This is a genomic window from Eubacterium barkeri, from assembly GCF_900107125.1.
Taxonomy (GTDB): domain Bacteria; phylum Bacillota; class Clostridia; order Eubacteriales; family Eubacteriaceae; genus Eubacterium_O; species Eubacterium_O barkeri.
Map to the genome: position 1 here is coordinate 4,849 of NZ_FNOU01000019.1, position 57,530 is coordinate 62,378.

Genomic DNA, 57,530 nt, shown 5'->3' on the forward strand with positions numbered 1-57,530 from the left:
TGAACCACTCATGCTCATTTTTTTTAAAAATAATAAATGCTGAGGTGGTTCTCACCCCAACATTTATTATAGAACCTAAAAAAAAGAGCACCCCGAAGGATGCTCTCAAAGCGTAGACAAAGTGCCTTAGCGCGGTCAGGGAGAGGATAAAAAAGATTCACCCCGGCCCCCAAGCGCTGATGAACAAAGGGAAAGTCCTCAGTCGTCAGTGCGCAAAACCTTCGGTTTTGATAAGGTTTAGGGCGGGTTTGCTTTCTTAATTTGATGAAAGTCCAAAACGCCAGCCCGCAGGGGCGCCGGGGTTCTCGTATTTTTATCATCACCCTGACCTGGCTTTGTCGACAGTCTGAGAGCACCCCGAAGGATGCTCTTCTACACTTGCCACTAAAGGGGCGTTATTATTCTTCGTTACGCTTTACATAACCAGCATAGCGTTCTTCTGCTTCTTCCTGTGCCTTGGCGTACAGTTCGTCTGCGATATCCGGGAAAGCCCGACGCAGGGAATTGTAGCGAACTTCGGAACCAATGAAATCCTGGAACTTGGAGAAGTCCGGTGCCTTGGAATCCAGGCTGAAGGGATGTTCAGCTTCTGGATTGAAGTGGTACAGATGCCAGTAGCCACAATCCACAGCAGCCTTTTCGTGGGACTGGGTCTTACCCATACCGCCCTTGATGCCGTGGTTGATACACGGTGCATAGCCGATGATCAGGGATGGTCCCTTGTAAGCTTCTGCTTCCTTAAGAACCTTCATGAACTGGTTCTTGTCCGCGCCCATGGCCACCTGTGCCACATAGACATAGCCGTAGGTTGCTGCGATCATACCCAGATCCTTTTTCTTAATCCGTTCGCCGGAAGCAGCAAACTGGGCAATAGCAGCGGTCGGGGTTGACTTGGAAGCCTGACCACCGGTGTTGGAATACACTTCTGTATCCAGTACGAAGACATTAATATCCTGCTTGGAAGCCAACACATGGTCTAAGCCGCCGAAACCAATATCGTATGCCCAGCCGTCGCCACCGAACACCCAGACGGATTTCTTCACGAAGTGATCCGCATTGTCCTTAACGAATTTCACCTTATCAGAGAGCTCGCAATTACATTCAAAGCCAGCTAAAGCAGCCTTCAATTCTCTGGAAGCAACTTTAGAGCCTTCGGCATCATCCATATTTTCGATCCAGTTTTTAGCAGCAGTTGCTACATTTTCTGGAGCCTTTTCTGCGATTTCGCCTAAATAGCTGGCAATGGTCGCACGGATAGCCTTAACACCCTGAAGCATCCCAAAACCAAATTCTGCATTATCTTCAAATAAAGAGTTACAGAAGGTTGGGCCCTGGCCCTGGGCATTCTTACAATACGGAGACGCCGGAGCGGAGGCACCCCAGATGGAGGAGCAACCGGTAGCATTGGCAATCATCATCCGATCCCCATAAAGCTGGGTAACGGCCTTGATGTATGGTGTTTCGCCACAACCTGCGCAAGCGCCGGAGAATTCAAGGAGCGGCTGGCAGAACTGGCTACCCTTGACGCTATATTTATCCATCTTATCATCCTTCACCGGAACGCTCATGGCGTAATCCCAGTTAGCCTGTTCAGGCATTTGGGTGGCGATGGGTTCTAAGGTTAAAGCTTTAGTCTTCGCGATGCAGGCATCCACACAGTTGCCACAACCGGTACAATCCAAAGGATCTACCTGGATGCGGTAGCTCAAGCCTGCCAGAGCCTTACCGTTTGCCTTAATGGTGGTAAAGGATTCTGGTGCAGCAGCCTTTTCTTCTTCAGTCAGAAGAACCGGACGAATGGCAGCATGGGGACAAACGAAGGAGCACTGGTTACACTGGATACAATTATCAGCGTTCCACTTCGGTACGTTAACAGCAATCCCGCGTTTTTCAAAAGCAGCGGTCCCAGCCATCCAGGTCCCATCTTCATTTCCGACAAAAGCAGAAACCGGAATGGTATCCCCTTCAAAACGGCCAATGGGACGGACAACTTCTTCCACGAATTTGGGGTCCTTTGCCTTGGCTTTCGGAGCGTCTTCTGCAGTTGCCCAGGAAGCTGGCACATCGTATTTCTTTAAGATAGAAGGGTCAATCCCAGCATCCACAGCCTTGTAGTTCATTTCGACAATCTTATCGCCCTTATGACCATAGGATTTCTTAATTCCTTCTTTGGAGAACTTCACCGCATCTTCGATGGGGATAATGTCCGCCAGCTTAAAGAAGGCAGCTTGCATGATCATATTGGTCCGACGACCCAGGCCGATTGCTTCAGCTGCCGCAGTAGCATTAATCGTATAGAACTGGATATCGTTCTGTGCGATGTAACGCTTCATGTGAGCGGGTAGCTGACGATCAATTTCTGCGTCATCCCATACGGTATTAAGCAGGAATGAGCCGCCCTTGCGCAGGCCCTTTAACAGGTCATAGGTATGCACATAAGATTCAGTGGAACAGGAAATGAAGTCTGAATTAGACACCAGGTAAGGTGACTTAATAGGCTTCTTCCCAAAACGCAGATGGGAGCAGGTAATCCCGCCGGATTTCTTGGAGTCATAATCAAAGTAACCCTGGGCATATAAATCGGTATGGTCCCCAATGATTTTGATGGCATTTTTATTGGCACCGACGGTTCCGTCAGAGCCCAATCCCCAGAACTTGCAGGCAGTAGTGCCTTCAGGGACAGTATTGATGTTTTCGCCAATTTCAAGGTTGGTGAAGGTCACATCATCCACAATCCCAATGGTAAACTTATCCTTAGGTTCAGCAGCACGCATATTGTCATACACCGCTACAATCTGAGCCGGTGTAGTGTCTTTAGAGGATAAACCATAACGGCCAGCAATAATGGAGGGGGCATCCTTCTTGCCAAAGTAAACGGTACAGATATCCTGATACAGAGGATCACCCAATGCGCCAGGTTCCTTGGTCCGGTCTAAGACACAGAGGCGTTTAACGGAAGCAGGCATTACCTTGAGCAGGTATTCCGGAGCGAAAGGACGGAAAAGGTGCACTTTGATGACACCCAGTTTTTCACCCTTAGCAGCCAGATAATCAATGGTTTCTTCAATGGTATCTGTCACAGAACCCATGGCCACGATGACGTCTTCGGCGTCTTCCGGTCCATAGTAGTTAAACAGATGGTATTCCCGACCGGTTTCTTCGGAAATCTTAGCCATATAGTCTTCCACGATGGCTGGTACAGCATCGTAGAATTTGTTACAGGCTTCACGAGCCTGGAAGTAAATATCCCCATTCTGAGCGGTCCCACGGGTTACCGGATGTTCCGGATTTAAAGCGTGGTCACGGAAAGCCTGAACGGCATCCCAGTCAAGGAGTTTCTTATAAACATCGTAATCCATGACTTCCACCTTGGACACTTCATGGGAGGTTCTAAACCCGTCAAAGAAATGCATAAAGGGAACCTTGGATTTAATGGCAGCCAGATGGGCAACCCCACCTAAGTCCATGACTTCCTGAACGGAGCCAGTGGCCAACATGGCAAACCCGGTCTGACGGCAAGCCATAACATCGCCATGATCCCCAAAAATAGAGAGGGCATGGGCAGCCAGGGTACGGGCAGACACATGGAAAACACCGGGGAGTAATTCACCGGCAATTTTATACATATTCGGAATCATCAGGAGCAAGCCCTGGGAAGCGGTGAAAGTCGTCGTTAACGCACCTGCGGCTAAAGATCCGTGGACCGCACCAGCAGCACCACCTTCAGACTGCAGCTCTGAAACCTTGACGGTTTCACCAAAGATATTTTTCATTCCCTTCGCGGCCCAAGCATCCACGTGCTCAGCCATTGGTGAAGAAGGGGTAATCGGGAAAATCCCGGCGACTTCGGTAAACGCGTAAGCTACGTGAGCCGCGGCCTGATTACCATCCATCGTCATCATCTTTTTAGACATAGTTCCTCCTTAAAATCGCAATTACTGCATTTGTAATAGATTTTAGTACAAATTTTTACCATAAATAATTATATCACACTTCATTTTACCTGTATACAAACAAATAGAGATAAAATATTGTCAGTTTTTTCGTTTTGCAAGTCGATATCAGAGGCGTGAATCGGCAAATTTCTGCTCTATCGCTTCAATAACCGCCTTCAGCACCCGAATTCTGGCATAATACTTATCATTGCCCTCTACGATGATCCAAGGTGCTGCGGTTGTGGAGGTACGCAGCAGCATCCGGTCCACTGCCACGGTGTAAGCATCCCACTTCTCCCGATTCCGCCAATCCTCCTCTGTGATCTTCCACTGCTTATCCGGGTCGGCCTCCCGCTCTTTAAAGCGACGTTCCTGCTCCTCCGGGGTAATGTTCATCCAAAACTTGAGGACGATGGCCCCAAAATCCGTCAGCTGCTTTTCAAAATCGTTAATTTCTGAAAAGGCCCGATCATATTCCGATAGTGTACAAAATCCCTCAATGGGCTCCACCATAACCCTGCCATACCAGGTACGGTCATAAATGCTGAAATGCCCGCGCTTCGGCACCGTCCGCCAAAACCGCCACAGCCAGTTATGACTCAGTTCCTCTTGGGTTGGTGCCGCCGTGGGATGGACCTGATATCCCCGGGGATCCAGATTCTCGCACAGACGCTTGATGGCTCCCCCTTTACCACCAGCATCCCAGCCTTCAAAGCCCAGAACCACAGGAATCCGACGACGATAAATATCATACTCCAGGGTACGCAGGCGTTTTTGACAAGCGGCTAGCTCCTTTTTGTAAACCTTCCGATCAAGATGGCGGTCCATATCGACACCACTGAGTATAGCCGTCCCCAAAGGATCATCCCCAGCGGTAATCAATGGCCGATAAACCTTCTTTTCTGTGGCTTCCACCTTGGCAATGGCTGCCGCCAGGCGTTGGGCCAACAGGCTATATACCTTTAGACCAGCATAAGCCTTATCCTCCCCCTCGATAATTTCCCAGGGGGCACAGTCACTGTCAGTCGCCTCCAGGGCCGTGTCATATCGGGCTGCCAGTGCTTTATATCGTGCATTTTCAGCCCAATCCGAATCCGTAACCCGCCAGCGGGTCGCCTTGCGGGCTTCCAGTTTTTTAAATCGCCTGCGCTGTTCCTTGCGGCTGATATGGACAAAAAATTTTACAATAAGGGTGCCACTAGCGGAAAGGGTCGCCTCAAATTCATTGGCTTCGGCAAGCATCAGCTGATAATCAGCCCCTTTGAGATCTGTCTGGTGTACCAAATCAGAATAATAGCTGCTATCCAGGATGACCATCTGTCCCTTTGGTGGCGTCTTCATCCAATACCGCCATAAAAAGGGCCGATTGGCTTCATCATCATTGACGGTCCGCTTGCAATTGTACACCGTAAAGCTCCGGGGATCCAGGGGAATCATCAGATCGTTAATGATGGTCCCCTTCCCCGCTGCATCCCATCCGTCAAAGAGGATCATCACCGGGATACCCAGCGCCTTTACCCGCCGCTGGCATTCCCCCAGCTTAAGGGCCAGAGCCTTCTTCTCCATCTTACGCTGTGCCCATTCTTCCTTTGTCAATCTAACCTTTACATTCACCTGATCAAGCATACAGACCTCCTTTTTCCTTTTATTTCTCTAGGTATAAACTTACATCTTTAGTTTACTTCTTTTAGCTGAAATTCAGCTTGGACCATGATATAATATAAAAAAAGAAAAGAGGTAGATTCCATGAAAATCGCAGGATTCATCATTAGCATCGTCTCATTCATCATCGCCACCACCGCCCTGGTCATCGGTAGTGCCGCTCTGGCTAAACGGTAGGTCTTTATGAAAAACATCCCATTGGCATTTGATTTCCAGTGGGATGTTTGAATTTTATACCTAGGAATTCAGTGAATAAATAGTGATTCCGTTAAATAACAGTACATTTTTGGTGAGCATGGCATATTCCATGAGATCCGACTCAAAGGGACGATTGGCAAAGACGCCGTACACCCGGTCGTAATCCTTATAGGCCCGCAGCTCCTTAATTTCTTCACACTTATCCACAAAGGCGTCGTAATCCGCCTTGGTGTAAGCCTCACCTCGATAGGCACAATCCCCAAGGAAAAGACACTTTCTTGTATTATCAATCCCCACAATATCCACTACTGTCGCTTTATTAAAGAAAGAACCCACAGTATCACAATTGATGGGGATGGTCTTTTGTTTACAGGCCACCAGCAATATTTCCACTGCCACCTTTTTAAACCAAGCCTGAATATACTCCTCAAACCCAGCCATCAGCTGCTCCATGGCCACACGGTCCTGTCCTGTGGTGATCTGCTGATAGCTTGGAAAAACAAAGGTATACCAAAAGCACAGCAAGGGGTCAGCAATCTGATATTCCAAAGCTTTGCTAAAGGAAAATTTCTTCTCGATGATGGAGGTGTTCCGGGCCACAAATCCCAGTGACAACAGATTGCCCATCAGCTCCTCTACGCCCCCATTTTTATACCCACAGAGAGCCGCAACATCGGCAATCGTGGTGGCTCCAGAGGCCATAGCGGACAGTACCGAATGATACTCTGTAGGATCCATCACCTCATTTTCGATAAGTTTTACCGGTTCGTCCAGTAAATCTCCATAGGGATTGAGGAAAAAATCCCCAATGGCTGAGATGAACTCTTCCATCTCAATACACTCTCTGAAATACTCCCAATACCTTGGAACTCCACCGACGATGGCATACAGCATCATCAGCTGATTAAAGTCATGATGGGGAAAATCCTTCATCAGCTCAACAAAGGTGACCTGCTTTAAGGAAATCCGATGGGTAAGCCGTCCCATAAAGGACTTACTCTTTTCTGACATATTGAGGAGCAGCCGTCCTGTGGGAACAATCAGAACCACCATCACGAAATTTGGCTTTAAGATATTCTCCCAGGCATGGCGAAACACGCTGAGGATTCCCGGGTCTGCCTGGACCAGAAAATTGAAATTATCAATAATCAGAACTTTTCGCTCCGTCCCCGGACGATCTGCAAAGAGCCGCAGCATATCCTTCCAGGCATTGGTTGTCTGAGCACCCACCTTGGATCCCCCGCCACAATAATCGGTGAAGGCCTTCTCAAAAGCCCGACGGTTCATGGCATCCGATACATTCCCTGCCGAAAAATACAACGCCTGCTTCCCTTCCGCAAAGGCCTGTGCCAACGTGGTCTTCCCAATATATTTACGCCCATCCAACAAAATGAAAGCATCCTGGGATGCCCAGGCATTCTGAAGCTTCTGGAGCTCTTTTCTCCGACCGATGAATTGCATTGCTTGCCCTCCTTGTAAACTAGAATTATCTTTTATTTTATCATGTATCCGGACATGCGTCCAATGGAATTGCCAAGGACTTAACGAGATCTGAAACCACACCATTCTTTTAAAAAATATCACTGCATTCCGCCGGGTACAGATAAAGAGAAAAGGACTGTCGATTCACGACAGTCCCTCCCTTTATTAAAATATCGGACCGTTAAACTTAGCGCCACAGTCTTCGCCTTCACAAACCCAATCCTTCCCGACACCGACGACCTTCGCACCACAGACGGGGCATTTTCCGACACCGCCTTCAGGCCAATGGAATTCAGACAACTCCATTTCAATGAACGTATCCGGGCCATCCTGAATTTTCTTAAATTTAAGTATGGGTTGAGACTCTCTCACTGCTACCAGCTCCTTCACTTTTTTAAATTATCTTATCATATCTCCCGGTTCATGGAAAGATAAAAACTAAACGGATTACACGAAAATACGAAAATCCACAGCTTATTTTACCTCTGTTTTTGCCGCTGCCACAATGGCCACCATCTCATCAAATTCCTTCATACATTCCGGGTTTGGCTTCGTCAAGCGGTTGACGATGAGGATAACGATCACATTGAGGAGAAAGCCCGGCACGATTTCGTACATCAGGCTGCTCATCCCCGTCATCTTCCAAATCACCACGGTGAAGGTTCCCACAATCATGCCTGAAAGGGCAGCCTGCCAGGTGGTCTTTCGGGAATACAGTCCAAAGAGCACCAGGGGACCAAAGGCTGCACCAAAGCCACTCCAGGCGTAGGAGACTAACCCCATAACCGAGGCATTATCCTGAAGGGCCAGCAACATGGCCAGCACTGCAATGACAACCACAGCACCACGACCAATATTCACCGACATCTTATCTGATAATCTCTTTTTAGCAAAGACATCCCACAAATCTTCGGTGAGTGCAGAAGAGGACACCAAAAGCTGGGAATCAATGGTGGACATAATGGCCGCCATAATGGCTGCCAGGAAAATCCCGCCAATCCAAACCGGAAAATACTGTCGAATCATCAGAATAAACACCGTTTCCTGGGAGCCATCACTTAATCCTGGGAATAGTGGAATGGACAATAAGCCCACGAAAATTGCCCCAGCCAAGGAAACAATCACCCAAACAATGGCGATGGTCATCGACTTCGGCAAATCTTTAATACTTCGAATCCCCATGAAACGCACAAGGATATGGGGCTGTCCAAAATATCCCAGACCCCAGGCCACTGCCGAAAGGATAGCCAGTATTGAAATACCATTGCCAAAAAGATTGATGGGAATATCCTGGACCGCCATAGCCGTCACAGTTGTTCCCAATCCCCCCATTTCAATCATCGCTAAAATAGGGACCACCGTAATGGCAATAACCATGAGCACCCCCTGGATCAGGTCCGTCCAGCACACAGCCAAAAATCCCCCTAAAAAGGTATAGGCAACAATGACGATGCCCCCGATAATAACAGCTGACCGATAATCCACACCAAACATAATTTGGAACAACTTTCCGGATGCCACCATCCCTGAAGCCGAGTAAATGGTAAAGAACACCAGAATGACCAGTGCCGAAACAATCCGAATGGCCCGGGTGGGATCCTTATAGCGTTTTTCCAGGAAAGTCGACAGCGTTAGAGACCCCGTCTCCTCGGTGTAGGTCCGCAGACGGGCCGCCACAAACTTCCAATTCAGCGCCGTCCCGATGAAGAGACCAATACCGATCCACACCTCAGGCATTCCACCAAGGTAAATGGCACCAGGAAGTCCCATGAGCAGCCAGCCACTCATATCACTGGCCTGGGCCGAAAAAGCGGTTACCCAGCTTCCCAGTCCCCGACCACCTAAAAAGAAGCCCTCCGCACTATCGGACTTTTTATAAAAATGCAAACCGATGGCGATCAGTACGATGAGATACACAAAAAAGATGACAAGCTCACCACTAATTTTCATACATAAACCCCACTTTCTTATTCTTAAGCGATACTTTAATATTGTATACAAAAACCCTATTAAAGTAAAGCACTTTCTAACACAAAAAACCACCCCGTAGGATGGTCTTTTTGGTGGTACCAGGCCTATAAGCCGAGTTCTGTTTTAACGATCATCTGTCTAGACCCATCGTCGCCGATGGGTTCAAGCGACCTACCATAGGATAGCGACGGGCCGCCGCCTTTTGAAATCCGTTCTTGGTCTTGCTCCGAATGGGGTTTACCCAGCTGACCGGTTACCCATGCCACTGGTGAGCTCTTACCTCACCCTTTCACCCTTACCAGCAGAGCTGGCGGTTTACTCTCTGTTGCACTTGCCTTGGAGTTACCTCCACCGGACGTTATCCGGCATCCTGCCCTCTGGAGCTCGGACTTTCCTCAGGTACTTAAGTGCCCGCGATCATCCAGCCTGCTACCAACTTATATAGTATACCCGTTCTCAGATTCTTTTGCAATGCCCATTTCAAACCAAAAGGTACTTCCCTCATTCAAAGTACTTGAGACGCCAAAGGGCATCCCATGGAGCGTTAAGATATTTTTTACAATGGACAAGCCCAGCCCTGTACCCACCGAAGCCAACTGGTGGTTTTTATCGATTTTATAGTACCGATCCCAAACATAGGGCAGCTGATCCTCGGCAATGCCCTCTCCCGTATCCGTCACAGCAATCCGCACCCGGGCCTCGCTGATGGTTTGGCGAATAACCACACGTTTATCCGCACCGGTATAATGGATAGCATTGTTCACCAGATTATAAATGACCTGGGTGATTTTAAGTTCATCTCCCTGGGCATAAACCTCTGAATCCGCCTCAAAAATGATACTGTAGCCGTCCTGCTCTGTGAGCTTTGTGTAACGCTTCATAATCTGCCGGATGGTATCAGTCAGACAGAAAACCTCCACATCCAAATCCTGGACACCAGCCCGCAGCTTGGAAATATCAAGGACATCATTGACGAGGGCTGCCAAACGGTTGGCCTCATCGATAATGATTTGCACATTCTCTGGAGTGTTTTCTCCGGGGAGATCCCGGATGACCTCTGCATAACCGGTAATCATCGTCAGAGGAGTTCGCAGGTCATGAGATACATTAGCGATGAGCTCCCGCTGGAGCTTTTCAACCTTAGCCAGCTCCCCCGCCGCATAATTAAGCGTACTATTTAGTTCTGTAATTTCACGATAGCCCTCCCCGTCAAAATGCACGTTGACATTTCCCTCGGCCAGCTCCTTGGCGGATTCATTCGTCACCATAATGGGCTTTGAAATCCGTTTTGAGATGAGTGCTGCAAAAAGCAGTCCCAGCACACCAAAGATCAGGCTCAGATACACCAACTGGCTGCGCAGGGTACTCACTGTGGCATTCACCGGTGTAATCATAGTATTGAGCATCACCACATAATTACCGGATATTTGGGTGTAGACGATGCTCTCCTCACCACCGTCCACAAATTTGCCTGTCCGTGAAAAGGAAGCCAGATAGGTCCCATTATTTTCCTTGGCATTTTGGTACAGCTGACTCAAGTCCTGGCTGCTGAGATAATGCAAGACGCAATTGGGCGTCCGATCCACATCGATGACAGTCCCATTCTCCAGATTAACCACCTTAACACAAGTATTACTGCGCTCCACCACTGCATTGATGGCCTCCCCCGCATCACTTGTTCCCAGATTCGTCACAATACTCTGGGCCGAGGTATGCAGCTCATCAATCTTGCTTTTTCGGTAAAAAGTACTTAAAAAGACAATTTGAAAAAGCCAGATTATAAAAATCATCACCGCCAAAAAAGCGGTGATGAAGAGGAAAAGTTTCCATTTCAGGCTGAGTTCTTTAAGCTTCAAAGCGATACCCCACACCTCGGAGGGTGACGATGCATTTGCTATAGGGTCCGAGGCTCTTTCTGAGTAATTTAATATGGGTGTCCAGGGTCCGGTCATCGCCATAAAAATCATAGCCCCAGACATTGGTAATCAGCTTATCCCGGGTGAGAGCGATGCCACGGTTTTTAAGCATATAGAAAAACAGATCGTACTCCTTGGGTGTCATACTGGCAAGTTCCCCGTCAACCGTTACCTTCCGTGCGGCCATATCCACCTCAATTCCCTCAATCTGGATAATCTCCCGATCATCTCCACCACCGGCTTGATGGACCCGGGCTAAAATGGCTTTAATCCGCAGCATCAGCTCCTTGGGTGAAAAGGGTTTGACCACATAATCGTCAATTCCCAGCTCAAAGCCATGGATACGGTCATACTCCTCACCCCGGGCCGACAGCATGATAATCGGGGTCTTGCTGGTCTTTCGAATCTCGCGACAAGTTGAAAATCCATCGAGCTCCGGCATCATCACATCCATGATGATAATATCAAAATCCTGGTGGCGGACTTTATCGATGGCATCCATACCATCCCCCGCCTCAACGACCTCATAGCCCTCGAATTCTGCATATTTGCGCACCAAGCGTCTGATTTTCTCTTCATCATCGACCATTAATATCCGAATCATGCTCTTATCCTTTCACACTACAATGGGTGGTAAGCTGGACATCCCAGCCTTATTGCTGACTTGTAGACGAAGTATTTTCTCCCTGATATTCACCAAGGGTAACCTTCATGGTTTGCTCGCTGCTATTTCGGGACACCTTTACCTCAATTGTATCCCCCACGGAGTGGCTACGGATGGCCTGTTTGACATCTGCCGCGCTGGAAACTGCTGTTCCGCCGACCGAAACAATCCGGTCCCCAGATTGGAGTCCCGCATTGGCAGCCGGACCGCCGCTTGTAACCTGGCTGATATAGACACCGGTACTATTAACCCGATACTGCATCGCGGTTTCAGCAGAATCCACATCCACCAGGGTGACCCCAAGGCTGGCCCGACCCTTTACATAGCCGTCAGACATTAAGGCTTCCACCACTGATTTCACTTCATTCACTGGAATGGCAAAGCCTAAGCCCTCTACCCCAGTTCCTGATGATTTAGCCACCACCAGACCGATCATCTCACCGCTGGCGTTAAAAAGACCACCGCCGGAATTTCCGGGATTGATCGCTGTATCCGTTTGGAGCAGGTTCATCGTTTCACCATCGATGGTGATTTCACGGTTCAAGGCCGAAATAATCCCATCCGTTACGGTTCCTCCCAGCTCACCTAAGGGGTTGCCAATGGCAATGGCCTGTTGGCCGACAACAATCCCATCCGAATTTCCCATGACCACTGGCTGCAAATTGGAAGCACTTATTTTAAGTAACGCTACATCACTTTCTGAATCTGTTCCCACCAGGGTCGCTTCATAGAATTTTTCATCCTTGGTGGTTACCGTAATCTTCGAGGCGCCGTTAATGACGTGGTTATTGGTCACAATATAGCCGTCAGCGCTAACGATGACACCACTACCCGCACCTTCTGTCACCATATCCTGCATATACTGGCTTTTAGTCACCGCCTCAGTTTTAATTTCCACCACCGAGTTGGCCGCTGATGAGGCCACCTTTTCCGTAGTGGAGGCCGTACTGTCCGAGGTTCCGGCCGCCGTAGCCTGGGCTACAGACTGATACATTACCGTCTTGCCACCGGCCACTTGGTTAGCCAGCATCCCCCCTCCAAAGCCCATCGCTCCAGAAAGAAGGACACAGCCCACCATCATGCCAGCCATGGATTTTTTCATTCCGCCAAAGGCCGCCCCCTTCCGGGTGCGTCTTTTTTTATTGGTTGGTGGGACAACTCCACCCATAGGCAGTTCCTTGGCCCCATGGCTGGACTGGCCATCCTCCGTCTTCGGTGCATCGATTAATATAAAATCCGTCGTTTCCTGACGATCATTATGATTATATTCCATCACTCTTTCCTCCTAGTATTCAATGTGATGTCTCTATTGTAAGGAGAAAATGTGATGGGTTTTTGAAAGGTACCTGAAGGAATGATGAAAACTACAGGATTAAAGGGTTTGCTAAGCCTATAATTTCAGTCTTACTTCTCCCCTACTCATCCTCAAAATGTCCCATGTCAAAGGTATCCTGAATGATCTCGTCATCTGTCGGCAGAAGGGCTTCTTCAGATTCCACGGCAACCTCAGGCTCCTTGGCTTTTTTGTAAAAATCCCGGATTTGCTGCTCAATGGTATCACAAATGTCCGGGTTTTCCTTCAAGAAATCCTTGACTTTATCCCGTCCCTGTCCAATGCGCTCCTCATTGTAGGAGAACCAGGACCCGGCCTTGTGGATGAGATCCAGCTCAACCGCAATGTCTAAAACATCTCCAATATGGGAAATACCCTCACCGTACATAATATCGAATTCTGCGATTTTAAATGGCGGTGCCATTTTATTTTTAACCACCTTGACCTTGGTTCGATTCCCAATAAGCTCCGAGCCTTTTTTAATGGGCTCACCCTTTCGGACATCCATTCGGACCGAGGAATAGAACTTGAGAGCCCGTCCGCCAGTGGTAACCTCTGGATTCCCATAGACAACACCGACTTTTTCCCGAAGCTGATTGATGAAAATCGCTGCGGTATTGGCCTTCTTAATGGTTCCGGCTAACTTTCTCAGAGCCTGGGACATGAGGCGGGCATGGAGACCCACATGGGAATCCCCCATTTCCCCATCAATTTCTGCCCGGGGAACCAGGGCGGCTACGGAGTCCACCACCACCACGTCAATGGCGCCGCTTCGGACCAGAGCTTCTAAAATTTCCAGGGCCTGTTCCCCTGTATCGGGTTGGGAAACCAGCAAATTGTCAATATCCACGCCTAAAGCCCGGGCGTATTCCGGGTCCAGGGCATGCTCAGCATCGATAAAGGCCGCATTGCCGCCATTTTTTTGGGCTTCCGCCACAATATGAAGGGCCAGTGTCGTTTTCCCTGAGGATTCTGGACCATAGATTTCAATAATCCGTCCCCGGGGAACCCCACCAATCCCAAGGGCTAAGTCCAGCCCAATGGATGAAGTGGATATGACATCCACATCCATTTTAGAGGCATCGTCCCCCAGACGCATAATAGCACCTTTTCCAAAGTCCTTTTCGATTTTCTTTAAGGCCGCATTCAATGCTTCCTGCTTCGCCTGATTCTCAGTTTGTTGTACCACTTTTACAAGGGGTTGTTTATCCTTTTTTGCCATTATTGCTCACTTTCTCTTTATTAATTAAACACATTACCATTTTTGATTTTCAAAATATGGGTCCGAACCAAGTTCAAGGCTGCATTGACCACCCGGGTTTGAATGATGGTTCGGGCTCCTCCGAAGTGGCATTCCTCAATAGTCGTTTCTCCCAGATAATGAATGCCCACATAAACCAATCCCACTGGTTTTTCCGCCGTTCCTCCACCAGGCCCGGCAATGCCAGTGACCGACACAGTCAGATCACAGCCGGATATCCGGGCTAAGTTTTCGCACATCTCCCGGGCCGTCTGGGCACTCACTGCGCCATACTGGGCCAGAGTGTCCGAAGAGACGTCAAGGAGCTGTATTTTTGCCTCGTTGGAATAAGTTACCAGCCCCATTTTAAGGCTTTTGGAAATACCGGGAACCTCTGCCAGCTTTCCAGAAATCAATCCTCCTGTACAGGATTCTGCAGTAGCAATGGTCACTCCCTTTTCAATAAGGAGCTTGCCCACGGCGATATACAAGGGGTCCTGGGAATGTGTAAAGATATGTTGACCTAACCGTTCCACCAGTACCTTTTCATACTTATCCAGAATGGCATTCATCTCGATCTCATCTTTGCCGCTGGCTGTAATGCGCACCAGTACCTCCCCTACCTTGGCATAGGTGGCAATGGTTGGGTTATCCTGACGATCGATGATATCCATCAGGGTGTCCTCCACCATGGACTCGCCAATTCCACCCAGATTATAATATCGGGAAATGACCTGATGATCCATCATCTTTTCCATGATTGGCAGTACTTCGTCCTCAAACATCCCCTTCATTTCATGGGGGGGGCCAGGGAGAAGAAATACCCGGACACCATTTTTATCAACCATAATCCCCGGAGCTGACCCCCTGGGATTAGGTAGCTTCTTAGCCCCCACCGGTATATCAGCCTGACGCAGATTATTCTCTGTCATAACCATCTGACGTTTTTCAAAGAAAGCGGTCAGCTTAGCCACTTCCTCTTCATCCCGGGTCATGGGGAGCCCAAAGAAATCAGCTACCGTTTCCTTTGTCAGATCGTCTTGGGTGGGTCCAAGGCCCCCAGTCACAACAATCATTTCACTACGGCCCACGGCCTCACCCAGCACCTCTTTCAGGCGGGCTGGGTTATCTCCGATGGTCGTCTGATAATGGACCGAGAAGCTGCGCAATGACAGCTCCTTTGACAAATAAGTCGCATGGGTGTTCAGTGTGTCCCCGGTCAGCAGCTCCGTACCGACACAGATGATTTCACAATTCATAATGGTCACTTCCTTTTAATCCGTAATTTCTTATCCTTGAATAAAAACCATTTTTTGATTGGTCGAATGGCTGGCGTCGTAACGAAAGCCCAGGGCATCAAAAACTTTTAAATTCTCTGGTTCAATCCCTGGATTCTCCACAATAAAACGTGCCATTCTCCCCCTAGCCATTTTAGCATATGTCGTGATAGTTTGCATCTTTCCAGCCTTAATTATTTTAAATTCTATATCAATAAAATGCTCTTCTGGGACAAGGTACCGTCGGATCGTTTTAGCATACTCCTCCGAGGCCAGGTTGATAATTGTGTCGGTCTGGGCATACAATGCGTCATGGAGGGACTGTCCCCAAAAGGCGTACAAATCCTGATGTTCTCCCACCGAAAGCTTTGTTCCCATTTCCAGCCGGTAGGGCATGATACCGTCCTGAGGTCTGAGAACACCGTAAAAACCAGAAAGAATCCGAAGGGATGCCTCCGCCACTTCCCACCCCTTGGGTGTAAGGCTATCCGCATCAAAATGCTTAAAAACCAACCCGTCATAGGTGGTTATAGCCGGCGTCCCCGGTTCGGACAAATCCATATGAGCGAAGGCATAATGGGCCTTCTCTCCCAGGCTGCTGCTTACCTTCATCAGCTTTTCCAACTCCCAGGGCATCAGCTGCCGGAGGGCCTCAAGGAGAACCGCCGACTCCCTGGCAAAAGTTGGCCTCCTGGTCTTCCCCGGCCAATCAATCTCCCGCATATTTTTAGCTGGTGATAAAATCGCAATCATCAATTCTCCTTCTTCTTAAAAAGAGGACCCTGAAACAGGGCCCTCTTCATCGATCCAAAATCCGAAGGTCGTGTTTTCCGACTTTCGAATTTTGGTCCTTTAATAAGACTTGATCACACCCTTATTGAGTCTGAAATAATCAATCCCTGAAATCAAAGTCAGCACCAGGGCCACATAAATCATCACCGTCCCAAAAATATTCAGAGCGGGAATCTGGCATACTGGCCAATTATACAGTAGCAGTGCTACGATGGCAATCATCTGGGACATGGTTTTGGCCTTTCCCCATTTGCTGGCGGCAATCACCACCCCATCCGAGGCAGCCAGGGTTCTAAGACCCGTAATGGCAAATTCCCGGGCGATGATGACGATGACCACCCAAGCTGGCATGAGGTGCAGCTCCACCAGACAAATAAAAGCTGAACACACCAACAGCTTATCCGCCAAGGGGTCCATAAACTTGCCAAAATCCGTTACCAGATTTCGGCTTCTTGCCAAATGGCCATCCAAGGCATCCGAAGCCGCCGCCACGACGAACAGGACTAAGGCGATGGGTTCATGGAATGGAAAATCCACCGCCATCGCAATGACAAAAAAAGGAATCATAATAATCCGGGCCATGGTAATCTTATTGGGTAAATTCATTTTCTCTCTCCTTTAAAATACTCACCGACGAATGCTTCCAATCACGTCGTAGCCAATGGAATTGGTAACAGACACCGGATAAAAGGTACCGCACACCAAATCGGCATCCTCAATGATGACACCACAATCAATTTCTGGCGCATCACCATAGGTCCGGCCATAGAATACCCCGTCCCCATCGGTTTCTTCCACTAGCACCTCGATATTTTTTCCCACCAATTCCTGGTTTTTAAGGGCCGTGATATCTTCCTGCTGCTCATAAACCCGGCGTTTTCGGGCTTCCTTCACATCCCCAGGTAATTGGTCCGCCATTTCAGCGGCTGGCGTCCCCTCTTCCATGGAATAGGCAAAAGCGCCCAGGCGTTCAAAGCGCAATTCTGATAAAGCCGATAACATCGCCTCAAAATCTTCCTCGGTTTCCCCGGGAAAGCCCGTGATGATGGTCGTCCGTAAAACCACATCTGGGAGGGCCTGACGAATCATGGCCACCTTCTCAAAAATAGTCTGTCGATTGATTTGGCGGCCCATTCGCTTCAGCACACTGTCCTCTGTATGCTGGATTGGCATATCAAAATAGTGACAAATATTATGATGGGTGCGTACCACCTCCAAAAGCTCCCCATTGATGCCCTCTGGATAAAGATAGAGCAGGCGAATCCATTTGAAGTCCACTGCCTCTGCTAATTCCTTGAGCAATGTGGCCAGTGTGACCCCATCTTCTAAATCATTGCCATATTGGGTAAGGTCCTGGGCAATGAGGATGAGCTCTTCTATCCCCTGGTCCCGCAGGTTTTTAGCCTCAGACAAGATCGCCTCGGGGCGGCGGCTGCGGTAATGACCCCGAATCCTTGGAATGGCGCAATAGGTACAATGCTTATCGCAGCCCTCGCTTATTTTTAGATAAGCCGTCACATCGCCATCTTCAACCCGGCGTTCGACCACCGCTTCTTTATAGGTTTTCGTCTCTTCTTCAATCAAGGTATCCGTCTGGCGGCCCCCATCAATAAGAGAAAGGAGATCCTCCAGATTATTAACCCCTAAATAGAAGTCCACTTCCGGCAGCTCTGCCTTCAGTTCCTGAGCATAGCGCTGGGCCATACACCCTGCCACTACAAAGATACCACATTTCCCCTCCGTTTTATAGGGTAAATACTCGAAAATCCGATCGATGGACTCTGCCTTGGCGGCTTCGATGAAGCAGCAGGTATTGATAATGATAATATCCGCATCCTCTGGACCCTTCGCTACGGTATATCGGGCACCCCTTAGGGTGGCCAGCATGGTTTGACTGTCCACAGTATTTTTGTCACAGCCCAGGGTCTCTATATAGACCGATTGGGTGGGTTTAGGCATGATAATACTCCTCTCGGGTGGTGAGCAGGGTCCGGGGCTTACTGCCATTTGGTCCTGAAATCACACCCTTTTGTTCTAGCTCATCCACAATACGTCCAGCCCTGGCATAGCCCACCTTCAGCTTTCTCTGAACCATGGAAGTCGAAATCTGATTGTAGGTAAAGGCCAGCTCCACGGCCTGGGGGAATAGGGCATCCTCCGTTTCTTCCGTATCATCCGGCTTCTCACTATACCCCGCAATGACGTCTTCAATATGGGCGTTAAAGGTGGGGGCTGACGCCCCCTCAATGGCTCCGATGACCCGATTGATTTCTGCATCAGAGACATAGGTACATTGGACTCGCAGGGGCTTGGATTTACCCACCGGGAAATAGAGCATATCCCCCTTACCCAAAAGCTTCTCGGCCCCGGCCATATCTAAAATAGTCCGACTATCGGTATTAGAAGCCACAGAGAATGCAATTCGAGAGGGAATATTCGCTTTAATGAGCCCGGTGATAACATCCACCGATGGTCTCTGGGTTGCGATGATGAGATGAATTCCACAGGCCCGGGCAAGCTGGGCAATGCGGCAGATGGCATTTTCAACCTCCTTGGGAGAAGTCATCATTAAATCCGCCAATTCATCCACCACAATGATGATTCGGGGCAGCTTCTTTTCTCCAGCTGCCAGCATCTTTTCATTGTATCCATCAATATCCCGAACCCCAGCATCTTTAAAGAGCTGATAGCGGTCCGTCATCTCCTTGATCCCCCAATTGAGGGCATAGGCCGCTTTCTTAGGGTCTGTAACCACCGGGATGAGCAGGTGGGGAATATTATTGTATTGATTCAGCTCCACCATCTTGGGGTCAATCATGATAAACCGCAATTCATCAGGGGTCAGCTTGTAAAGCAGGCTGATGATAATGGTATTGATGCACACGCTCTTCCCTGAACCCGTGGCCCCGGCAATGAGCATATGGGGCATCTTACTGATATCCCCAATGATTTTTTGCCCCGACAAAGTTTTCCCCAGGGCAAAGGGCAGGGTTGCCTTGGTCCGCGCAAAGCCCGGGGCTTCGATTATTTCCCGAAGCCCGACGATTTCGCTTTCAGCATTGGGCACCTCAATCCCCACCGCAGCCTTCCCTGGAATGGGGGCTTCGATGCGAATGTCTGAAGTGGCCAGGTTTAAGGCCAAGTCATCGCTTAGGTTAACGATTTTATTCACCTTGACCCCTGGGTCCGGCTGAACCTCGAAACGGGTAATGGAAGGACCTACATCCGCACCGACGATTTTTGCCGCAACCCCAAAGCTTTTCAGGGTTTCCTCAATCTGACGGGCTTTTTTTTTCACATCTGTTTTTTTATCGCCTCCCCGTCGTAAAGGGGGATTAAGCAGTGCCACATCAGGGATCTGATATTCTTCCACCGGTGCGTCGGGATCGATGGTTTCAAAGCCACTGCCAATGGTAACATTCTCTGGAGCCTGGTCCACCGGGGCGTTACTGGCTACACGCTGCTTTCTGGCCTGACGTTCCGCCTGGACAGCCGCCGCCTCCTCTGGATCAAGGGCTTCCATTACATCTCCAATATCCAAATACTGGGTATCCACGGAGATCTCCCCGGTTTCCCCACGATGGAACAGGTCGTCATAGTCTTCGTCAATGAGCTCCTGTTCCTCCAGGAGTCGGCGTTCTTCAGCCTCTTTACGCTTATCCCGCAGCTCTTTCGCTTCTTTGACCTCTGCTGCCTTCTCTTTGATTTTATCCATACCAAACCCCTTCTCCTTAAGCGCCCCATAGGCCTGGGGATAATTGATCTTAAAAATAAGAAATGCTTCGATAAAGAAAAGAATGATAATCAGGATAAAAGTCAGCACCCGTCCCATAATGGTAGTAAACAGGAAAGCAAAAACGTTTCCGATAATCCCTCCGTAACCTCCCAATGTTGCCAGGGAAAAGAGGTCCACCATGCTATTATCAAGAAGCTTTGGCATATTCAGGCTGAATCCAATCATGAAATTCATGAGCATCAAAAAGACAATCAGGACAGTCTTGCGGTAGTAACGCATTTTATCTGTAAACAGCAAAATACCACAGACCACGCCATAAATAGCTACCATCATCGAGACATTGCCAAACATAAAGGTAACAAAACCCTTCCCAATGATTTTATCCACAATATTCGGGGTAGCGGTGCTAAAGGCATAGGCACTGTAGATGGAAAACAGAACAACCACTGCCCCCCAAATCTGTCGCTTCCGATCGGGGTGCAAAGTTTTTTTCGATTGTGCCTTAGCCGATGGCCGTGTTTTCTTTTTCGTACTGGTTCTTGCAGTCGTTTTTTTGCGAGCTGCCATTTTTATCACCTCAAATCCTATTAAAAAAGGGTACACAGGGTACCCTTCAGACTGTTGACAAACCCAGGTCTGGGAGCGGATAAAAATACGAGAACCCCGGCGCCCCTGCGGGCTGGTGTTTTGGGCTTTCATCAAATTAAGAAAGCAAACCCGCCTTAAACCCGATCAAAACCGAAGGTTTTGCGCACTGATGACTGAGGGTTTTCCCTTTGTTCATCAGCGCCTGGGGTCCGGGGTGAATCTTTTTTATCCTCTCCCTGACCACTCTACACCACTTTGTCTGCGCTTTGAAGGGTACACAGGGTACCCTTGCTCCTTTACACGCCACTGTGTCCGAATCCGCCGTCACCGCGCTGTGTAGCCTCTAGAGCCTCAGGTGATTCCACCACAACAAACTCCGGCAGGCTGACCCGGGTCACCACCATCTGAGCGATGCGGTCTCCGGGGGTAATGGTGAAGGGCGTATCCAACAGGTTCATCACAATTACCGCAATCTCTCCCCGGTAATCGGAATCAATGGTGCCAATGCCGTTAACCAGGGTAATCCCGTGCTTTAAAGCCAGGCCGCTTCGAGCCCGGACCTGGGCCTCATAGCCTAAGGGGAGCTCAATACGGATACCGGTGGGCACAGCGTATACCTTATGGGGCTCAAGCACCAGGGGCTCAGCTAAATCTGCGTGTAAATCCACGCCAGCCGCCCCCTGGGACTGTACCCTCGGCAGTGGGTTTTTTGACCCATTATAAATTTTTACAACACAGGTTTCCATTATTATAACCGGTGTTCCTTAGTTTTCCTTAGGCAGGCAAGCCTTTCGGGACAGATTGATTCGGCCCTGGTCATCAATTTCGATCACCTTTACCGTCACCTTATCCCCCAGCTTTACCGAATCCTCAACTTTTTCCACCCGGTGATGTTCCAGCTTGGAAATATGGATAAGGCCATCCTTTCCTCCTGGAATGGACACAAAGGCACCAAAGTTCATGATCCGGACGACGGTTCCGTCCACCACTTCCCCGACTTCAACCTCCCGGACGATATCGTTAATCATATCGATGGCACGCTTTGCAGCTTCGCCATCCTCGGATGCGATATAGATGGTTCCATCATCCTCAATATCAATCTTCACACCGGTTTCATCGATGATGCCGTTGATCACCTTACCGCCACTCCCAATGACCTCACGAATCTTGTCGGGCTTGATGTGCATGGTGATAATTCTCGGTGCGTAGGGAGACAGCTCTTCCCGGGGTTCTGCAATGGTATCGTTCATAATGCCTAAAATGTGCATCCGACCGTCCTTAGCCTGAGCCAGGGCTTGGGTCAGGATTTCACGGTCGATGCCGTGAATTTTGATATCCATCTGAATGGCGGTAATCCCATCGGCAGTTCCGGCCACTTTAAAGTCCATATCCCCTAAGAAGTCTTCCATTCCCTGGATATCCGTTAGGATAGCCAGCTTCTCATCTTCTTTAATGAGGCCCATGGCGCAGCCTGCCACCGGCTTTTTCAGGGGGACACCAGCAGCCATAAGGGCCAGGGAGCTCCCACAGACACTGGCCTGGGAGGTAGAGCCATTGGAACTTAATACCTCGGACACCACACGGATGGCATAGGGGAATTCTTCCTCGGAAGGAACCATGGGCAGCAGAGCACGCTCTGCCAGGGCACCATGGCCAATTTCACGACGGCCCGGACCTCGCATGGGGCGGGTTTCCCCCACACTGTAGCTTGGGAAATTATATTGATGCATATAGCGTTTTTCGGTTTCGGTTCCCAGCCCATCAATCATCTGAGCATCCCGGAGTACCCCAAGGGTCGCGATGGAGAGCACCTGGGTTTCACCACGGGTAAAGAGGCCAGAGCCATGGACCCGGGGGACAAAATCAATGAGGGCACTGATGGGACGTACTTCTTCCATCTTTCGATTATCCGGACGGATCCGATCATTTAAGATCAGTCCACGGACTTCTTTCTTCTTCATCCCGTTAAGCACGGTATCAATGTCTGCACCAGCATCAGGGTATAATTCCGTAAAGTGCGCCATGGCTTCGTCAATGAGTCCATTCATGGCAGAAAGACGTTCATCCTTATCGGCAGTCTGAACGGCATCATGCATCCGGCTTCCCACATAGGCTTCGATTTCTGCAGTGAGTTCTTCTGTTGGAAGATACAGCTTGTACTCTGCTTTAGGGACACCCACTTCTGCCACAATTCCTTCAATAAAGGCCACGATTTTTTTGATCTCATCGTGGGCAAAGAGGATGGCTTCTAACATGGTTTCTTCAGAAACCTCGTTTGCACCCGCTTCCACCATCATGACGGCGTCCTTGGTTCCAGCGACAATAAGACTGAGGTCGCTGACTTCACGCTGGGCTTGTGTTGGGTTTAACACCAGTTCACCATCGACTAAGCCGACAGCGACTGAACCCGTTGGTCCGGCAAAGGGCATGTCCGAAATGGACAGTGCCACGGAGGAACCGATCATTGCAACGATTTCCGGAGCATTATCCTGTTCCACTGCCATGACGGTGGTAACCACCTGGACATCATTTCGGAATCCCTTGGGGAATAAAGGACGGATGGGGCGATCGATCAAACGGGAATTTAAGATTGCCTTTTCTGAAGGTCGGCCTTCCCGCTTTAAAAATCCTCCAGGGATTTTACCGACAGCATATTGTTTTTCTTCATAGTCTACACTCAGGGGGAAGAAATCCATCCCCTCCCGTGGTTTTTTAGAAGCACCGGCCACCGCCAGGATGGTGGTTTCGCCATACCGAAGGATGGCCGATCCCTTTGCCAGCTGGGCCACCTGGCCAACTTCAACGACCAGCGGTCTGCCGGCCAACTCCATTTCAAATCTTCTCATATCATAACTCCTTTATGATGAAAGGTCCGATGCTTTCGCAGAGGACCGATGCCCGGTAGACATTGCGTTCTGTCCGTCGTTTATACCCACCAGCAGGTAGACATAAACCGCGAACAGTTAAAACATCCGTCTGTTGGGCATCGCCATAGGTCTTTGCAAAAATGACAGAAAGGCGGAATAGCTCCGCCTTATCAGTGTGTTATTATTTTCTCAAGCCTAAACGTGCAATGAGTTCACGATAACGGGTGATGTCTTTCTTCTTAAGGTAGCCCAGCAGGTTACGACGCTGTCCAACCATCTTCAGAAGACCTCTTCTGGAGTGATGGTCCTTTTTGTGCACTGCGAAATGTTCGTTCAAATCGTTAATGCGAGCGGTCAGAAGAGCGATTTGCACTTCCGGGGAACCGGTGTCCCCTTCGTGGGTGCCATAATCGGCGACAATCTGTTCTTTTTGTTCTTTTGTGATCATAATGATTCTCCTTAATTCTTAATTTTCTGCCAAGTCATAGTAAACCGTCGGAGTGTCGGAAAACCAGGAATTGGCAACGTCAGTATCATACCACATCCACAGGGGGGTGTAAAGTATTTTTCACCATCAATCCATTAATTGGCGACAGAGATCCAGGGTCTTTTCCATGGAGTGTCGCCGGGCCTCCTCGGTCATATTGGCGGACATTTCCCGGATGATGTAACTATTCTCAATGAGAAAATCCACTAAAGAGGTTAAATCCTTGACCTTATCCACCTTGATCGCCATGCCACTGTCCACCAGAAAGTCGGTATTCTCCTCTTCCTGACCTGGATAATAGTATGGAATAATCATGGGAATGCCCTTAACCATGGCCTCTGTACTGGTAAGTCCCCCGGGCTTTGTGATAATGGCCTCGGACTGATCCATAAGTTGCGACACATTCTGGACAAAGCCATGGATCTCAACCACCTTATCTGCTGGTTCGTACACCTTCGCCAGAAAACGGATATCCCGTTCAACCTTGGCATTATTCCCACAAACCACGATAATCCGAATCTTCTCCTTGGTCTTCATCAGGGAAACAAAGGCTTTTTCCATTTGACGGGCCCCCATGCTTCCCCCCATAACCATTATAGTCCCCCGGACTGCCGGGTCCCCTTTTTCCGACCCAGCAGAGGGAGCATCCATAAATTCGGTACGAATGGGAATGCCAAAGGGATAGATGATATCCGGGCTAACGCCCCGCTCCACCATGGTTTGCTTGGTATATTCGCTCCCCACCACGTAAGCATCAATCATGGGGTGCAGGTAGACACTGTGAATTTTATAATCTGTCACAAAGGAAAGAACCGGCTGATTAAAGGCACCATGGGCCTTTAAGGTCCCCAGCATATTTGTAACAAAGGGATGGGTCGAAATAATAAGATCCGGCCTCTCTTTTTCAATAAGCGGGACAATTTCAGGGTTCATCACCTTGGACATGACCTTAAAGATATTCTGCTGGAAAGGGGTCATCTTGTTGAACTGATGGTACATTTGTTCGTAAAGCTTGGGCGCGATTTCCACCAATTGCTTGTATCCCTTGGTCACTATACGGTTCAAAGCGGCACTGCTTTCTTTAAAAGCATCGTAAACCTGGGCATCATACCCCCGCCCTTGCAGTGCCTCTGCCAGGGAACGGGCCGCCAAATTATGCCCCGCCCCGGTCGATGCACTAAAGATAAAGACCTTTTTAGTCATCAAAATCCTTGGTGAAGCGGTAATTAACCCGCATCAGTTTTCCGCCCACCGCCTCTTCCCGACGCTTTTCAACTAAATAAGCCACACCAAAGCCAGTGGCCACACCCGCAACAATGGTGCCTAAGGTCAGCATAATCTTTTTAAAGATACATTCATTATCCATAATTATTCTCCTTCTACACTTTCTTTTTTAAGAAAAATCGTTCCAATTTCCCGGCCATCTAAAATCTCATAAAGACCTCGGACATCCTCACCCGATGCGATGATCGTATGGATTCCACGCTCTGTAGCATACCGGGCGGCGCCAATTTTCGTCACCATCCCACCTGTTCCGAGTCCGGAGGTGGAGCAACCGGCACTTTTGATAACAGCCGTATCAATTTGCTCAACCACCGGTACCAACCTGGCATCCTCATGCTTGGCTGGATTACAATCATACAGCCCAGCCACATCCGATAGAATAACCAGCAGGTCCGCGTTCACCAAGCTTGCGGTCATAGCTGAAAGAATATCATTATCCCCAAAGCACTCCTCCTGGATTTCATCCGTGGACACACAGTCATTCTCATTAACAATGGGAATAATCCCCCGTCCCATGAGTGCCGTAAAGGTATTTTCAGCATTAGTCCGCTTGATTTCATTTTGAAAGACATCCTTCGTCAGAAGGATCTGCCCAATATTTTGATGGTAATCATCAAAAAACTTATGATAAATTTCCATCAAAAGGCCCTGACCTACAGAAGCCGCCACCTGCTTTTCTTCTAACTTAACTGGTCGCTGTTCCATCCCCAGGCGGTTCATCCCACAGCCAATGGCTCCAGAAGAAACTAAAACAATCTGCTTCCCGCTGCTGACCAAATCGGTCAGAACCCGCGCCAGATGATCCAGCTTCCGAAGATTAAGCTTTCCGTCGGGGTGGGTAACGCAGGTCGTCCCCATTTTGATCACGATCCTCTGTGCTGATAATATTTCCTTGCGCATTCTAGCCTCCCACGCCTGATGATTCCAATGCCCCTTTCAGGGTTCATTTATAAATAGTGTACCAAAGATTCCTTTGAAATTCAAATGTTATCTGCATTGTCCTCCGCCGAATGATGTGCTTTCTAATAAAAAACGTCTCCCAAAATTACTCGTCCGTTACCACAACCGCCCAGCCCACATTCGGAACAGCCGCATAGCTAGCCTCGTGATATCGAAGGCCCTCCCAATACCCGCAGTTGCCAGTCTCTTCTTTAAGATAGGTACTGGACAGGGTTTTTCCAAGGGCCGCAATGGGGGCCGGCGCAGCCGTCGCCGCCAGCCACTCCTTCTGTCCATTTGGCAGCCACCGAAGGGCGTCATTGTGATTGCCCAGCAAATAAACTATCTGTCCCTGCTGAGCCACAGCCTGGGCTGCACAATCAAAATCCGACAGAAGAACCTCCACCTCCCACAAACCATAAAAAGCCATGGGCTCAAAATCCATGGATCGGTTCAATACCCGCATAACTGGTTCACCCTGCTGTTCCTCTAATCCTGCAAAGGTCATGAGATGCCCACTTAGACGGGTAAAGGTAAAGGTTTGATCCTCCCTGGAGCCAATACGTCTGGTATTGGTGGACCACAGAACCGTTCCCTGGGATTCCTTTAGCGTCAAACTCCGATATTCTGGGTGAGCCGCCTGATAATCCAATACCTGGCGGGATACCCCTTCTAAATTCCCCGTATTCCCAGAGCGCAAATAAGCATCCAACCCCAGGGAGCTGCCCAGCGCCTGGGCCTGATCATAATCCTCTGCAATTTGATTTGAAAGCTCTGCTGACTGACGGCTGAAATCATGATCTCCAGCCTGGGTACATCCGGTAATCCCGACGATAATCACGATAAAGATTCCCCAAAGAACGCTTTTTCTCATTACATCCTCCTTTATTAATATTACTTATATTATAATATGTTATCCTATTTAAATTCAAATAACACATAAAACAGAAGCTAAAACAAAGGAGAACCCCATGGCAGCCTTCGATCGTATTGACTCCGGCCTTCCAGAAATGGATAGAGCCTTTGACCATATCCGTTTGGGCGATAATGTAGTGTGGCAGGTAGAGGCCCTGGATCATTTTAAAATTTTTGCGCTCCCCTTTGCCAGGCAAGCCATCACCGATGGGCGCAATATGGTTTATATTCGTTTTGCCTCCCACGAGCCACTATTGTTACCCCAGCCAGGTCTCAAGATTTACACCCTGCGGCTTTCCCATTATTTTGAAACCTTCACCGTGGAGATCCATAACATCATTGAGCGTGAGGGTCCTGAAACCTTTTATATTTTCGACTGCCTTTCTGAACTCCAAGTCGCCTGGTCCACAGACCTTATGATGAGTAATTTCTTCCGCTTAACCTGTCCATTTTTATTCAAACTGGATACAGTGGCATACTTTCCCATCCTCAGGGGTCGGCACTCCTTTGATGCCATCGCCCGAATCCGGGAAACCACCCAGATCCTGTTGGATGTCTATGCCGACGATCATACGTGCTACGTCCATCCCCTGAAAGTCTGGCAGCGCTACTCACCCTCAATGTTCCTCCCCCATGCCTACGATGCCGCCACCAATACCTTTACCGCCCTCACAGACGGCGTCCGTATCAGCCGCTTTTACACCTTGCTGGATCGTGATGGCGCATCGAGCGAAACCCAGGATTTAGATAGCTGGGATCGATTCTTTACCCTTGCCAAACTACAGTACGATAATGGCCTGCTAAACGACGCCCATCAGACCACTATCTGCCAAACCATGATGACGAGAGACCCCCAGATGCAGGCCCTCATCCTAAAGCACTTCACCCCAAAAGATTTTTTCTCTATCCGCAGCCGGATGATCGGTACCGGAATGATTGGCGGTAAGGCCTGTGGCATGCTCCTTGCACGGAAGCTCGTGGAAAAACACCTGCCCCAGTGGCGCACAAATTTAGAACCCCACGATTCTTTCTATATCGGCTCCGATGTTTTTTATTCCTATATCGTCCAAAATGACTGCTGGAATCTCCGACTGCGCCAACGGACCCCCCAGGAATATTTCTCCATTGCCGAGGATTTGGCCCATGCCCTGAGACATGGGTGCTTTGCCGAGGATATCCGGGAAAAATTCCGGAGAATGCTAGAATACTTTGGCCAGACCCCTATTATCGTTCGATCCAGCTCTATTCTAGAAGATGGCTTTGGCAATGCCTTTGCCGGCAAATACGAATCCGTCTTCTGTGTCAACACCGGAGATTTGGATACCCGCCTGGCGGCCTTTGAAGATGCCGTTCGCATTGTCTATGCCAGCACCATGAACCCATCGGCATTGGAATATCGTAAGCGTCGGGACCTTGACGGACAGGATGAGCAAATGGCCCTCTTAGTTCAACGGGTATCCGGCTCCTGGCTCGACAAGCTCTTCATGCCCTCCGCCGCAGGGGTCGGTTATTCCACCAGTACCTATCGTTTCACCCCGGGGATGGATATTTCCGCAGGAATGCTGCGCCTTGTTATGGGCCTGGGCACCCGTGCCGTGGATCGAACCGAAGGGGATTATCCCAGGCTTTTAAGCCTCAGCGATCCTCTGGTTCGTCTCGGTGCCACCTCTGCTGAACGTCATCGCTTTTCCCAACACCAGATTGACGTACTGGATACAGAGTCCGTCTCCCTAGAGGCCATTCGCTTAGAATCCCTTTTGCCCCAATTGCCGGAGGATCTGGTTAAAACCCTTTTGGAACGGGATACCGACGCCGAACGCATGTTTAGGGAACGGGGAGAATATCGTAAAGTTTATTATATCTCCTGCCAGGGCCTCGTCAAAAATACCGATTTCACCGAAATGATGGGGAGTATACTGGACACCCTGGAAAAAGAGTATGATTATCCTGTCGATATTGAGTACACCATTAATGTGGGAAAGGAGGGAGAGTTCGTCATCAATCTACTCCAATGCCGTCCCCTCCAGGTTTGCGAAAGCGGCGGGGTCTGCCATATCCCCATGCTTCATCCAGGAAACACGTATTTTCACATCCAGGGCACCAGTATGGGCAGCACCAGAACCGAGAATATGGATATTTTAGTCGTTGTCGATCCCAAGGCATACTACGATTACGAATACGCAAAGAAACCTAAAATTGCCAATCTTATTGGAGAAATCAACACCTACTACAAAAATCAGGGTCTTCAAATGATGCTCATCGTCCCGGGCCGCATTGGCACCTCCTCCCCAGAACTGGGTGTCCCTGTGGTCTTTGCCGATATTTCTGAGTTTTCTGTCATCTGTGAAGTCGCCTATTCCGCTGCAGGCTATCAGCCAGAGCTGTCCTACGGCAGCCATATGTTCCAGGATTTGGTGGAAAGCAACATGCTGTACTGCGCCATTTTTGAAAATGACCATACGAAAGTCTTCAAGCCCAGCCTGTTATCTGACAATCCTAACCGCCTGCCCACACTTTTCCCAGAGTCTGCCCCCCTTGCAAGCATCCTATCCCTTTACACCCTCACCGGTCAGAACTTCCGCTTGTACCATAATATGGAAAAGGACGAAACGCTCTGTGGCTTTGAGGAAGAATAACAGCGTGGTTAATGCATAAAAAAGAGACGGCTCATCGCCGTCTCTCACTGTTAATAAACAATAATACCCATTCCCTCTAAAATTGAGCTAATTAAAATAGCAACAATACAGATGGGGGCAATATATTTAATCATCACCACAAACATCTTCTTCCGTTTAAAACCTGAGCCGCCATCAATTTCATCCACAATAACTTTTGTATCGATGAGATGCCCAACAAAAATACAGGTCAGAATGGCCCCCACAGGCATTAGCACGGAATTGGTAATAAAATCAAAGAAGTCAAAGAAGCCCATCCCAAGGAGGGTTACATTACTCCACAGACCAAAGCTTAAAGAGGAGGGAATTCCCAGGACAATCGCCATTCCCGAAACAATCAGCACCGCTTTATTTCGGCTCCATCCAAAGCCATCGCGAACCGAGGCAACCACAGCCTCCAGCAAAGAAATTGAAGAGGTCAGTGCGGCAAAGAGGACCAGCACAAAGAACAGTGCCCCCATTAGAGATCCCATTCCCATACTTTCAAATACCTTAGGCAATGTAACAAACATCAGCCCCGCCCCTTTATTCAGCGCATCTGGATTTCCCCCAGAAAAGGCAAAGACTGCCGGAATAACCATAAAGCCGGCTAAAAAGGCAATCCCGAAGTCAAAGAGCTCTACCTGTTTAACCGCACTTTCCATGGGATCATCCTTCTTCATGTACGATCCGTAGGTAATCATAATCCCCATGGCCAGGGATAGGGAGTAGAACATCTGTCCCATAGCACCTAGAACGCCTTGAAAGCTGAAATTCTGCATATTTGGACAGAGATAATATTTTACCCCTTCCCAAGCGCCAGGCTGACACACTGAGTAAACTGCAATGATTACAGAGAGTACAATAAGAATTGGCATCAGGATCTTACTGGTCTTTTCAATCCCCTCTTTTACTCCCCGAACAACAATGACTGCCGTAATCACCACAAATAGAATTTGAAGTAAAATCGGCATAATCGGCTGGGCAATATAGCTGGAAAAATAATCATCTGCCGCAGTCAGCGGGCCTGCCCCCATTACAAAATCAGCCGTATACTTAATAACCCATCCGCCAATGACACTATAGTAGGGAAAAATCAAAAATGCAACCAGCATTCCGATGATCCCAATAATATTCCATCCAGGCTTAAGGGCGCCATATGCCTTCGATGGGCTCAACCGGGTGTGGCGTCCAATGGCCAGTTCTGCCGCCATAATGGTAAAACCCAGGGTTACCACAAATAAAATATAAAAAAGCAAAAAAATACCGCCGCCATATTTTGCAGCCAAATAGGGAAAGCGCCAAATATTCCCCAGTCCCACAGACGACCCAGCTGCCGCCATGATAAATCCGAGCTTACTCGAAAAAGAACTCCGTTTTTCCATAAAAAATAACTCCCTCAAAAATTTATCTGTAATCTGTCTTCTTACAGCAGACACCAATTTGAGAGTATAACACAACTGACCCGTTTAATCCAGAAAAAATTTTTAGAAACCGCTTTTAAAGCCGCATCCCGGAAATAATGGCCACCGCAACGTTAGTACCTAAATCGTCTGTTATGGCCACACGATAGGTACACATCCGACGGCCCGCTTTTTCGCAAAAGGTTTCTGCGTAGAGGGCCGTCCCTTTTACCGCATTTAAAAAGCTCATGTGGCTATCCACCGTAACAGTATGGGTGCTCCCTGTATTGGAGGCCACCGCAAAGGCAAAGTCTGCCAGGGTAAAAACCGCACCACCCATGACGCCTCCATTGGCATTAAGATGGACCGGACGAAGGGTCATCCGACACTTCGCCCAACCCTCCTCCACCCCGATGATTTCCACCTGGGCCGCCTCTGTTGCAAAATGATCGCTTCCAAACCGTTCTCGTGTCTCTTCTAAAAGTCCCATTTTATGTCTCACTTTCTTTTATCCAATCCGCTTCATCACTTCCAATAACGGACAAATCAATTCGGTTTGTACACAGGCATTCCAGTTCTGCCGCATCATGGCTTACCAAAACCGTCGTGCGCCGGTCCCTTTGCCAAAGATTTAGAAAATCCTCCATGATTTGGCCCTTTAATGCCTGGTCCAGCCCTGTAAAGGGCTCGTCTAAAAGCAGGAGATCAGCGGATTTACAGAAAGCCCTGGCCAGGGCCACCCGCTTCTTCATCCCACCGCTTAAGGTATCTGGCCGCTTATCCCCTACATCTGATAAACCCACCATTTTAAGAATCCCCTCAATCCGGGAGTGTTCTTCGGAAGACTCCAGCACGAAGGCAATATTCTGGCGTATATCATACCATGGCAATAAGCGGTTTTCCTGAAAGACGCAGGCAATTCTGTTTTCCCCGGGCAGTCCCAATACTTCTCCGGAATCCGGAGTAATGAGATGGGCCAACAGCCGCAGCAGGGTTGTTTTTCCAACCCCAGAAGGCCCACAAATTCCAGTGACCGCCCCCTGGGGAAAAACAGCTGAAAAATGATTCAGCACCTGGTGACCATCATAGGCCACGTTAATATCCTTCAATTCAATATCCATTTACACCTCCCGTCCTCTAAGGACTAAGCGGACGCCACCTTCAATAGCAAAGCTGGCCGCCACGAGGACCAGGGTCCATGCAAAAAGTGTCGGAGTTTCCAAATAAATTTTTGAATAATACAGCTCTATTCCCACCGAAGGCAGGGCATTAGCCAGCACCTCTGCCGTAACCGTCGCCTTCCATCCCATACCGATGGCATTCATCACCGCTGCCCGAAGATAAGGATGGACCGAGGGGAGATAAATTCCCCTCACCACCCGGGATGTTGATACCCCGAAGACCTGGGCCATCTCCAAAAGCTTAAGGTCCGTATTCCAGATCCCCTCAACAACATTCGTCCACACAATGGGAAAGCACACCATAAAAGAGACAACCAGGGGGACCCACCCCGATTTAACCCAGAGATTAATGAGGATAATCACCGAAACGATGGGAAGGGTCCGAAGAATGGTGGCTACGGGCTTCACTAAACAGTACACACCCTGCCAAAGCCCACAGATAACCCCCAAAACATAGCCCACCAATATCGAAATGGCGATGCCACCAAAGACCCGCAAAAGAGTCCATCCCACATCCCACCAAAATTTCTGTTCCAAAACGATGGTCCTCAGGGCCTGAAGGGTAGATATCGGGGTGGGAAGAATCAAATCGCTCCCCACCACCATGGAACCCCATTGCCAAAGAACTATCCAAAAAAGCACTGCCAAAGCACGAAGCCATGGCAGTGTTTTTTTCTGTTTAGTAGCTGATACTGTAAAACGCTTCATCCGGCACCTTCCCGCCGATGGATTTTGCATCATAGGAAGCTAAAGCCTGGTAGTAGGTTTGCAGATCTTCCTTGGCATCCCCTGGCGCAATGAGTGTAATGGCACAATTGGGTATGGCCTTTTGTGCTAAAGCTGCACTTTCCATAATGCCCGCATCCACCACCAATTGTCCAGCCTTTTCATCGGCAGTGTTAATGGTGTCCACGGATTTCTGATAGGCTTCCATGAATTGCTTAAACACCTTCTGATTCTTCTCGGCCCATTCCTTGTTGACCACGATACAGCCCATTTCTAACTTACTCCCCGTGGCATCCTCCCAGGCCTTGGTTAAATCCAGGGCATTTGCCAGCTTGGCATTTTTTGCTAAAGTCGCTGTGGCAAAGGGCTGGGGCAGCATTGCAATGGTCGCTTCTCCATTTGCCAGCTTAGCCGCCGCTTCTGCATGCTCACCCAACCACTCAATGGTAACATCCTGACCTGGGGTCAAGCCATTTTTAGTCAACAAATAATTCAGAACATACTCCGGTGTCGATCCCTGTCCGGTAGCTACGCTGGTTTTGCCCTTCAAATCCGCTATACTCCCAATGCCTTCTCCCTTGTCTGCCAGAATAGACAGGGTACCCAGGGTATTGACGGCACCTAATACAATGGAGCCCTCTGTTTTATTATAAATGGTTGCTGCAGCGTTGGTGGGCACCGATGCAATCTGATAATCCCCATTGATGACACTGGCTACCACCTGGTCCGGAGCCGTGGACACCGTAAATTCTGCGGTGACCTTATCTCCTAGGTTCACCCCTTCCACAATCATCTGTGACATGCCGATTCCTGTGGGGCCAGACAGTGCCGCAATCTTAACGGTCTGGGGCTCTGACGCAGCCGAACACCCTGCAAATACCAGTACAGCCAAAGCCAGGGTGCAAATCGCCGATATTACCTTCTTCATTATAAAATCTCCTTTCCTTCCAGGTCAGTTCGCCTTTCCTGTGAGGTTTTTTTCTATTATATCACAGGACCCGAAGAAAGGTAACTCCCAAAGGTGCCCCAGGGCGAAAAAAACCACTACCCTGAAACAGCGTAGTGGCTCCAAATTTTAAAGAATAACCGATGCGTAATCGTCTTTCTCGACCTTCGGCTTATTGAAGGTGAGGTCAAAGCTGATATCGTACTGGGGAAACTCAATGCCCAAGGCGGTTTTGAGCACATCCTCCACCGTCTGCGCAAAGACAAATTCCAGATCATTTCGGACCTCTTCTGGAATATCCTCAAGGTCCCGTTTGTTTTCCAGGGGCAACATAACCCGTTTAATACCACTTCTATGGGCCGCAATCACCTTTTCCCGAATCCCACCCACAGGAAGGACCTGGCCGGTTAAGGTAATCTCCCCGGTCATGGACAGTTTGCTGTCCACAGGAATCCCCGTTACCAGAGAAGCCAATGCCGTAGTCATAGTCACACCAGCACTGGGGCCATCCTTTGGAGTCGCCCCCGCAGGGACATGGATATGGGTATCGTAGGAAAAGAAATCAAACCCCCGTTTCTTTTCGCCCAGGCGTGAGCGAATGAGGCTCATGGCAATGGTCGCACTTTCTTTCATAACATCCCCCAACTGGCCGGTGAGGGTCACTTTACCATTTCCGGGCATCAGAGTCGCCTCGGTAAAGAGGATTTCACCCCCGACGGATGTCCAGGCCATTCCTGTGACCACTCCAGGGGCATTCTCTTCCCCGGCTCGTTCGTGCCTTCTCGTTTTGTTTCCCAAATAATCGTGGAGGTTTTCCGGGGTGATTGTCACCTGATCCAGCTTCCCGGTAACAATACGTTCCGTGGTCGCCCGGGCAATCTTAGCCAGTTGCTTTGTCAGACCCCGGACACCGGACTCAGCAGTAAAATCCTCAATGGTCTGCATCATGGCTTCTTCATTGACAGATAATTGCTCTGGTGTCAGTCCATGGTCCGTTAAAACCCTGGGCAGCAGGTGATCGACGGCAATATGGTATTTTTCCTGATTAGTGTAAGAGGACAGCTCGATAATCTCTGCCCGGTCCAAAAGGGGTGTGGGAATGGTGCTTAAATCATTGGCTGTCGCAATGAAAAATACATCAGACAAATCGTAGGGCACCTCCAGATAATGATCGGCAAAGGTGTTGTTCTGTTCAGGATCCAATACTTCCAAAAGGGCCGCCGATGGATCACCTTGGTTGCCGATGCCCAGCTTATCAATTTCATCCAGAATAAAAACCGGATTCATGGTCCCGCAACCAGCGATGCCTTTGATAATTCGACCTGCCATTGCTCCAATATAGGTCCGGCGATGCCCACGAATTTCAGATTCATCCCGGACGCCGCCAAGGCTGGCTCGGATATACTCCCGATCCAGGGCCTCTGCAATGCTCTTACCCAGACTGGTTTTACCGGTACCCGGAGGACCCACTAGAAGGACGATGGAGCCTTGTTTATCTTTTTTAAGCTTCATGACCGCTAAATGCTCGATAATTCGCTTTTTAACCTCATCGATGCCATAATGGTGGGCATCCAGGACTTCCCGGGCCTTTTCAATGTCAATTTCTTTGATTTCAGAATGCCAGGGCATCTCTAAAAGCAAATCCAAATAATTCATGATGACATTGACCTCGGCACTTCCCGGGGGAGAGGATTCCAGCTTTTTAAGCTCCTTCAGGGCAACCTTCCGGACATTTTCGGGCATATCAGAGCCATCAATCCGCTTTCGGTAATCCTCATCCTCTTCGTAGGGGCCGCCCATATCCTCAGCGCCCATTTCCCCCAGTTCAATCTGGATATTCTTCATCTGTTCCCGAAGCATGGCTTCCCGGTAAGCACGGTCCTTATTCTTGGCGTATTTCTTACTAATTTCCAGCTGCAGATGCACAGAGTCCTTTTCTTTAATGACAAAGTCAATGAAGCGCAGAGCCCGATCCCGCTGGGAATCCAGCTCCAGCAGCTCCTGCTTCTGGGCAATGGGGATCCCCATCATCGGCACCGTATAACCAATGAGCTGCTGGACCGATTCCACCTCAGAAAGAAGCTTCAGGAAATAATCTGCTCCCCTGAAATTCCGACCGATATCTCCCATAAGATGCTTAATGTAGGCGGTCATTTCCTTCTCTTCCTCAACGGTTAGATCCGGGAAATCCGGCTGCTCCACATAATCCGCCGTTAAGCCAGACTCAGTATGATCAATATGGATGACATGCCCCCTTCTCAGGGTATTGATTTCAATGATGTACCCATTTTCAGATTTCTCAATATTATCGAAGCGCAGAAGTACCCCCACGCGGTGGAAATCCTCATCCGTTAACAAATCATAATCGTTATATCGCCGGGTTGTCACACCCATAGCCAAAGTATTCTGATCTAATATATATTTTTTAATATTGTTGCCAATGACATCATTGACAAAGATCCGGTTTTGTATCCCCGGGAAAATCACCGTTTCAGTGATGGGGATGACCGGAGCATTCTTTAATTCCATCGTCATTTTTCCACCTCCGTGTAAATCGATAGTTTGTTGAGCAGTCCAATCAGCTGTTTAACTTCTTCTTCGGTCAAGCTGTTTTCAATATGCTCCACCAGCCGCAGATACTGCATTTCCTCTGCCCGGGCAATGCGCTTGCCCTTCGGCGTTAATCGAATGTAACAGACCCGACGGTCCGTATCCGACCGCTGCTTTACCACGCAATCCCAAGAAATAAATTTGTTGACCATCTCCGTTACTGTCGGCTTGGAATTATCCGTATATTGGGCCAAATCACTACAGGTCAAAGCATCGTACCCGTCAATAATGCGTAAGTAATACACCTGTCGCGGCGTTAAATCGCCCTCCTTATATTCAGGTAAGGTGGCATTTGCACATTGATTTTCCAATTCAAGCAGCTTGAGATATGCTCTAAAGAGTTCTTGTTTTCTACATGACATCGCTCTATCCTCAAATTAATTAGTTAGTATTTCCCTAACTTAATAGGAGTATACCAATGGATTTTTTTCTTGTCAAGTTTTTCACGATGTTTTTTACATTTGTTAAGCTTTCTAAAGGAAGGTGCTCCGACGTTTTTCTAAAATTTTTACATCCCTTCTGTTTTCTGATATAATATTAATAATAAAAAAACTAAGGAGAACCCCATGAAACGACGCTGGCCTATTTTTCTTCTGACCATTCTTTTGCTGTTCTTTTCTGTGCCCACCGCCGCTTACGCAGAGGATAGCAATCAGGACATCCGTGTCTTATTCACCCACGATCTACATTCCAACATCCTCCCCTATGAAACGCTGGATAACCAGAGTAATGTAACCACTATGGGGGGATACGCCCGCCTGGCAACGCTGATCAAACAAAACCGCAACGACAGTACCCTCCTGGTGGATGCCGGAGACTATTCCATGGGTACACTGTTCAACAGCCTTTACCGTACTCAAGCCCCAGACCTTACCCTTCTGGGCCAGTTGGGCTACGATGCCACTACCCTGGGAAACCACGAATTCGATTACGGCACAGAGGCTCTAAAATCCGATTTATTGGCTGCTGCTAAATCCAATCCCCACCCCACCCTCCTGGCTTCCAATCTGGTGTTTGGGGAAGACGACGACTCAAAATCGATCCAGCAGGCCTTTGAAACCTACGGCAGTCTGAAAACAAAGATCATCACAAAAAATGGTATAAAGATTGGTGTATTTGGCTTAATGGGTAAAGATGCCCAATCCTTTACCGCTGACTACGCTCCCTTATCCTTTGCTGATGTTACCGATACAGCAAAATCTTGTGTGGAGGATCTCAAATCCCAGGGTGCCCAGATCATTATCTGTCTTTCCCACAGCGGAACAGAAGAAGACATTAAAAATTCTGAGGATCAGCAATTAGCCAAGGCCGTCCCCGATATTGACGTCATCGTCAGTGGGCATACCCATACCACGCTGGAATCCCCCATTACCGAAGGCAGCACCACCATTGTCAGTGCAGGCTGGCGGGGGCAGAACCTCGGGGTTTTGGATTTAACCCTCAAAGCCGATGGCAGTACCACAGTAAAGGATTATGCTCTAAAGGCCAGCACCAACAGCATTCCCCAGGATGAAGCCATCAAAAAATTTGCAGAAACCTACAAGGCCAGTGTCCAAACCAATTTTCTGACACCCCTTGGCATGCAGTACGATGGTGTCCTGGCTATATCGAATATTAATTTCGACCGCAGTGAGGATGCACTGCAAAATTTTGGAAATAACAATATTGGAGATATTGTCACCGATTCCCAACTTTATTATGCCAAACAAAATGGGATAGATGCCACCATTGCGGTTACCTGCGCCGGACTCATTCGAGACACCATTTATAAGGGGGATTTAACCACCTCACAGGTCTTTAACATCCAGTCCCTGGGTGAAAGCGCCGATGGCAGCATGGGCTATCCTCTGGTTGATTTTTATCTCTATGGATCAGAAATCAAAACCCTCTGTCAATTGGATCCAGCCTTTTCCAAAATGATTCCGGACATTCAGCTTTCCCTTTCAGGATTGCGCTATACTTATAATGATAGCCGTCTCCCCATGGATAAGGTGATTTCCGTGGATGTCCAGGATAGTCAAGGAAACTGGTCCCCCATTGTGGATGATAAGCTCTACCATATGACCTGCAGTAAATACCTGGCCGATATGACCGGACTGGTTACGGACATGACCAAGGGCCTTGTCACACTGACCCCAAGGGATGCCAATGGAAACACTAATACGGATACAGCAGCCTTTATAAGTAAAACGAAAGAGGGCAAAGATGCCAAGGCCTGGATTGCCCTGGCAAGTTATGCAGGCTCCTTTGCTAAAAATGAATCTGGCATCAGCGTTATTCCAGCCCAGTATAACAATGCCCGGGATACCAAAACGGCAGTTTCCAATTCCATGACGACATTTTTTGAAAATCCGTCTATTTATGCTCTGGCCCTCTATGGCATCATTTTGGGGATTGTCCTCATTGTGATCGTCATTATCCTCGTAATCCGTCACCACAAAAAGGGCGGTCGCCGGAATAAAAAACGTTTGAGCGATAAGCTATAAATACAAAAATAGCAAGGCACCAGATGATGGTCTGCCTTGCTATTTTTTCGTTACTTACTCTTCATCCTTCTTTTGATTATTTGATACGCGGTTTTGCACTATAGCTGGTGTGAAGGAGTTTATGCGACTTATGCCCACCGGGTTCACCCAGGTATTCTTCGTACAATTTTATAATCGCTGGATTCTGGTGAGATTTCCGATAGGTTTTGGCTTCGTCCTCATTGTACAATGCCTTGGCTCGTTCCACACGGATATCCTTTTCCATACGGACCTTGGAGGATACAATGGGCTGTCCCCCACCGTTGACACAACCCCCGGGGCATCCCATGAATTCGATAAAATGATAATCATCAAATTCGCCGCGCTTTAAGGCATCCATCACCTGACGGATATTAGCACCACCATGGGCAACCGCGATTTTCACCGTTAAATCCGGAGTAACCGCCACATCGGCTGTTTTAACGCCCTCAACGCCGCGTACAGCTTCGTAGTCTATTTCCTGGATATCTTTATCATTTAAGATATCCGCAACCGTTCGAACAGCAGCTTCCATTACACCGCCAGTAGCGCCAAAGATAACGGCAGCACCAGTGTATTCACCGTAGTATGGATCAAAGTCTTCATCGGGAAGGGCCAGGAAGTCAATTCGAGCTTCCTTAATCATCCGGGCCAGCTCCCTGGTTGTAATGGAAATATCCACATCCTGGCGACCGTCAACACTTAGCTCTTCCCGTTGGGATTCAAACTTTTTAGCGGTACAAGGCATCACAGACACAACGACGATATCGTCTGGATTAATGCCATTCATTTCAGCGAAATGGCTTTTGACAAGAGCCCCCGTCATATTCTGGGGAGATTTACAGCTGGATAAATGGTCGAGCATTTCGGGATAGTAGGTTTCAATCAGCTTGATCCATCCCGGTGAACAGGAGGTAATCATGGGCAGCACGCCCCCCTTGGTCACACGGTTGATTAACTCGGTGCCTTCCTCCATAATGGTGACATCCGCTCCAAAATCCGTATCAAAGATATGGTCAAAGCCGAGGCGACGCAAAGAGGCTGCCAGCTTACCCGTTACATTTGTCCCCATGGGTAGTCCAAACTCCTCACCCAAAGCTGCACGGACGGCTGGTGCCGATTCTACGACCACGATTTTCTGTGGATCTTCAATGGCATCCCATACCTTTTGGATATCACTTTTTTCCTTCAGGGCTCCCACTGGGCAATTAACAATACATTGGCCACAGTTTATACAGCCAACTTCAGCAATGGATTTATCAAACACTGGGCGAATATGGGTATTAAACCCACGGCCAGCAGGTCCTAAAACACCAACACCCTGAATGCTGCGGCACACCGCCACACAGCGCTTGCATAAAATACACTTGGTTTCATCCCGAACGATGGAAGTTGATAAATCGTCAATCCACTCTCCGGATTTTTCTCCCTCAAAGGGAATACTGGTGACACCCAAGTCTACGGAAAGCTTTTGGAGTTCACAGTTTTCACTGCGGACACAGCTGGTGCATTCCCGGTTATGGTTGGATAAAATAAGTTCCAGATTAACCCGGCGGGCTTTTCGAACCTTTTCTGTATTGGTCAGAACTTCAATTCCTTCGGCAACGGGGTAGACACAGGAAGCCTGGAGGGCCCGGGCCCCTTTAATTTCCACCAGACACATCCGGCAAGCCCCGATTTCATTGACATCCTTCAGGTAGCATAAAGTCGGAATATCGATGCCCTGCATTTTCGCCGCTTCAAGCACCGTGGTCCCTTCCGGGACAGTGACGTCGCGACCATTAATTTTAAATGTTACATCTTTCATTTCCACAACCTCCTTTATGCTTTCGTAATGGCGCCGAAGGGACAAGCCTCGATACAGGTCCCACATTTAATACAGGCTGTTATATCAATACTATGGGGCTTTTTCTTTTCGCCAGTGATGCAACTTGCCGGACATTTCTTCGCACAAATGCCACAGCCCTTACATTTATCTTCGATAATCGTGTAGTTAAGGAGCTTTTTACACACACCTGCCGGACAGCGTTTTTCCTTAATATGCGCTTCGTATTCGTCGCGGAAATATTTGATGGTTGATAAAACAGGATTCGGAGCGGTCTGGCCCAGGCCACATAATGCGGAAGCTTTAATGCCTTCTGCCAGCTCTTCCAGACGTTCGATATCACCTTCCTGGCCTTCCCCATTACAAATGCGTTCAAGGATTTCCAGCATCCGCTTGGTTCCAATACGGCAGGGTGGACATTTCCCACAGGATTCGTCCTGGGTAAAATCCAGGAAGAAACGGGCTACATCGACCATACAGTTATCCTCATCCATAACGATCAGTCCCCCGGAGCCCATCATCGAACCGATGGCAATGAGGTTGTCATAATCAATGGGGGTATCCAGCTTGGATACCGGGATACAGCCACCAGAGGGGCCACCGGTCTGCGCCGCCTTAAAGGCCTTGCCGTTGGGGATGCCTCCACCGATTTCATAAATGATTTCCCGCATGGTAGTCCCCATGGGAATTTCCAAAAGACCCGTATTATTAATCTTACCACCCAAGGCAAAAACCTTGGTTCCCTTAGATTTTTCAGTCCCTAAAGAAGCAAACCACTCGGCACCCTCGTTGATAATCGTCGGGATATTCGCATAGGTCTCTACATTATTGAGCACTGTGGGACGTTCAAAAAGGCCCTTATTCGCTGGGAATGGTGGGCGGGGACGCGGTTCGCCACGCTTCCCTTCAACCGAATTCATCAATGCCGTTTCTTCACCACAGACAAAGGCACCAGCCCCTAAACGGATATCTAAATCAAAGGAAAAATCGGTATCGAAAATATTTTCCCCAAGGAGACCATAATCCCTTGCCTGATCAATGGCAATCTGCAGCCGTTTAACAGCAATAGGGTATTCTGCCCGGACATAAACATAGCCCATCTGTGCCCCGATGGCGTAGCCTGCGATGGCCATGGCTTCAATGAGGCGATGGGGGTCTCCCTCGAGGATTGAACGGTCCATAAAGGCTCCGGGATCCCCTTCATCAGCATTACAAGCCACGTATTTCACACCATCTGGTGATTCAGCATTTTTGGCGAATTGCCATTTGAGGCCCGTGGGGAATCCACCACCACCTCGACCACGTAACCCTGAATCTTTAATACAATCAATAACCCCTTGTGGTGTCATCTTAAGCAGGGCTTTTTCCAACGCCGTATAGCCATCAAAGGCAACATATTCATCAATATCTTCAGGATTAATCACCCCACAATTGGCCAGGGCAACACGCATCTGCTTTTTATAAAAGCCCAGCTCATTAATGGAGCGTGCGTGGCGGCCATCTGTTGATTCAGTATACTCCAGGCGTTCCAAGGGCCGCCCTTTAACCAGATGCTCTTCAACAAGCTCTGCAATATCACTCACTTCTACCCGGCTGTAAAAAGTACCTTCCGGGTAAATAATGACCACTGGGCCCAGCTCACACAGACCAAAGCACCCAGTCACTGTAATATCAACTTCATCCAACAAATCATGTTTCTTTAATTCCTTTTCAAATTCCTTGGTCAGTAATGCAGAACCAGATGAAGTACAGCCAGTTCCACCACAAAGTAGAATTTGAGAACGTTTATATGCCATTGAGCTCCTCCTTAGGCCTTTGCGACGGGATCGATGACCTTCCCATCAACCACAGTCATGGTGTACTTTTCAACAACTTCCCCGTTTTTAAGATGTTTTTCTACAATCTCAGCAACCTTTTCAGGACTCATCTTAACATAGGTGGTCTTTTCCCCTTGGGGATCAAATACTTCCACAATAGGCTCTAAACGGCACACACCGATGCAGCCCGTTTGAGCGATGGTTACCTCACTCAGTCCTTCTGATTCTACAGCCTCCATCAGTTTAACCATAACCGGACGGGCTCCGGCAGCAATACCACAGGTAGCCATACCAACGACCACACGATAGCCGTTTCGGCCCTTTCGTAAATTAATTTCTTCGAGTTTTTTGCTTCTGATTGCTTTAAGCTCTTCTAGCGACTTTTTCATATTACTCCTCCATGATTTCCTCAAGTTCCTCGGCAACGTATCCCCGTATCCAGCCCAGCACTTCAGGATCCGTCAGCAGGTCTTCTGCTTCCAGAATAGCCTTAATCTGACGCGTGTCGAATTCAAATGTTCTTCCATTATAATGATGACTATATAAAAGCTCTGCCTGGTTAAAGGATAAAAGCATGGTCACAACAGTATCCGCCATATTCCCCAGAGGGGCCCGGTCGATATGACTGCGTTTAAAAACAGCCTCTACCGTCGTCCCCACCCCTTCCTCTGAACGAATGGTAAACCATCCGTCACAACCTTCCGCCGCCGCTTTAAATAGGGGCAGGCCCAAGCCGACCTTTCGAGTCGTTCGGGAGGTAACAAAGGGATTGGTAATGTCTGCTAATCGATCCTTTGGTATGCCACATCCATCATCTGAAATGGTAATGGATAATAAATCCTCCAGGGTATCCTCCACAATACATAGCTCCACCAAAGTGGCCCCAGCGCGGATGGAATTCTGGGTAATATCCAATATGTGTAAGGACAATTCCTTCATTGGTCCTTATCCTAATACTTTGCCAGGATATCTTTCACCTCACCAGGCGTCAGACGACCATAAACCTCTTCATTAATCATCATAACGGGTGCGAGCCCACAGGCGCCTACACAGCGTGTCGCATCCACGGAGAATTTTCCATCTTCTGTCGTTTCTCCTACAGTCGTACCGAGAATCCCCACAACCTCGTCCAAAATATCCTGGGAGCCTCGAACGTAACATGCAGTTCCCAGACACACCCCCACTTTATACTGTCCTTTGGGCTTAAGCGTAAATTGGGAATAGAAGGTCGCCACACCATAAACCTCCGTTAATGGAACATCCAGCTCATCCGCAATAACTTCCTGCAGTTCCAGTGGCAGGTAGCCGTATTGTTCCTGGGTATCCTGAAGGATACGCATCAAACAACCAGGAACTTCCCGGTGTTTTTCGACGATGCCCTTGACAACATCAAGATTATCAGTTGATACATACTCAGCCAAAATTACTCCTCCTCTTTTTCTGCGCAATCAAAAGCAAGTGCACATTCTTTACTCTGCTTTAGTATAACACACTCCCAAAGCCATGATAACATAATTTTCTATATTTTCTTGACAAAATAGTATCAATTCAATGGACATTGGTACAATTTTGTCCCAATTTTTGCAGTATTGTTGATCGCCTTAAGTCCGGTAAATCTAAAAAATACTTCCGTTCAGCTATATCCTCCAGACAGTGGGCATCCGACCCCTGAATGAACTGATAGTCCCGAAAGAACCGAAACTTATTTTTAACGGATTCAATATCCCCCACAGCGGAAACCTCCAGGGTGCTCACTGGCAGCTCCGGAGGGATAAATCCCAGAGATGCCACAAGACTATAGGATTTTCGATCAATGTGTGCCGGTACCAAAATACCCCCAAGGGGGATGACCATCTCCATTAAGGCATTGACGCCGATGTCTGTGGCCGAAATCAAGAGTTTATCAAGATGACCGATCACCTCATCCTCTTCATTCAAAATTAACTGTGGGCCGAAAAAATCCGGTCGATTTGGAATATCCGGAAGGTGCTCATACAAAACAGCATCCAAGGCAAGGGCAGCCTCCAAGGTTTCAAAATACGCTAAAATATGGGCCTCTTCCTTAGTGGTCACCTCAATCCCTGGCAATACACAAAGACCTTCCCCTTTGGCCAGTGCCATGATGGCCGGTAAATTTCGGGCGGTGTTATGATCTGTCACTGCGATGACATCCAGTTCTTTTAAAAGGGCCATCCCAACAATATTATTGGGTGTCATGGCCTCATCCCCACAGGGCGATAGAATGGAATGCATGTGCAGATCCACAGCAGTAGCGGTCATTTTATGTCAAAGGATGCCAGCAGTGCACACACTTCAAAAGCATTCTTTTCCGTGGTAAAAAGCGGCACCCCTTCCTCCGTTGCCTTAGCTAAGGTATCCGCCTCAATCTCCGCCCCCTCCGGGATAATGACGCAAGCCATCTCTAAAAGGGTGGCCACTGCAATAATATTGAGATGGGTTTGGATGGTCACCCAGGCACACCCGTTATCTGCGTTTCCCATCACCCAGCTTAGCAAATCACCAACATAACCGCTTTCAATGACCTGCTCCGCAATACATTCTGGATTTGCCGGGATAAAACCGTCTAAATTCAATAGATCCTTAACCTTCATCGTTTTGTTCTCCTTCTCCATTTTTTTCCATGGGATGTCCCATCTGCAGCATTTCACTGGTCAGCTTTGACAGCTCCAAAACCCGATCCTTTAACACGAAAACACAATCAATTTCCCGGGCATGTCCCGTAACAATATCCTCTGCCAGTGCCCGGCAGCCCGGTGCCCCACAGGAGCCACAATCCAGACCCGGAAGACGTTGTTCCAAAATTTCGATTTGCTGCATCTTTTCCAATGATCTGGAAAAATCTTCATCCAATGGTTTGAATTCCCTGGACTGAAGAGGATGCTTTCGCCGCAGCCCATCAGCGATAAGGCCATCCTCCGTGGCACAACGGATTTTCGGGGTCGTTTCAAATTGTCCACCACTTTCACCCCGGGCCCGGACATCGATGACCATCCGGGCAACAAAATTATTTTCAACAGTCAAGCATCCGCCAACACATCCGCCAATGCAAGCCAACCCTTCAACAAATTCAATTTCCTCCAGATTACCATTCTCAATTTCCTCTAAAACTGCAATCACATTGGAAATCCCATGGACGTGGATACTCCGCCGCCCCCCTGCATAACGGCTTTCCCCACCAGAAAGAGCCCAACGATAGCCATCGGGGGTCGCTCTGTGAAGACCCGACTCTTCCTCCACTATCTTGAGCTGGGCCCGGAGGGGACCATAAATATCCTTTATGGCAATGGCGCCATTGATAATATCATAATTATCATCTTTATTTTCCTGATCCTTGACTTCAGTGGCCTTTGCTGCACACGGGGTAATAAAAAACACCCCCACATCCTCTGCTGGTAGGTTTTTTTCCGCCTCCAGACGTCTGCGCACCATGCGAGCGGTAACCCCCATGGGTGATTTGAGTGTAGTGATGTTTTTGGTTAGCTCTGGAAAACGGACCTGGATTAACTTAGAGACTGCGGGACAAGCAGAAGATATAATGGGTCGCGGACGCTCCCTATCTGCAAATTCTTCCCCTAATGCCGATCCAACCACCTCTGCACCATTGGCAACTTCGACCACTTCATCAAACCCCAGTGCTTTAAGAGCACTCAGGATGCGGTCAATGGAATATTTAAGTGGATATTGACCAATCAGTGTCGGTGCAACGATGGCAACCCGATAATCAAATTCATGAATACTGGCCAAGGTATCCGTCTTGGCTAATTTTGCCCGATGGGGACAAACGCGGATGCATTCCCCACAATCGATACATTTAGATTCAATAATCTTAGCTTTCCCCTCCCGAACACGGATTGCCCCAGTGGGGCAGCTCCGTAAACAGGTAGTGCAGCCAAGGCATTTATCCCGGTCTAAATAAACCGAATGAAAGATACTGCCCATTTCTACTCTCTTTTCCGGTCAGAGGTTGAATTTCATCCGAATCTTCGTACCTTCTCCGACCTTTGATTCTATATGGAAAGTGTCAGCGTTCTTCTCCATATTGGGAAGACCCATCCCTGCTCCAAAACCCATTTCCCGCACCGAATCGGTGGCGGTAGACCAGCCTTCCGTCATGGCTAAATCCAAGTTTGGGATACCTGGTCCAACATCCTCCAAAGCCAAAGTAACACAATTGCTTTCTACCATCAGCTTAATACACCCACCATCGGAATGGATCGCTAAGTTCATCTCCCCTTCGTAACCCGCGATGGCAATGCGCCTTATAATTTTATTATTAACACCGATCTGCATCAGGCTTTTTTTGATTTTTCGGGAGGCTTCTCCCGCCTTATCAAAATCACCCCGTTCGACATCGAACTCAAGGTTATAGCTCATTATTTGGTGTCGCTCCCTTCAAACCGTCGCTATACAGAATACCGCAGGATTCAAACAGTGGCAAATCGGTGGTCATGATAAGCATATCAATATCCCTGGCCATTTTTAAAATTGCCTCTCCTGGGACTTTGGAACGGACAAAAACCACACTGCGCATATTGGCGATATCAGCCGTATTGAGGACCTGCTTATTCACCAGACCCGTCAAAAGAAGGCCATCATCCTTAGCATAGCGCAGAACATCACTCATTAAATCACATCCACAGGCGACGTATACCTCTTCATCCAGATGTTCGCCACCAGTGAGAACGGCAGCATTCAGTAATTGCTTTACTTTCTCCAGTTTCATAGGGTTCTCCCAATTATTTAGATTCCAATACCAACGTAAGGATAGCCATTATCATCCATAATGTGTTTTTCATCAGCCGTACAGGTAAAGAGCAGGACTTGCGTATCTGGTGCCAGAGACGAAATGTATTTGACAGCCTCTGCCTTCCGTTTATCATCGTATTGTACAAAAGGGTCATCCAAAATAATCGGCATTGTTTTTCCCGCATCCACAATACCGGCAACCCCGAAACGCAGGGCTAAGTAAATTTGATCCATCGTTCCGCCACTTAACTGATCCATCGAAAGGAGTTCCCCGCTTTGGGGATCTACCACCCGAATCCGCAGCTGATCATCCACCCGGACCTCATGGTATTTCTGGGTGATGCTGTGGATGATACTGCCAATCTTCTGGTTAAGATTTGGGGCGTTGTCATAATGGGTGCTTTTGAAATAACTTTTAAAGAATTTCTCCGCCAAATCACAGGCACGGATTTCATCCTCATAAACACGAATTTCATTTTCAAGGGTTTCAATCCTTTCCCGAATTTCTACAGGATTCCCTACCCCATTCATCAATGAGGTGTTTTCTCCCTGAATCCGGGCAATTTCATGATTAAAAGCCTCAACTGCCTCCCGGGCACGAATTTCTTCTCCATGGCTTCCCGTCATTAATACGGGATCTTCTTCCAGGGTACTGGCCAGGATAAAATCATTCTGAGTCAACTCATCATACAGGCGGCGGTTGGCGGCCAGCTTTGCCCGAAGGGCTTCAGCTTCTACGCTTGATGCACAGGCACGGCCGTATTCTTCAATACTGCTGACCCCCCCCTGCTTCAATGCATCCTCAATAGCTGTACGATATTTATAGCGTTCGTCTTCTAAATCACACTTTTCGTGTTCCAATTCCTCCATGCGAACATTGAGCCGATCCCCCTCTAAAAGAAGCTTATTGTAACGTTCAAAGATTTCCCGGCACCGTAGGATGAAAGCCTCATAAGCCTCGGGATCTGCCATATTGTACTTATCCAATATTTCTTGGCCAGGAGCGACTGGCTCTTCCTGGGCATCGTCCAAAAAGCCTTCAGATCTGTTGTCATCAAAATAAAGATTTTCTTCGTCATCCTCATCCGATAGTATTGCCCATTGCTCTGCCGTGTTACCAGAAAAGCGGTCTGCGCCAAAGTCTTCTCCATCGTCCAGGTCATCAAAAAAGCCGGCATGCCCCTGATCTTCCCAGTCCTCATCCTCATCATCCCAGTCGTCATTGTAGGCAGAGTCCCCTGGAGATACCCCCCCATTTTTCAACTCTCGTTTTTGCAGTATCAGAATGCCAGCACAGCCTAACCCTGCCAAAAGTCCTATAAAACTCAAAATCACCTGTCCCGCATAGGGCAGTAAGCCCCCAGGATTAATGACCGAAAAGAGAAAGAAAAGTGCCCCTAGAACAATCCCGATAATAAGGGGCGCTGGGTCAAAACCAATAAAACTTACTGTATCCTCAAGCGTCCCCTTCTTTACCACCACTTGAGTTTCCTGCATTTCACCTGATATCTCCGGTAATTGCTCTGGAGTGTAGTGTTGGCTGACTGCCTGTCCATAGGCCAAATAATCTGCTTCAATTTGTTCCTGGGTAAATCCACCCAGGCTGTTTTCAAATCGGCGGCACCGGCTTGCGATATCCCTTCGCTCTTCATCAATCTGATCCATTTGACGCGTGAGTCGTGCGATTCGACTGCCAACGGCATCCAAGCTGCTCTGCATGACCTGGAGCTGACCGAAAACCCGATTATCGAGCCCTTCGGCGCTGCTTAATTCCTCAAGCTGTTTCTCTATGGCATCCCCTTCGGCTTTAATCGCTGCCAGCTTTTCCGCCATTGCGGCCTGTTCCTTGGCGTTTTGAGCCTCTGCTCGGCGTTTGTACTCATCACTTCGTCCCTGGGCTTGCTCAATTTTACGCTTGTACTGCTGAATGCGTTTTTGGTTCATTCGAATCTGCCCATAAACCGCTTCGCTTTCACTGAGGATTCCCTCAAGATTACGTTTCTCCCGGACCGTCATTCCATAATTGGATTTGCTTTTTCCAGTGGATCCAATGGCTTTCTTTTTACCCTCCAGATAGTCAAGCACTTTGTTAACGGAGAGTTCATCTCCCGTTTCTGTCGCCATATCCACTAAGCGATCATTGACCTCCCGGGCCAACTCCTCTTCAGACTTCGATGCCATTTGTTTGACATTGACCGTATTATTGTACATAACGGAGCTGAAGCCTCCAAAGCCCAGGGGCTGGTATTGACGGGTAACATTATCGTAAGGGTATGTTTCTGTGATATCCTCCCCTGTAACATTGTCAAAGAGACGGACACCATCTCTGGCCTTTAGGAAATCCCGTTCAATTCGAATATCTTGCCCATTATCATCTTCAAAAATCATGGTCCCAAAATAACGATCTCCCTGTCGGGGCTTAAAACGATAATAATCATCATTATAGGTTCTTTTTTTGCGATAGGGCTTATAAAAGCCAAAAAGCATGCCTTCAATAAAATGCTGAATCGTTGATTTTCCAGCCTCATTGCCGCCGTAAATCAGGTTGAAGCCATCAGAAATTTCAATGGTTTTGTTGTGGAATTTTCCAAAGGCGATGAGGTTAAGTGTTTTTATTTTCATTTGGTACCCCTTTCCTTCAGAACACCCTCCAAACCGTAATAAAGGGCTTTTTTTGCCACGGGATCATCCCCAAAGCGCCGCATTTCCTGGATAAAACGTCCAATAATATTATCCTTATTATCCTCGAGTATCCCGTCAATATCCAGATCGTATTCCAATTGACTTCCGTCTAATTCCAAATAATAAAAGTGGCTTTGAAGTTCATCGCTCAACCAACCCAGGGATAAGTCCGTATCGCAATAACCCACCAGGTTGATCCGGAAGAAATCCCGATGACGTTTTTGTTCTCCTGCAATATCGATGACTTTTTCCAGGATATCGTCCATGCTCAAATCAGGGGTGATTTCCACATCAGCAGTCACGTATTCCCGTTCCTGTATTTTTATAAACTGAGTATGACAACGGTGATTTTCAATTTGTCCGACAATCACCCCATGGTCCCCGGTTTCCCCAAAGTGAAGGGCTTCTGGGCTACCACAATAGCCCGCTCTTTTTGTGAGCATCTCATACTTGTGAAAATGCCCAAGGGCAACATAGTCGAAATAATCGTAATCTCCAATATTCAGTGGCATAAAGTCTGAGACACGACTATAGGCGTCCCCGTGGAGCATCATGATGTTATTGCGGTCTTCCTCCAGCTCCAGGTGTCCTTTAAAGGGGATATCAGAATAAGCATTTTTCACCCAGCTCAAACCAAAGACTTCTGTTTCCAAAGAAGGAAAATAAATAGACTCCATCCGACCACTATGTAGAATGTTGACATTGTCTGGCCAATCCACTAAGCCATATAGCGCAACACTGCTATAATAATCATGATTTCCAGCTAAAATAACCACCTTTGTCATGCTAAGCTTACTGAATTTATCCGCAGCCCGGTTAATTTCGCTCATCTCTATTTCATCGGAATCAAACAAATCTCCTGCAATAAGCAGTAAATCAATTTGATTCTTTTCAGCGGTGTTCAGAATCTTATCAAAGGTCCTCCAAAGATCTGTGCGCTTGTTGCTTCCAAACACGTCGCCATTACGCTTGAAGTGAAACTGGCGCCCCAAGTGCAGGTCGCCTGTATGTATAAATGATACTTTCATTCGAATGGTCTCCTCCATTGCACATAATTAGTATTATTATAGCACAGGAAATAGGGGATATAAAAGAAAACTTAAGGAGAAGTAAAGTAAAGAATCGCTTTATCCATTCCTTACAATTCTGTAATCCTGAATCTATATATTTATCGAATTCTTTGTGGTAAAATAAAATTTAAATTTAAAGAAAGCGAGGAACGCATCGTTCATGTTTTTCGAAATTTTAAAGGCAGCTTTATTCGGTATCGTACAGGGAATTACCGAGTGGCTCCCCATTAGCAGTACTGGTCATATGATTCTATTGGAGGAGTTCATCCATATGAACGTTTCAAAGGACTTCTGGGATATGTTCCTGGTCGTGATCCAATTTGGCTCCATTCTGGCTGTTCTCCTGCTGTATTTCCATAAGCTTAACCCCTTCTCCGGTACCAAAACACCAGTGGAGAAAAAGAAAACCTGGAATCTTTGGGCCAAGATTATCGTCGCCATGCTGCCTGCCGCTATCATTGGTCTTCCTTTGGACGATTGGTTTAATACCCACTTTTATAATTTTATCAGCGTCGCCATTGCTCTGATTGTCTATGGGATTGCCTTTATCGTCATTGAAAATCGGAATAAGCATCGACAGTTCAAAATCAATTCCCTGGATGAGCTGAGTTTTAAAACAGCCTTGGGAATCGGCTTTTTTCAGGCACTCTCCATTATCCCGGGGACTTCACGTTCAGGCTCGACCATCCTTGGGGCATCCATTTTGGGAACATCCCGTAAAGTCGCCGCTGAATTTTCCTTCTTTCTGGCGGTTCCGGTTATGCTGGGCGCCAGTCTAATGAAGCTGCTTAAATTCTTTATCCGTACCGGCTTTGGCTTTTCTGGAACTGAGGCCGCAGTGCTTCTTGTTGGGATGGTGGTGGCTTTTATCGTTTCAGTCTTTGTCATTAAATTCTTAATGAGCTATATTCGGAAGCATGACTTCAAAGTCTTTGGATACTACCGGATTATCCTTGGGATCATCGTTCTGATTTACGCTGCTCTCTTTGCTTAGAAAACTTTTTCTTTAGATTTATTTTATTCTATCCTTGACAAATAAAAAAATGTCAAGTAGAATACTGGTAATACAGTGATGGGGAGTAGTAAGATTTCCAGAAGGTACAGAAAGCCGCTGGCTGATGTGAAGCGGACTGAACGGACATCTGAACTGGCCTTGGAGTAGCATGCTGAACCGCCAAGTAGGCATCGCCGGTATCTGACCGTTATATCAGGAGGATATAATCCCTTGGGACGTATCTGATAAAGGTAGCCAATATAGGCTGTGAATTAGAGTGGTACCGCGTAAGCGTCAACTTTCGCCTCTATGTCTTTTAGACATAGAGGCTTTATTATTTTGGGAAAAAAGGAGAATAAAATCATGATGAATCACAAAAAATACAGTCGGGGCTATTTTATGCCCCCGGTTTCCTCCCACAAATGGGTGGAAAAGGAATATATTACCGAAGCACCCGTTTGGTGCTCCGTGGACCTTCGGGATGGCAACCAGGCCCTGATCATCCCCATGAGTCTTGATGAAAAAATTGAATATTTCCAATATTTAGTTTCCGTTGGCTTTAAGGAAATCGAAGTGGGCTTTCCCGCTGCCTCTGAAACGGAATACCGTTTCCTCCGGGCTTTGATCGAGCAGGACCTCATTCCAGAGGATGTCACCATCCAGGTGTTAACCCAGGCCCGGGAGCATATTATCCGTAAGACCTTTGCCGCACTGGAGGGCTGTAAAAAATCCATCGTTCATCTTTACAATTCAACCTCCCTGGCACAGCGTGAACAGGTCTTTCGAAAATCAAAGGAAGAAATCATTCAAATTGCCGTGGACGGCGCTGTGATGCTCAGGGATTTAGCGGCAGAAACCCAAGGAAATTTCCAATTTGAATACTCCCCGGAAAGTTTTACCGGCACCGAGGTGGACTTCGCCCTGGATATCTGTAACGCCGTTCTTAATGTATGGCAGCCCACCGCGGATCATAAGGTCATCATCAATCTGCCCGTTACCGTATCCATGTCACTCCCCCATGTCTACGCCAGCCAGATTGAATATATGTGTGATAATATGGCCTATCGGGAAAATGTCGTGGTGTCCCTCCATCCCCATAACGACAGGGGCTGTGCCGTAGCCGATTCTGAACTGGGATTACTGGCTGGAGCCGATCGCATTGAGGGGACCCTCTTTGGCAATGGGGAACGGACAGGGAATGTCGATATCGTTACCCTGGCCCTGAATATGTACACCCACGGTGTGGACCCCAAGTTAAACTTCAATAATCTGCCAGAAATCACCGAAGCCTATGAACGCAACACCCGGATGCACGTCTACGAACGCCAGCCCTATAGTGGGGCTCTGGTATTTGCCGCCTTCTCCGGTTCCCATCAGGATGCCATCGCCAAGGGGATGAACTACCGGGAGGAACAGCACACCAATAAATGGACGGTCCCCTATCTCCCCATCGATCCCACAGACTTAGGCCGGATTTATGAAAAAGACGTGATCCGAATTAATAGCCAGTCCGGCAAAGGCGGTATTGGCTATGTTCTGGAACAAAAATATGGCTATGATCTGCCAAAACTTATGCGTGAGGATCTGGGCTATACCGTTAAGGATGTCTCAGACCATAAGCATAAAGAGCTTTCTGCAGAAGAAGTTTACGATATCTTTAACACGACCTATGTGAATAAAGATGAACGCTTTTCCCTGCCAGAGTATCATTTCACCCAACTGCCTGAAGGACGGATGCAGGCAGATGTCGTGGTTGAACGGGACGGCGTACAAAGCACCTGTTCCGGAGAAGGCAATGGCCGATTCGATGCTGTGTGCAATGCGATCAAGGGGATCATGAACACGCCCTATACAGACTTAAAATACGGAGAGCATGCCCTGGAACATGGTTCTACTTCCAAAGCGGTTGCCTACGTTGGTATCACCCTGGAAGGCAATGGCACGATCTGGGGAGCCGGTATCGATAATGATATTATCGTGGCCTCCGTCAAAGCCTTGGTTTCTGCCATTAATCGTGCGATGGAAAAGCCTCAAACACAGAATTAATCTATAAACCACAAAGAGCCAGATACAGCGATTAGCTGTTCTGGCTCTCTTTATGGTTAGTTCCGTCTGAAACGACGACGATCTAATTCAGAAAGAATCTTCTTCCGAATGCGAATATCCGTTGGTGTTATCTCCACCAACTCATCGTCCTCAATAAACTCCAAGGCTTCCTCAAGGGTAAAAATCTTTGGATCGATGAGTTTCAAAGCATCATCAGCACCTGATGACCGGGTATTGGTCAGCTTCTTGTTCTTGATGGGATTCACCACCATATCATCACTACGGTTATTAATCCCAATGACCATTCCTTCATAGACCGGTGTGCTGGGTCCTACCATCATGATCCCGCGATCACTTAAATTGTACAGGGAATAGGCCATGGTTTCTCCGGCAACACCAGAGATCAACACCCCATTCTGACGACCAGGAATTTCTCCCATATATGGTTCAAAGGAATTGAATCGACGGACCAGGGTGCCTTCACCGTGGGTATCATTGATAAACTCACTCTGATAACCCAAAAGTCCCCGGGTTGGTACATTAAATTCAAGATTGGTCCAGCCTTCATCTGAGGACATCCCCACCATTAATCCCTTGCGAAGATTAAGCTTATTAATAACGGCTCCGGAATACTCATCCGGTACGCTGATTACAACTTGTTCTACCGGTTCCAGCTTCTTCCCATTTTCATCCCGGTGCATGATAACCTCTGGCTTGGAAACCGAAATTTCGTAGCCTTCCCGGCGCATGTTTTCAAGCAAAATGGAAAGGTGCAGCTCCCCACGGCCCGATACCTTATAACCTTCAGTGGTATCTGGAAGTGGCTCAACTGTCATCCCAACATTGACTTCAAGCTCTTTTTCCAATCGAGCCTTAATGTGCCGGGTGGTCACAAATTTACCTACTTTCCCGGCAAAGGGTGAGGAATTAACCAGGAAATTCATGGATAGAGTTGGCTCTTCGATCTCGATTAATTCCATAGGCTGGACCTGGTTGACTTCACCAATAGTTTCGCCAATGGAGATATCCGGAATTCCAGAAACCACGGCTATATCTCCTGCCTTAGCTTCTTTAACTTCTACCCGGGATAATCCCCGATATACAAAGATCTGACCTACGCGAACTTTTTCAAAGCTACCATCCCGTTTCACCACCTCCAGGTTTTCCCCAGCATGGATGGTCCCATAGGATACCCGGCCAATTCCTAAACGCCCGATATAATCATCATAGGCTAAGGTCGAAATCTGCATCTGGAGTGGCTCTAAGCTTAAATCCTCAGGAACCCCAGCATGTTTAACAATGGTATCAAAAAGTGGGGTCAAATCCTTGCTTTCGTCCTCCATTTCATATTTGGCAATCCCTTCCTTGGCCACACCATAAAGGATGGGAAAATCCAATTGCTCGTCATTAGCCTTTAACTCAACGAACAAGTCAAAAACTTCATCGACAACTTCTTCGGCGCGTTGATCCTTTTTATCGATCTTATTGATAAAAAGAATGGGGCGCAGTCCCTGTTCCAAGGATTTATTCAAGACAAAACGGGTCTGTGGCATGGGACCTTCACTGGAGTCTACTAACAAAATCACAGTGTCCACCGTCTTTAGAATTCGTTCTACTTCAGAAGAGAAATCGGCATGTCCCGGTGTATCGACAATATTAATCTTAATATCACCATGCATGATGGAACAATTCTTTGAATAAATGGTGATCCCTCGTTCTCGCTCTAAATCGTTGCTGTCCATAATACAGTCAACGACCTCCTGATTTTCACGAAAGACGCCGCTTTGTCCCAGAAGGGCATCCACGAGAGTCGATTTACCAGCATCGACATGGGCGATGACAGCAATATTAATAATGGGCTGTTGTTCTTTCATAGTTACCTACCTTTATAAAGGAATTAAATCAACAAAAAACCGGGGTGAAGCCCCGGATGGTCGTTCATCTTAATGCGTTCATTTAATTTTACTGCAAATTTTACAACTTGACAAGTAATATTTTCATTTTAACGAAATCTTACAGCAAATGACCAACTGGCATCATTTCTTTAAAGGTATAAATCGCTTTAAACCCCATTTCCCTTAATTCATTTTGGGTTTCAAGAATCTTAAATCCCAACTCCTCCTGGTTATGTCCATCCGAACCAATGGTAATGATCTCACCACCTAAATCCTTGTAAAGACGGATGATCTCCCGAGAAGGGGTTAAATCCTTGAGCCCATAACGATAGCATGAAGTATTAATCTCAATCCCTCTTCCCCTATCGATAATATGTTTAAAAATCTCAGCGATTTGATCACGGTTTCGTGTTGTTAAATAAGGGCCCCCTTCCACATACCGATTGATGACATCAACATGCCCTAAAAAGCTATAGTCATTGTATTGGGATAGAACGGAAAGCAGTTCATTATAATATCCTTCCAATATGGCGACCCGGGATTTACCCTCTTGGTATTCATTGCGCCAAAATTCCTGGTTATTAATTTGGTGAATGGATAAAATGACAAAATCAAAGGGATAAGCATCAAAGGTCTTCTGATATTCTAAAATGGTGTGGGACTGGATACCAAATTCGATCCCCTGACGAATTTCAATCTGGCCTTTATATTTTTTTTGATAGTCCCCAATTGTCTCTAAATACAAGGGGATATCACACTGATCGACGCTATCAATTCCATAATCAAGATGTTCAGCATAACCAATTTCTTCAAGGCCCAAAGCAATTGCTTGTTCGATGGATGATTTCATTGCATAATCCGAATCATCACTGAAAGCCGTATGTAGATGAAAATCTGAATACATGGGTCCTCCTTCATCAATTCAGAATAAAAAACTTTAAAAAAAAGAGCCTCGTGGGCTCTTGAACAGTCGATGGTGACCCATGGGCGACTTGAACGCCCGACACCCTGATTAAAAGTCAGATGCTCTACCAACTGAGCTAATGGGTCATATGAAATGATGCCTCTCATCCAATGCGTACAGTCATCATATGGGGCAGTTTACCCCACTAAGCGATTCACAC

Annotated in this window: 46 protein-coding genes, 1 tRNA gene, 1 other RNA gene and 1 other annotated feature; of the genes, 4 read left to right on the forward strand and 44 right to left on the reverse strand. The window is 47.9% G+C overall.

Annotated elements, in window-relative coordinates:
- Nucleotides 1-398: 398 nt before the first annotated feature.
- The 22 genes from nifJ to BLU30_RS10835 form a co-directional block, all read right to left on the reverse strand.
- Complete coding sequence (gene nifJ / locus BLU30_RS10730) at nt 399-3,914, reverse strand: pyruvate:ferredoxin (flavodoxin) oxidoreductase (protein WP_090246281.1); 3,516 nt, start codon at nt 3,912-3,914, stop codon at nt 399-401.
- 147 nt (nt 3,915-4,061) lie between these two features.
- The gene (gene pap, locus BLU30_RS10735; RefSeq protein ID WP_090246283.1) at nt 4,062-5,561 is read right to left on the reverse strand and encodes a polyphosphate:AMP phosphotransferase; all 1,500 of its coding nucleotides are present in this window, start codon (nt 5,559-5,561) and stop codon (nt 4,062-4,064) included.
- A 273-nt stretch (nt 5,562-5,834) separates the two neighbouring features.
- Nucleotides 5,835-7,256 (reverse strand): ATP-binding protein, encoded by a 1,422-nt coding sequence (locus BLU30_RS10740; protein WP_176770914.1) that lies wholly within the window; start codon nt 7,254-7,256, stop codon nt 5,835-5,837.
- Nucleotides 7,257-7,442: 186 nt separating this feature from the next.
- Nucleotides 7,443-7,649: a hypothetical protein gene (locus tag BLU30_RS10745; RefSeq protein WP_090246287.1), complete on the reverse strand. Its 207-nt coding sequence runs from the start codon at nt 7,647-7,649 to the stop codon at nt 7,443-7,445.
- Between the two features lie 102 nt (nt 7,650-7,751).
- Nucleotides 7,752-9,227 carry a sodium/proline symporter PutP gene (putP, locus tag BLU30_RS10750; protein WP_090246289.1) on the reverse strand — a complete coding sequence of 492 codons (1,476 nt, stop codon included), beginning with the start codon at nt 9,225-9,227 and terminating at the stop codon, nt 7,752-7,754.
- Nucleotides 9,228-9,339: 112 nt separating this feature from the next.
- Nucleotides 9,340-9,681: RNase P RNA component class A (rnpB, locus tag BLU30_RS10755), an RNA gene on the reverse strand.
- A 4-nt stretch (nt 9,682-9,685) separates the two neighbouring features.
- Complete coding sequence (locus tag BLU30_RS10760) at nt 9,686-11,104, reverse strand: HAMP domain-containing sensor histidine kinase (RefSeq protein WP_090246290.1); 1,419 nt, start codon at nt 11,102-11,104, stop codon at nt 9,686-9,688.
- The gene (locus tag BLU30_RS10765; protein ID WP_090246291.1) at nt 11,094-11,768 is read right to left on the reverse strand and encodes a response regulator transcription factor; all 675 of its coding nucleotides are present in this window, start codon (nt 11,766-11,768) and stop codon (nt 11,094-11,096) included. Before BLU30_RS10765 ends, BLU30_RS10760 begins: the two co-directional genes overlap by 11 nt.
- A gap of 49 nt (nt 11,769-11,817) precedes the next feature.
- The gene (locus BLU30_RS10770) at nt 11,818-13,101 is read right to left on the reverse strand and encodes a S1C family serine protease (RefSeq protein WP_242873571.1); all 1,284 of its coding nucleotides are present in this window, start codon (nt 13,099-13,101) and stop codon (nt 11,818-11,820) included.
- 142 nt (nt 13,102-13,243) lie between these two features.
- A complete protein-coding gene (gene recA / locus BLU30_RS10775; RefSeq protein WP_090246293.1) occupies nt 13,244-14,383 on the reverse strand; it encodes a recombinase RecA in 1,140 nt (379 codons plus the stop codon).
- Nucleotides 14,384-14,403: 20 nt separating this feature from the next.
- The gene (locus BLU30_RS10780; protein WP_090246295.1) at nt 14,404-15,660 is read right to left on the reverse strand and encodes a competence/damage-inducible protein A; all 1,257 of its coding nucleotides are present in this window, start codon (nt 15,658-15,660) and stop codon (nt 14,404-14,406) included.
- Nucleotides 15,661-15,690: 30 nt separating this feature from the next.
- Entirely contained in the window at nt 15,691-16,431 is a 741-nt protein-coding gene (gene yaaA / locus BLU30_RS10785) for a peroxide stress protein YaaA (protein WP_090246297.1), read from the reverse strand.
- A 99-nt stretch (nt 16,432-16,530) separates the two neighbouring features.
- On the reverse strand, nt 16,531-17,076 hold the full coding sequence (gene pgsA, locus BLU30_RS10790; protein WP_090246298.1) for a CDP-diacylglycerol--glycerol-3-phosphate 3-phosphatidyltransferase: 546 nt from the start codon (nt 17,074-17,076) through the stop codon (nt 16,531-16,533).
- 21 nt (nt 17,077-17,097) lie between these two features.
- Nucleotides 17,098-18,429, reverse strand: coding sequence for a 30S ribosomal protein S12 methylthiotransferase RimO (rimO, locus tag BLU30_RS10795; RefSeq protein WP_090246300.1), 1,332 nt, complete (start codon nt 18,427-18,429; stop codon nt 17,098-17,100).
- Nucleotides 18,422-20,773, reverse strand: coding sequence for a DNA translocase FtsK (locus BLU30_RS10800; RefSeq protein WP_176770915.1), 2,352 nt, complete (start codon nt 20,771-20,773; stop codon nt 18,422-18,424). Before BLU30_RS10800 ends, rimO begins: the two co-directional genes overlap by 8 nt.
- 317 nt (nt 20,774-21,090) lie before the next feature.
- On the reverse strand, nt 21,091-21,540 hold the full coding sequence (gene dut / locus BLU30_RS10805; protein WP_090246303.1) for a dUTP diphosphatase: 450 nt from the start codon (nt 21,538-21,540) through the stop codon (nt 21,091-21,093).
- Nucleotides 21,541-21,558: 18 nt separating this feature from the next.
- Complete coding sequence (locus BLU30_RS10810; RefSeq protein ID WP_090246305.1) at nt 21,559-23,640, reverse strand: polyribonucleotide nucleotidyltransferase; 2,082 nt, start codon at nt 23,638-23,640, stop codon at nt 21,559-21,561.
- A 202-nt stretch (nt 23,641-23,842) separates the two neighbouring features.
- Entirely contained in the window at nt 23,843-24,109 is a 267-nt protein-coding gene (gene rpsO, locus BLU30_RS10815) for a 30S ribosomal protein S15 (protein ID WP_090246307.1), read from the reverse strand.
- A 126-nt stretch (nt 24,110-24,235) separates the two neighbouring features.
- Nucleotides 24,236-25,351, reverse strand: a complete 1,116-nt coding sequence (locus BLU30_RS10820) for an MGDG synthase family glycosyltransferase (protein ID WP_090246308.1) — start codon at nt 25,349-25,351, stop codon at nt 24,236-24,238.
- On the reverse strand, nt 25,344-25,514 hold the full coding sequence (locus BLU30_RS10825; RefSeq protein WP_242873572.1) for a stress-responsive transcriptional regulator PspC: 171 nt from the start codon (nt 25,512-25,514) through the stop codon (nt 25,344-25,346). Before BLU30_RS10825 ends, BLU30_RS10820 begins: the two co-directional genes overlap by 8 nt.
- Before the next feature lie 2 nt (nt 25,515-25,516).
- Complete coding sequence (proB, locus tag BLU30_RS10830) at nt 25,517-26,332, reverse strand: glutamate 5-kinase (protein WP_090246309.1); 816 nt, start codon at nt 26,330-26,332, stop codon at nt 25,517-25,519.
- A 145-nt stretch (nt 26,333-26,477) separates the two neighbouring features.
- A complete protein-coding gene (locus BLU30_RS10835) occupies nt 26,478-27,245 on the reverse strand; it encodes a hypothetical protein (protein ID WP_090246311.1) in 768 nt (255 codons plus the stop codon).
- 97 nt (nt 27,246-27,342) lie between these two features.
- Between BLU30_RS10835 and BLU30_RS10840 the strand changes: the two genes are divergently transcribed.
- On the forward strand, nt 27,343-29,922 hold the full coding sequence (locus BLU30_RS10840; protein WP_090246312.1) for a PEP/pyruvate-binding domain-containing protein: 2,580 nt from the start codon (nt 27,343-27,345) through the stop codon (nt 29,920-29,922).
- Between the two features lie 50 nt (nt 29,923-29,972).
- Here the strand turns inward: BLU30_RS10840 and BLU30_RS10845 are convergent, their stop codons facing one another.
- The 7 genes from BLU30_RS10845 to BLU30_RS10875 all read right to left on the reverse strand — a co-directional run bounded on the left by BLU30_RS10845 (nt 29,973) and on the right by BLU30_RS10875 (nt 37,168).
- On the reverse strand, nt 29,973-31,325 hold the full coding sequence (locus tag BLU30_RS10845; RefSeq protein WP_090246314.1) for a sodium-dependent transporter: 1,353 nt from the start codon (nt 31,323-31,325) through the stop codon (nt 29,973-29,975).
- 115 nt (nt 31,326-31,440) lie between these two features.
- On the reverse strand, nt 31,441-31,833 hold the full coding sequence (locus tag BLU30_RS10850) for a PaaI family thioesterase (RefSeq protein WP_090246316.1): 393 nt from the start codon (nt 31,831-31,833) through the stop codon (nt 31,441-31,443).
- Nucleotide 31,834: 1 nt separating this feature from the next.
- Nucleotides 31,835-32,464 carry an ABC transporter ATP-binding protein gene (locus tag BLU30_RS10855; RefSeq protein WP_090246317.1) on the reverse strand — a complete coding sequence of 210 codons (630 nt, stop codon included), beginning with the start codon at nt 32,462-32,464 and terminating at the stop codon, nt 31,835-31,837.
- Complete coding sequence (locus BLU30_RS10860) at nt 32,465-33,232, reverse strand: ABC transporter permease (protein ID WP_090246319.1); 768 nt, start codon at nt 33,230-33,232, stop codon at nt 32,465-32,467.
- On the reverse strand, nt 33,204-34,178 hold the full coding sequence (locus BLU30_RS10865; RefSeq protein ID WP_090246320.1) for an ABC transporter substrate-binding protein: 975 nt from the start codon (nt 34,176-34,178) through the stop codon (nt 33,204-33,206). Before BLU30_RS10865 ends, BLU30_RS10860 begins: the two co-directional genes overlap by 29 nt.
- A 147-nt stretch (nt 34,179-34,325) precedes the next feature.
- Entirely contained in the window at nt 34,326-36,731 is a 2,406-nt protein-coding gene (lon, locus tag BLU30_RS10870; RefSeq protein ID WP_090246322.1) for an endopeptidase La, read from the reverse strand.
- On the reverse strand, nt 36,728-37,168 hold the full coding sequence (locus BLU30_RS10875; protein ID WP_090246323.1) for a MarR family winged helix-turn-helix transcriptional regulator: 441 nt from the start codon (nt 37,166-37,168) through the stop codon (nt 36,728-36,730). Before BLU30_RS10875 ends, lon begins: the two co-directional genes overlap by 4 nt.
- A 204-nt stretch (nt 37,169-37,372) precedes the next feature.
- Between BLU30_RS10875 and BLU30_RS10880 the strand changes: the two genes are divergently transcribed.
- On the forward strand, nt 37,373-39,292 hold the full coding sequence (locus tag BLU30_RS10880; protein WP_090246325.1) for a bifunctional metallophosphatase/5'-nucleotidase: 1,920 nt from the start codon (nt 37,373-37,375) through the stop codon (nt 39,290-39,292).
- Between the two features lie 76 nt (nt 39,293-39,368).
- Here the strand turns inward: BLU30_RS10880 and BLU30_RS10885 are convergent, their stop codons facing one another.
- The 12 genes from BLU30_RS10885 to BLU30_RS10940 all read right to left on the reverse strand — a co-directional run bounded on the left by BLU30_RS10885 (nt 39,369) and on the right by BLU30_RS10940 (nt 51,429).
- Nucleotides 39,369-41,117, reverse strand: a complete 1,749-nt coding sequence (locus BLU30_RS10885; RefSeq protein ID WP_090246326.1) for an NADH-dependent [FeFe] hydrogenase, group A6 — start codon at nt 41,115-41,117, stop codon at nt 39,369-39,371.
- Between the two features lie 14 nt (nt 41,118-41,131).
- Nucleotides 41,132-42,931 carry an NADH-quinone oxidoreductase subunit NuoF gene (gene nuoF, locus BLU30_RS10890; protein WP_090246328.1) on the reverse strand — a complete coding sequence of 600 codons (1,800 nt, stop codon included), beginning with the start codon at nt 42,929-42,931 and terminating at the stop codon, nt 41,132-41,134.
- A gap of 11 nt (nt 42,932-42,942) precedes the next feature.
- Nucleotides 42,943-43,341 (reverse strand): (2Fe-2S) ferredoxin domain-containing protein, encoded by a 399-nt coding sequence (locus tag BLU30_RS10895; RefSeq protein ID WP_090246330.1) that lies wholly within the window; start codon nt 43,339-43,341, stop codon nt 42,943-42,945.
- 1 nt (nt 43,342) lies between these two features.
- Nucleotides 43,343-43,891 (reverse strand): ATP-binding protein, encoded by a 549-nt coding sequence (locus BLU30_RS10900; protein WP_090246332.1) that lies wholly within the window; start codon nt 43,889-43,891, stop codon nt 43,343-43,345.
- Nucleotides 43,892-43,902: 11 nt separating this feature from the next.
- A complete protein-coding gene (locus BLU30_RS10905; RefSeq protein WP_090246334.1) occupies nt 43,903-44,373 on the reverse strand; it encodes an NADH-quinone oxidoreductase subunit NuoE family protein in 471 nt (156 codons plus the stop codon).
- Nucleotides 44,374-44,500: 127 nt separating this feature from the next.
- Nucleotides 44,501-45,205, reverse strand: coding sequence for a PHP domain-containing protein (locus BLU30_RS10910; protein ID WP_242873573.1), 705 nt, complete (start codon nt 45,203-45,205; stop codon nt 44,501-44,503).
- 23 nt (nt 45,206-45,228) lie between these two features.
- Nucleotides 45,229-45,564: an AraC family transcriptional regulator gene (locus BLU30_RS10915; RefSeq protein ID WP_090246339.1), complete on the reverse strand. Its 336-nt coding sequence runs from the start codon at nt 45,562-45,564 to the stop codon at nt 45,229-45,231.
- Entirely contained in the window at nt 45,554-46,912 is a 1,359-nt protein-coding gene (locus tag BLU30_RS10920; RefSeq protein ID WP_090246340.1) for a [Fe-Fe] hydrogenase large subunit C-terminal domain-containing protein, read from the reverse strand. The genes BLU30_RS10915 and BLU30_RS10920 overlap by 11 nt, the downstream gene beginning before the upstream one ends.
- Before the next feature lie 18 nt (nt 46,913-46,930).
- Nucleotides 46,931-47,347, reverse strand: coding sequence for an ATP-binding protein (locus BLU30_RS10925; protein ID WP_090246342.1), 417 nt, complete (start codon nt 47,345-47,347; stop codon nt 46,931-46,933).
- Complete coding sequence (locus BLU30_RS10930) at nt 47,337-47,696, reverse strand: hypothetical protein (protein WP_090246343.1); 360 nt, start codon at nt 47,694-47,696, stop codon at nt 47,337-47,339. Before BLU30_RS10930 ends, BLU30_RS10925 begins: the two co-directional genes overlap by 11 nt.
- A 17-nt stretch (nt 47,697-47,713) precedes the next feature.
- Nucleotides 47,714-50,341, reverse strand: coding sequence for an ATP-binding protein (locus tag BLU30_RS10935; RefSeq protein ID WP_090246345.1), 2,628 nt, complete (start codon nt 50,339-50,341; stop codon nt 47,714-47,716).
- Nucleotides 50,338-51,429, reverse strand: coding sequence for a metallophosphoesterase family protein (locus tag BLU30_RS10940; RefSeq protein WP_090246346.1), 1,092 nt, complete (start codon nt 51,427-51,429; stop codon nt 50,338-50,340). Before BLU30_RS10940 ends, BLU30_RS10935 begins: the two co-directional genes overlap by 4 nt.
- Before the next feature lie 202 nt (nt 51,430-51,631).
- Here BLU30_RS10940 and BLU30_RS10945 point away from each other — a divergent pair, with 202 nt between their 5' ends.
- Together BLU30_RS10945 and BLU30_RS10950 are read left to right on the forward strand one after the other, a co-directional pair.
- Nucleotides 51,632-52,465 carry an undecaprenyl-diphosphate phosphatase gene (locus BLU30_RS10945; RefSeq protein ID WP_090246348.1) on the forward strand — a complete coding sequence of 278 codons (834 nt, stop codon included), beginning with the start codon at nt 51,632-51,634 and terminating at the stop codon, nt 52,463-52,465.
- Between the two features lie 66 nt (nt 52,466-52,531).
- Nucleotides 52,532-52,777: a binding site (T-box leader), on the forward strand.
- A gap of 51 nt (nt 52,778-52,828) precedes the next feature.
- The gene (locus BLU30_RS10950) at nt 52,829-54,511 is read left to right on the forward strand and encodes a 2-isopropylmalate synthase (RefSeq protein ID WP_090246350.1); all 1,683 of its coding nucleotides are present in this window, start codon (nt 52,829-52,831) and stop codon (nt 54,509-54,511) included.
- A 56-nt stretch (nt 54,512-54,567) separates the two neighbouring features.
- Here BLU30_RS10950 and typA read toward each other — a convergent pair whose 3' ends face one another.
- The 3 genes from typA to BLU30_RS10965 all read right to left on the reverse strand — a co-directional run bounded on the left by typA (nt 54,568) and on the right by BLU30_RS10965 (nt 57,456).
- Nucleotides 54,568-56,385 (reverse strand): translational GTPase TypA, encoded by a 1,818-nt coding sequence (gene typA, locus BLU30_RS10955; protein WP_090246351.1) that lies wholly within the window; start codon nt 56,383-56,385, stop codon nt 54,568-54,570.
- A 139-nt stretch (nt 56,386-56,524) separates the two neighbouring features.
- Entirely contained in the window at nt 56,525-57,310 is a 786-nt protein-coding gene (locus BLU30_RS10960) for a histidinol-phosphatase HisJ family protein (RefSeq protein WP_090246353.1), read from the reverse strand.
- A gap of 70 nt (nt 57,311-57,380) precedes the next feature.
- Nucleotides 57,381-57,456: transfer RNA gene (locus BLU30_RS10965), tRNA-Lys, on the reverse strand.
- Nucleotides 57,457-57,530 lie beyond the last annotated feature (74 nt).

What these genes read in the sequence shown, in the direction of transcription:
- nifJ (WP_090246281.1), bottom strand. Translation starts at nt 3,914, where the DNA reads ATGTCTAAAAAGATGATGACGATGGATGGTAATCAGGCCGCGGCTCAC.
- pap (WP_090246283.1), bottom strand. Translation starts at nt 5,561, where the DNA reads ATGCTTGATCAGGTGAATGTAAAGGTTAGATTGACAAAGGAAGAATGG.
- BLU30_RS10740 (WP_176770914.1), bottom strand. Translation starts at nt 7,256, where the DNA reads ATGCAATTCATCGGTCGGAGAAAAGAGCTCCAGAAGCTTCAGAATGCC.
- putP (WP_090246289.1), bottom strand. Translation starts at nt 9,227, where the DNA reads ATGAAAATTAGTGGTGAGCTTGTCATCTTTTTTGTGTATCTCATCGTA.
- BLU30_RS10765 (WP_090246291.1), bottom strand. Translation starts at nt 11,768, where the DNA reads ATGATTCGGATATTAATGGTCGATGATGAAGAGAAAATCAGACGCTTG.
- BLU30_RS10770 (WP_242873571.1), bottom strand. Translation starts at nt 13,101, where the DNA reads ATGGAATATAATCATAATGATCGTCAGGAAACGACGGATTTTATATTA.
- recA (WP_090246293.1), bottom strand. Translation starts at nt 14,383, where the DNA reads ATGGCAAAAAAGGATAAACAACCCCTTGTAAAAGTGGTACAACAAACT.
- BLU30_RS10780 (WP_090246295.1), bottom strand. Translation starts at nt 15,660, where the DNA reads ATGAATTGTGAAATCATCTGTGTCGGTACGGAGCTGCTGACCGGGGAC.
- yaaA (WP_090246297.1), bottom strand. Translation starts at nt 16,431, where the DNA reads ATGATTGCGATTTTATCACCAGCTAAAAATATGCGGGAGATTGATTGG.
- pgsA (WP_090246298.1), bottom strand. Translation starts at nt 17,076, where the DNA reads ATGAATTTACCCAATAAGATTACCATGGCCCGGATTATTATGATTCCT.
- rimO (WP_090246300.1), bottom strand. Translation starts at nt 18,429, where the DNA reads ATGCCTAAACCCACCCAATCGGTCTATATAGAGACCCTGGGCTGTGAC.
- BLU30_RS10800 (WP_176770915.1), bottom strand. Translation starts at nt 20,773, where the DNA reads ATGGCAGCTCGCAAAAAAACGACTGCAAGAACCAGTACGAAAAAGAAA.
- dut (WP_090246303.1), bottom strand. Translation starts at nt 21,540, where the DNA reads ATGGAAACCTGTGTTGTAAAAATTTATAATGGGTCAAAAAACCCACTG.
- BLU30_RS10810 (WP_090246305.1), bottom strand. Translation starts at nt 23,640, where the DNA reads ATGAGAAGATTTGAAATGGAGTTGGCCGGCAGACCGCTGGTCGTTGAA.
- rpsO (WP_090246307.1), bottom strand. Translation starts at nt 24,109, where the DNA reads ATGATCACAAAAGAACAAAAAGAACAGATTGTCGCCGATTATGGCACC.
- BLU30_RS10820 (WP_090246308.1), bottom strand. Translation starts at nt 25,351, where the DNA reads ATGACTAAAAAGGTCTTTATCTTTAGTGCATCGACCGGGGCGGGGCAT.
- BLU30_RS10825 (WP_242873572.1), bottom strand. Translation starts at nt 25,514, where the DNA reads ATGGATAATGAATGTATCTTTAAAAAGATTATGCTGACCTTAGGCACC.
- proB (WP_090246309.1), bottom strand. Translation starts at nt 26,332, where the DNA reads ATGCGCAAGGAAATATTATCAGCACAGAGGATCGTGATCAAAATGGGG.
- BLU30_RS10835 (WP_090246311.1), bottom strand. Translation starts at nt 27,245, where the DNA reads ATGAGAAAAAGCGTTCTTTGGGGAATCTTTATCGTGATTATCGTCGGG.
- BLU30_RS10840 (WP_090246312.1), top strand. Translation starts at nt 27,343, where the DNA reads ATGGCAGCCTTCGATCGTATTGACTCCGGCCTTCCAGAAATGGATAGA.
- BLU30_RS10845 (WP_090246314.1), bottom strand. Translation starts at nt 31,325, where the DNA reads ATGGAAAAACGGAGTTCTTTTTCGAGTAAGCTCGGATTTATCATGGCG.
- BLU30_RS10850 (WP_090246316.1), bottom strand. Translation starts at nt 31,833, where the DNA reads ATGGGACTTTTAGAAGAGACACGAGAACGGTTTGGAAGCGATCATTTT.
- BLU30_RS10855 (WP_090246317.1), bottom strand. Translation starts at nt 32,464, where the DNA reads ATGGATATTGAATTGAAGGATATTAACGTGGCCTATGATGGTCACCAG.
- BLU30_RS10860 (WP_090246319.1), bottom strand. Translation starts at nt 33,232, where the DNA reads ATGAAGCGTTTTACAGTATCAGCTACTAAACAGAAAAAAACACTGCCA.
- BLU30_RS10865 (WP_090246320.1), bottom strand. Translation starts at nt 34,178, where the DNA reads ATGAAGAAGGTAATATCGGCGATTTGCACCCTGGCTTTGGCTGTACTG.
- lon (WP_090246322.1), bottom strand. Translation starts at nt 36,731, where the DNA reads ATGACGATGGAATTAAAGAATGCTCCGGTCATCCCCATCACTGAAACG.
- BLU30_RS10875 (WP_090246323.1), bottom strand. Translation starts at nt 37,168, where the DNA reads ATGTCATGTAGAAAACAAGAACTCTTTAGAGCATATCTCAAGCTGCTT.
- BLU30_RS10880 (WP_090246325.1), top strand. Translation starts at nt 37,373, where the DNA reads ATGAAACGACGCTGGCCTATTTTTCTTCTGACCATTCTTTTGCTGTTC.
- BLU30_RS10885 (WP_090246326.1), bottom strand. Translation starts at nt 41,117, where the DNA reads ATGAAAGATGTAACATTTAAAATTAATGGTCGCGACGTCACTGTCCCG.
- nuoF (WP_090246328.1), bottom strand. Translation starts at nt 42,931, where the DNA reads ATGGCATATAAACGTTCTCAAATTCTACTTTGTGGTGGAACTGGCTGT.
- BLU30_RS10895 (WP_090246330.1), bottom strand. Translation starts at nt 43,341, where the DNA reads ATGAAAAAGTCGCTAGAAGAGCTTAAAGCAATCAGAAGCAAAAAACTC.
- BLU30_RS10900 (WP_090246332.1), bottom strand. Translation starts at nt 43,891, where the DNA reads ATGAAGGAATTGTCCTTACACATATTGGATATTACCCAGAATTCCATC.
- BLU30_RS10910 (WP_242873573.1), bottom strand. Translation starts at nt 45,205, where the DNA reads ATGCATTCCATTCTATCGCCCTGTGGGGATGAGGCCATGACACCCAAT.
- BLU30_RS10915 (WP_090246339.1), bottom strand. Translation starts at nt 45,564, where the DNA reads ATGAAGGTTAAGGATCTATTGAATTTAGACGGTTTTATCCCGGCAAAT.
- BLU30_RS10920 (WP_090246340.1), bottom strand. Translation starts at nt 46,912, where the DNA reads ATGGGCAGTATCTTTCATTCGGTTTATTTAGACCGGGATAAATGCCTT.
- BLU30_RS10925 (WP_090246342.1), bottom strand. Translation starts at nt 47,347, where the DNA reads ATGAGCTATAACCTTGAGTTCGATGTCGAACGGGGTGATTTTGATAAG.
- BLU30_RS10930 (WP_090246343.1), bottom strand. Translation starts at nt 47,696, where the DNA reads ATGAAACTGGAGAAAGTAAAGCAATTACTGAATGCTGCCGTTCTCACT.
- BLU30_RS10935 (WP_090246345.1), bottom strand. Translation starts at nt 50,341, where the DNA reads ATGAAAATAAAAACACTTAACCTCATCGCCTTTGGAAAATTCCACAAC.
- BLU30_RS10940 (WP_090246346.1), bottom strand. Translation starts at nt 51,429, where the DNA reads ATGAAAGTATCATTTATACATACAGGCGACCTGCACTTGGGGCGCCAG.
- BLU30_RS10945 (WP_090246348.1), top strand. Translation starts at nt 51,632, where the DNA reads ATGTTTTTCGAAATTTTAAAGGCAGCTTTATTCGGTATCGTACAGGGA.
- BLU30_RS10950 (WP_090246350.1), top strand. Translation starts at nt 52,829, where the DNA reads ATGATGAATCACAAAAAATACAGTCGGGGCTATTTTATGCCCCCGGTT.
- typA (WP_090246351.1), bottom strand. Translation starts at nt 56,385, where the DNA reads ATGAAAGAACAACAGCCCATTATTAATATTGCTGTCATCGCCCATGTC.
- BLU30_RS10960 (WP_090246353.1), bottom strand. Translation starts at nt 57,310, where the DNA reads ATGTATTCAGATTTTCATCTACATACGGCTTTCAGTGATGATTCGGAT.